The organism is Nocardioides sp. (assembly GCF_035503875.1).
Lineage (GTDB): Bacteria > Actinomycetota > Actinomycetes > Propionibacteriales > Nocardioidaceae > Nocardioides.
Genome location: NZ_DATJTA010000037.1, coordinates 1 through 55,909 on the forward strand (window position 1 = coordinate 1; position 55,909 = coordinate 55,909).

The following is a 55,909-nucleotide window of genomic DNA, read 5'->3' on the forward strand; positions in this document are numbered from 1 at the left end:
AGGGGCGTGTGCAGCGAGATGGGCTCGCGGCCGTACTTCTGGACCTCGATGACCTTCTCGGGGGTCATGTCGAGCTCCTTGGCGAGCTCCTCCGGGGTGGGCTCGCGGCCCAGGTCCTGGAGCATCTGGCGCTGCACGCGCGCGAGCTTGTTGATGACCTCGACCATGTGCACCGGGATACGGATGGTGCGGGCCTGGTCGGCCATGGCGCGGGTGATCGCCTGACGGATCCACCAGGTGGCGTAGGTGGAGAACTTGTAGCCCTTGGTGTAGTCGAACTTCTCGACCGCGCGGATCAGACCGAGGTTGCCCTCCTGGATCTGGTCCAGGAACAGCATGCCGCGGCCGGTGTAGCGCTTGGCGAGCGAGACGACGAGGCGCAGGTTGGCCTCGAGCAGGTAGTTCTTGGCGCGGCGGCCGTCCTCGGAGATCCACTCGAGCTCCTCGAGCAGGCTCGGCTTGAGCTTGCCGCCCTTGGCCAGCTTCTCCTCCGAGAACAGGCCGGCCTCGATGCGCTTGGCGAGCTCGACCTCCATCTCGGCGTTGAGCAGCGGGACCTTGCCGATCTGCTTGAGGTAGTCCTTGACCGGGTCGGCGGTCGCGCCGGCGACCATGACCTGCTGCTCGGGCTCGTCGGTGTCGTCGGCCGCAGAGACCACGAAGGTCGCCGACTTCTCGTCCTCGGCGATCGTCGGGTCGGACTTGACGTCCTTCTCGAACTGCTCGTCGGGCAGGTCGGGCAGCACCTTCTTGCCGTCGGGGCCGATGACCGGCTCCGACGCGGGCGCGGCGGCGCTCGCCGGCGCGGCTTTCGCCGCGGCCGCCTTCTTGGCCGGGGCGGCCTTCTTGGCGGTGCTCGCGGTCGTCGTACGACGAGCCGTCGTCGCCGCCACCGCACGGGTCGTGCCCGCGGCGCCGATGTTGACGGAGATGCCGAGGTCGCTCAGGTGCCCGAGCAGAGCCTTGAGGTGTCGAGGCTCGACAGCCGCGTCCTCACTGGCCCGACGGACCTCCTCCGGAGAGAGACTGCCGGTCGGCGCCCCACGGTCGATAAGGGCCACGACGGCCGGGTGCGCCAGCACCTCGGCGGGGATCTTGCGCGCGGTCGAGGACACGTACACCTCTCGTCAGCTGAGCGTGAAGAAAAGACTCGCGGGCGCGGCCAGGCCCGGTGACGTCAAGAGCCGCAGTCACATTCTGCCACGGGGGTCGTGAGGTCCGGGTATCGCCACCCCACTCCCTCGCCCGGGAGTCACCTCGCGTTCACCGGGCGGAGGGCGCCCCTGAGGCCGCCCATCGGGAAGGACGACGCCCCGCTCATGCCTGCGAACGACCGCTTCGCGCAAATCGAGCCGCCAGCCGACTAGACGGCCGACCATGGCGTACGCGTGGAATCGATCTTCTTCAGACAAGGCGACCTTGACGCTCGTAGCCTCCCCGCCATGAGTGAGCAGCACCCTCCAGTCGCCCAACCGCCCTACGGACAGCAGCCCCCTCCGGGCTACTACCCGCCGCCCAAGAAGAAGCACACGGCCCGCAACATCCTGATCGCGATGGGGGTGCTGTTCGTCGTCTTCGTCGGCGGGTGCTTCGCCGTCGTCGGACTCGCCGCCAATGAGGTGAGCGACGCCATCGAGGAGTCCGAGAACGAGACCGGTGGACGCGCGAATCCCGTCGAGATCACTCCCGGCGAGGCGTTCTCTGTGCGCGGGTTCGACTACGCCGCGGGCTGGACCGTCGGGGCCGATGCACTCGGCGACATCCAGGTCGAGAAGCTCAAGGTCACGAACAACCGCGACGACCGCGACAGCGCGCTGGTGGAGATCAAGTTCTGGAAGGGGCAGGAGATCCTCGGGATGACCAGCTGCACCACCGAGTTGATCGAGGTCGGCACGACGGTCGCCCTGTCGTGCCTCTCGGGAGACGACATGCCCAAGAGATACAACCGCGTCACCATCAACGACACCTTCTGAGCAGTCGCGCGCCTCCTCCCTCCCGGAGCGAGGAGGCGCGCAGTTCGCCCGGAGTCAGAGGTCAGACGGCCTTCGCCTTGGCCGCGGCCTTCTTCTGCTTCTTGGACGCCCGCGTAGCGCTTTGCGTTGGTTGCAACGACTCATCGTTGGCTGACCTGCACCAACGCCGTTGGCGGGCGTTGGTTGGATCAGGTCCCGGCGGAGTGTGTTGCGGACTCAGTGCGGACTGTCCGCACGAACTGCAAGCGTGTCGGGATGGTGGATCCCAAGCGGCAGCAGATCGGGCGCCTTGGTGCGCACACGAAGTGGGCGATGACCGAGGACCGCACCGCGGCCACCCAGCCCGCGCGCGACGGCATGATGCGCAAGTTCGAGGACCAGGTCGACCCCGACCGTGTCCTCCCCCTCGACGAGCGCACGAAGCGGGTCGAGTCAGCCCGTCGTGCGCACTTCCAGCGGCTGGCGATGAAGTCGGCCGAGGCACGGCGGGCGAAGCGTGCCGGGCGGGAGGTGGCGCCACGGCCTCCTGAGCGTGCGCGGCGGGACGCGTCCCGCGACGACACCACGTCTGGTGGTGGAGCTGCAACTCCCCCAGGCATGAAGAAGGCCCCTGGAGCTGCAACTCCAGAGGCCCGGTCCCGAGAGGGAAGCAAGATGACTGAGACAGAACGTACTACCCCTGCGCCCGAAGGTGCAACGTGCACGCCATGGTGTCGAGACCACCAGGACCCCGACCAGGACGGCGGCTGGTGCTCGACCGGCAGCATCATCGTCAACGGCCTGGACGGCATCGGCGTGTCGATCGAGAACTCCTGGGGGCAGCCGAAGCTCTACGGGCTCGCCGGCGCGGAGGCCGACTGCCTGACGCTCCAGGGCGCGCGCGAGTTGCGTGACGCCCTGGTGACGCTGGTCGGGCTGGTCGATCCGGTGGGGAAGCCGGAGGCGGCCGAGCCGGCGGCCACCCCGCCCTCAGCGCCCAGCAGTTGCGGTCGGCCGTGGTGCAACATGGACCAGGCCCCCTTGGAGCACGAGTCGTACCACGCGGGTGACGCCGTCGACCTGGCCGACTGGGATGACGAGCACTACACAGGCTGGTCGGGGTGGCTCGTCGAGGACGTCGGCGGCCCGCTGAAGGTCAATGTCGAGGGCGTCGTGTCCGAGGGCCGCTTCGACGCCGAGATCGACGCCGTGCAGGTCTGGATGGTGCTGCAGGCCACGGCCACGCCCGAGGCGCGCGAGGCGCTGACGGCGCTGCTCTCAGGGGTGGTGGACCTGGGCTGACCCACGACACGTCGTACGACGGCCCGCTATCCCCGATCGTGGGGATGGCGGGCCGTCACGCGTCCGGAGTGTGCTGGGGCGATGACCCAACCACCTAGGCGGAAGTCGCGTGACCAGGCGATCGACGACGTGGCCGCGGTGCTCGACGCCTCCGACGACGCGATCGCGCAGATGACCCCCGCCGAGCAGGCAGAGGCGGCGTGGCACCCCGGCTGCGGCCGCACCGTCGCGCAGCTCGAAGCCGAGATCCGCGCCGAGCGAGACCGATGACGGAGCGCACTCGCGCGGACGCGATCCGCCGCGCTGCCACGGCCTACGCCAACGCCATCCTGACCTGCGAGCAGATGACGCCACGCGAGCAAGCCGAGGCGGCGTACGTCCCTGACGGGCCGTCGGTCGACGAACTCGAAGACCGCATCCGAGCTCGTCGTGGGATGACGCCGCTCCCGCGAGGCAGAGCCTGACGTACGACGGCCCCCGCCACCCGGACAGCGAGAACGGGTGGCGGGGGCCGTCAGCTCGAGCCCTCAGCTGGGCGAGGGGTCGCGCGGGCCGGCGAGGCGGATGCGGTCCTCGGCGACCTGCGCGCGGGCGTCGGGGTGGACCTGCTCGTCCCCGATGACGGTGGCCACCGCCGCGCGCATCTTCGCGTCCCCGCGGCCGTTGGCCAGGTCGCTCGTGTCGGCCGCCACCTGCTCGACGCGCTGCTCGACGTTGCCGATCTTCGCCACCGCGGCGATCGCGGCGAGCGTGGGCGCCAGCGAGCCGATCAGGATCGCGATCAGGCTGCCGGGGTTGCCGCCCTCGGGGACGGCGACCGCGATGACGACCACCGCGGCGATGATGAACAGGACGACGGCGGCCATCGTCAGGACCAGGGCGGTGCCGGACACCGGCTTGGGGTTGCTCACTTGGGGCTCCTGTAGGGGTTGGAGGGGTCGAAGGTGCCGGCGCGGATGAGGCGCTGCACGATGGGTCCAGGGCAGGACGTGGGCTCGGGCCGGACCTCGGAGTGGCCGCGGATCCGGCGGGCCTTGGGTGCGATGACGCGGTGGCGCTTCACGCGGCGACGTACGGCCCGGATCATGGCCGGGGTGGGCTCCTCCCCCGGGGCCAGGATCAGCAGCAGCGCCCCGTAGCGCTGGTTCGCCGAGGTGTCGCCGTTGGCGCCCGGCTGGGTGTGCAGGTTGCGGAGGCCGTAGACGTTGCCGTCCTGGTCGATGGCCTCCTGGTAGGCGATGTCGGACCAGCCGCGGTCGTCCATGTGGTAGTCCTGCCAGCCGCGCAGAGCTCGCTTCACGCTCTCGACGCCGCGGACCTTCTTCGTGATCGCCGGCCAGTGCAGGACGATGCCTTCGACGTCGTCGACGTCGGCGCGGCCAGGGCCGCCCTTGGCGGGGCGGGCGCCCCAGGCTCTGCGGCCGTAGTAGGTCATGCTCGGACCTCCCAGGTGAAGGTGACGCTCGTGCCGGTCGGCACGACGGCTCCGGTGGCGAGGGCTCGGGTGAAGACCGTGACCGTGGTGGCGGTGGCGTAGGTCGTGAGTGGGCCGGGGGCGGTGTAGCGGGCCGAGTCGGTGTTCTGGGTGACGCAGAACGTGGGGACCTGGCCGAGGCCGTGGGTGAAGGTCACGGCACCGGAGGCGTTGGTGGTGCCGGTGTGCTCGCCGTAGGCGTGGTTCCGCAGGGTCGGTGAGCTGGGCAGGGGCGGGGCCTGCTGGGGCTGCGCGACGCCGCCCTCGGCGGCGAAGGCGAGCGTGACCCGCCACTTGCACTCGGCCGAGGTCGGGCCTGCGCTGATGGTGTGCTTGACCCCGGTGATGCGGGTGTCGTCGACGATCGTGTTCTGGGTGACCTGGACGCGGTCGTAGAGGTCGAGCAGCGCCCGGCCGGGCACGAGGTGGCTGACCTGGGTGATGGGTAGCGTGATCGAGCTGACCCGGATCCGGGGGGTGGCGTTGGCGTCGAGGATGGCCTGGGCGTAGGCCGCGATCGCCGCGGGGTTGTCGACGGCGCCCTGGATGGTGAACTCCTTCGACCTGATCCCCCACTGCCGGATCGAGTTGTCGTCGCGGTAGGGGCCGTAGGGCACCTCGACCGTGTCCAGCGTGGCCGCGTTCTTGCGGAGGAACTTGACCCGGACCTCGTTGATGCATTGCTCGGAGTCGAAGCTCGACCCGGCGTCGGCGAGGTAGGTGTCTTCGGTGAGCGTGGCCGCGACAGCCGTTGGAAGGGAGGCCCGGTCCCAGACCGCTAGGACGCCGCGGCTGTCGACCCAGGCGTAGCCGAGGGCGGTGTCGCGGGTGATGGCGACCTGGTCGAGGGCCTTGGCGTTCTCGTTGGTCGCCACGACGGTCGCGGCGGGGACCTGGTTGCCGGATCCGTTGACGCTCCAGGGGACGCCGCAGCCCTCCAGGATGTCGGGCAGTTCGGCGATGGTGGCCACGCCGCTGGGGCGGGTGACGTTCGCCAGCGTCGAGACGGCGTCGACGGCCTCGACGGTGATCCGGGCACGGTGCTCGCCGCTGCCGTTGAGGCTGTAGTCGGCGCGGGCCTTCGTGGTGGTGCCGACGAACAGTGGCCGCCAGTCGAGGCCGTCGGGCAGGACCATCAGCCGGACCTTGCGGCCGGGGCGGAGCAGGGTGTTCTGGTCCGGGGCGAGCGAGGCGTCGAGGATGGTGGCGTTGAGGACGCCGACGTTCAGCTCGGCCCGGTCGATGGTGATCTCGTGGGTCGGTCCGAGGATGTTGGTGAAGTACGCAGCAGCAGCGTCGAGGGGGATCGTTGCGGGGTCGGCTCCGGTGGACGTCGCAGCCTGGACTACCGCGACACGGTCCAGGCGGACCGTTCCGGCGCTGGTGGGGTTGCTCCCGGCGCTGGAGCCGTAGAGGTTGTAGCGCAGCCGCACGGCGACCGCACCAGCCGGGACCAGCGCGGCCGGCACGAGGGTGGTGCCGCCGGTGGCCGCCGTGATGGTCGTCAAGGGTCCGGAAGACACCTCCGCGCCGTCGTCGTCGACGAACGTGAACCGCGCTCGGCACCAGAAGTTGCCAGAGCCGCCGGTCACTCTGCGGAAGCGACCCCCGACGTACCGGCCCGGGACGACCGGCAGGTCCTCGGTGGTGAAGTACGACGCGCCGCTGGTGGTGGTGCTCTGGTACTCCAGGACGGGGACAACCGTCCCGTTCCGCACGAGGGTGGTTCCGGGGACCGGGGTGAGGTATCCCCATCCGCCGAGCTCCCCGTCGGTGTTCTGAACCAGGTTGACCAGTTCGCCGGGGGCGGGGTCGCGCTGCACCTCCAGGCGGAGCCGGTCGGTGGTGGTGAAGCTCTGCCCGGCCATCAGACGGCCGCCCACTTCACGCCAGCGGCGCGGGCCGCGTCGATCCAAGCCATGATCATCCGTCCCATCAGGAGTCCCGTGAGCTGTTCTGCCGAGAGCCGCAGCTCGAGCACCTGGGTGCTGCCTGCGGTAGAGCTGGTGGCCTTGGCGTAGGCGTCGAGGGCCGGGGTGCCGAACCCCTGCTGGAGAGCGGTGGCGGCGCGGGTGCCGATGCGGCGCACGTAGGTGTCGTCGAACCCGATGCCGAGGCCGCGGACGCTGTCGGTGGCGATCGCGCGGAAGACCCGCGACGGGCTCTTGATGCCGAGGGCCTTCTTCACGGCCTTGACCAGCTTGTTCGCGAGCCGGATCGCGGCCTTGTCGAGGTTCTTGGCCTGGGCCTCCAGGCCGGCGACGATGCCCTGGGCGGCCTGGACCCCGGCGCCGTGGAAGTGCTGGGCGGTGACGTTGCCGAGGGTCTGCCCCGCGGTGGCGAGCTGGCCCTGGAGGACGTTCACTTCCTGGATGACCTGCCCGCCGCCGGCCAGGAGCGTCTGCGCGGTCCCGAAGCCGCCCTCGACCCCGGCCTCGATGAGCTGCTGCAGCGTGGTCGGGTTGAGCTTGGCCTTGATGAGCTGCTGGATCATCGCGGCGTACTGCTTGGCCTGCTCGACCTTCGCGCGCAGGTTCGCGACCAGGCCGTTGGGGTCCGCGAACCCGGTGCCCTGGCCGAGGCTGGTGATCGACCCGAACGAGATGAACGAGTCCCGGACGCTGGTGGCGTAGTCACGCATCGCCTGCTTGGCGGCGGCGAGGTTGTTCCGCGCGGTCTCCAGCTTGGCGGCGAGCCGGTCCTGGGCGACAGCGTTGGCGCGCAGCGCCTTCTCCTCGTCGGCCAGGCCCTTGACCGCGGCCCTGCGGGCGGCGTTGTTGGCCCGCTCGGCGGCCCGGAGCGCCTTGTCGAGCTGCGCGCCCTTCAGGCGCTTCCGCAGCCGCTTCTCCACGGCCGTGAGGCGGTCGTCGAAGGTCCGGTCGACCAGGGTGGCGACCTTGCCGAGCGCGTTGGAGAGCCGGTCGCTCGCCCCGGAGACACCGACGATGAGACCGTCGACGATCTGCTTGCCGATCAGCGCCATGACCCGCGACGGGGACTTGATGCCCAGCGCCTTCTTCACCGGCCCGGGGATCTTGTCGATGACGTAGGACTGGATCGTGGAGGCGAGCTCGCCGGCCTTCTCCCGGATGCCCTGCAGCAGGCCCGCGATGATGTCGACGCCGGTCTGCAGCAGCATCGACGCGGCACCGGCGAAGGCGCCGGTGATGCGGCCGGGCAGGTTGATGAAGTAGCCGACGACCTTCGCGACCCGCTCGGAGACGCCGCGCTGGAACTCGCCGACCTTGCGCACCGCGTCGACGACCGCGCCGCCGAAGCTGATGACCGCGCCTACGACCCGCGCGACGGCACCGACGACCCGTACGAGGACCGAGACGACGGTGCCAGTGAGGAACCCGGTGAACCGGATCAGGGGCGGGAGGACCTTGCCGAGGATGGCGGCGGCGAAGGTGAGCACGGCGCCGACGACCCGGGCCACGACCACGATGACGCGCTGGATGGTCGGGCGGGCGGCCTCGAACTTGGCCAGCAGAGTCGAGAGGGCCGGGAGGATCCGGGACTGGAGCGTGCCGACCAGGGCCTCGAAGACGGGGCGGAGGTTGGTGGCGACCTTGGCGGCGATCGCGACGACGGCGGGGACGAGGGTGCCGTAGAGAAACCCGGCCAGGCCGGTGACGATGGGGATGACCCGGCCGGTGATGATCTGGGCGACCTGGGTGAAGACGGGGACCAGTCGTGCGGCGAGGTAGCTCGCGACGGCGACGACGGCGGGCAGTACGACGGTCTGGGCGGTGGTGGCGTAGGTCTTGAACGCCTCGACGACGGGGGTGAGCGCGGAGGCGCCGCCACTCATGTCGCGTATCCGGGAGAGCGCGGCCTCCAGGGTGTTGCCGACGATCTCGACGTAGGGCGCGAGGCCGGACGCCGCGGCGGCGACGGTCTCGAACGCCGGGGTGAGGTTGGCGTTGAGGAAGGCCGCGGCCTTGGTGAGGATCGGCAGGAGCACGGCGCCGATGCGGGCCTTCAGGTTCTCCACCTGGGCGCCGAGGCGCTGCTGCTGCCCGGCGAGGGTGCCGGACTCCTTGGCGAACGCGCCCTGGCTGGACTTGGTCTTCTTGAACAGCAGGTCAAGGCGGGCCTGCATCTCGGCCTGCTTCAACGCCTCACCGGTCAGCCCGGACAGGCCCTTGGCCGCGAGGCGGGCCGAGACGTCGGACTGCTTGATCGACACGCCGTAGCGCTCGATCGGGTCAGCCTCGCCACGCATCAGCGAGCTGATGGACTCCACGGCCTCGCGGGTGGTGCCGCCGAACGTGGCGGCCATGTCGGCGGCCCGCTTGTTGAGCTGGTCGGTGAGCTTGGCGGTCTTCGCGATCGGCACCCCGGCACCGGCCAGGGAGGCGCCGACGACGTTGGACAGTTCGCGGTACTCGTTCGCGGACAGCCCGATGGCCTGGGCGGCCTCGTTGGAGCGCTTGATGACGGTGTCGGCGTACTTGCCGAACACGGTCTCGGTGGCACCGAGGGACTGCTGGGCATCCGAGGCCGACGAGACCGACGCGGCGCCGAGCTTCGCCGCGCCGGCCGCCGCGAGCGCGGTGCCAGCGAACACCGCGACACCGAGCGCCTTCCCGGCCTTGCCGACGCGGGCGCTCATGCCCTGCGCCGAAGCCCCCACGGAGGCGAACACCCGCTGAGCGCCCCGGTCGTTGGCCAGGATGCTGATCGCGATGGGACCGGCCACCAGTCACCCCTTCCGCTTGTTCGCTAGCTCGATGAAGACCTCACGCTCGACGTGGGACAGCTGCGGGTAGAGCTCCCACGGCTGACCCGTGTGCAGGCACCAGGCGGCCCGCTCCGCCGCCTTCAGCCGGCGGCGGGCTCGCCTTCCCCCGACGGCGTCTCCATCGAGGCGGGGTCGATCGCCTCGGTGGTCTCGTCGGTGAAGTAGGCGTTGACCGCGGCGATGGTCAGCGCGAGCGCCACCTGACGGGCGTCGGGGTCGTTCAGGCCCTTGCGGCGCTGGTCGACGAAGACGAGGGCGCGCATCACCTGGATCGGCTTGGCCTCGCCGTCGGTGTACGGGTCAAGACCGTCGAAGTGCTTGGCGATCGCGATCTCGTCGAAGCCGGTGAGGGTGTCGAGGAACCCCTCGAGGGTCTCGGGGCTCTGGGGCTCATACGTCTTGGCGCTCATGGGTTCAGTCCTCGCTGTCGGATCTTGGCGTTGATGTCGTCCTCCAGGCGCTGCACCGCGATGGGGCGCATGTCCTGGTCGACGTCCTGCATGAAGCCGGCTGGCTCGATGGAGCGGGCGGGCCAGCCGTAGTTGATGGGGCCGGCGTAGGGCACGGCTGCGGAACCGACCCGCACAACGGCCTTGCTCTTGGCGCGGTTGCCGCGCGCGGTGCCGGCGAGCCGGCCGCTGCGTCGCGGGATCCTCGTCTGGACCTTCTGAGCACCCTCGGCGGCGATCTTGGCGAAGGCGTCCTTCAGGTCGTTGATGTCCAGACCGAGCCGGCGGAGGTCGCGCAGGACCGCATCGAGGCCCTCGACCTTGAAGCCGACTCGGTCTGCCATCAGGCCGCGACCAGCGTGGGCTTCGCGGTGAAGTCCCAGCTGACCTCGACCGACCAGCGCGCGGTCGTCGAGGCGTCCGCGTCGCCACCGAGCAGGGTCCCGTCGGGCTCGGTGATCGTGACGTTGCCCGACCAGTGCTGCTGGGTGGCCGACGCGGCGACGTTGCCGTAGGGCTTGATCAGCGCCGCCACCGTGGTGCCGGGGACGGTCCAGATCTTGTTCCACAGGCCCGTCGCGGCGGTGTCCTGGGTCATGACCATCTTCAGCGAGTAGATCCGCCCGCCGCCGGCCGCGGCCTCGGAGAACGTGGTCTGGTCGCTGTCGGCCGCCCGGGAGACGATCTCGACGTTGAAGACCTGCGCGGTGAAGTCCGTGCCGCCGATGCTCAGCTGGAGCAGGCGTGTTCCGAGAGCAGCCATAGTGGTCAGCTCTCCTCTCTGTGTCCGTTGATGAACAGCGCCGGTACAGGGCCGACGTTGGGGATCTCGATGCGCTGCGGGACAGCGCTGGTGACGGCGAGGTGCGGCGCCAGCTGCTCGATGAGTTGGGGCTGGACGGCTTCGATCCATCGCTCTGCCTGGGCCTGGTCAGCCGGGAGCATCACGACGACGTTCCAGCGCACGACGCCGCCGAACGGGTTCGGGTAGTCCGTGCGCTCCATCCGGATGTGTGCCCGGCCCGCGGAGGAGTCGCCGGTGAAGTACGGCTCGGCGAAGACGCCTTCGACCTGGTTGCACGCCTCGGCGAGGTCGTCACGTGTGCCCATCAGAGGATGACCTTCCGGAACGGGCGCTCCATGCGGCGCACCTCGGGGTCGTTGGCGCTCGGACGTGCGCCGGTCTCGCTGGCGGGGTCGACGCCGAGCGGCAGGTTGCGACGAGCCAGCGCGCAGTGCACGCGCCGGCACAGCGCCTCGGCGAGCGCGGCGGTGTACGGGGCGACGCGGCACGCGCGGGCCTGCAGGTCGGTCTCGGCGTCGAGCACGCGCTGGACCTGGGTGTCGAGGTAGCCGATCGTCCGGTCGTCGTCAGCAGGTGCGCCAGGGACGACGGGCACCTGCTGACGCTCGAGGTACTCCTTGACCGCGGCGAGGTCGGGGACCTCGACGACATGGACCTCGCCGGGCAGGGTGGTCACTTCGCCGTGACCTCACGCTCGCCGAGCACGAAGGTGCCGGGCACGTCGAGGACGTACAGGCCGCCGGTGACGGGCCGCTCGGACCCGTCGGGCCGTCGTACGACGGTGCCCTCGGGAACCTCGACGGTCTCCCCCACTGCGAAGTTCTTCCGCTCGGCCATCAGCTGACCTCCGCGACGTTCACGGTCTTCTCGGTCGTCTTGCCCTTGTCGTCGGTGGTGATGACGACGTGCTCGCCGGCGTGCCGGGCGACGTACGACGCGCGGGCCGTGACGACGGTGCCGTCGGGGAGCCGGACGTAGCCGTTCGAGCGACCGAGCTCGATGGTGTCGCCGACCTTCACCTGGTCGGCCTTGGGTGTGCGGGCAGCCATGTCAGATGCCTCCTCAGGCGGTCGGGTCGTAGGCGATCTTGCGGAGGCCGGTCACGTCGTAGACGACGCCAGCGAAGTAGGCGAAGACGCCCAGGTCCCAGCCCTCGACCTTCTCCTGGAGCTTGTCCAGGCGGGTCAGGCCGGAGTTCCACACGTGCACCGCGAGCGGGTCCGCGACCAGGGAGTTCGACGCGCTCGTCGACGTCGCACCGAGGGACGCGGTCGGCTCCATCCGGTAGCCGGCGAGGTCGATGAAGGAGTACTTCCCGGCCACGCTGCCGTCGCGGTTCTGCGGGTTGATGATCGGGTAGAGCTTCTCGCCGACGGTGTCGCCCGAAAACTGCGGGACGATCGCCCGGGTGAGCGCCTTGTAGAGGTCGACGTGACCGAACGCCTTCACGAAGCGGGACCCGTCGGGGAGGAACTGCAGGTCGACCAGGCCGTCCTCGATCGCGCGGCCGGCGACGACGCCCGTGGCGCCGGCGGCGATGGCCGCGGTGAGGCTGGTGATCGACGACCACGCGGCGGCGATCAGCGCCCCGGTCTTCGTCTCCAGCGCGATCTTGAACGACCGCTCGAACTCGGACCAGACCAGCCCGGAGACCTGCGGGTTGCCGCCCTGGTCGGCGACCTCCCGGGTGATGTGGACCTTGCCCGAGACGGGGACCGGCGTCACGGTCGCGCCGGCCGCGGTGACCAGGTTGGTCGCGGTCGGGTCGGTGCCCTCGGTGTGGTCGCCGACCGCGACCGTGGTGTTGACCCGGTCGAGCTTGGTCCAGAAGAACGGCGTGACGTTGCTCAGCGACCCCTTGTGGAAGGTGTCGTAGAGCGGCGACTGCGGCGTCGGTGCCTGGCCGAGGAACATGTCCGGCCGGTAGTTCGGCTGGTTCAGCTCGTCGACGTTGCCGGTCGTCACGAACTCCGGGGCGCCCGGGGCGCCGTCGGGGGTGAGGTTCTCGGCCGAGAAGTCCTGGACCCGCTTGAACGCGGCCTCGTCGCCGCGGGCCGCGGCCAGCAGGTCCTCCGCGAAGTCGAACCCGGACGGGGCGCCCTCGGTGCCGGCGAAGCGGTAGATCGGCTCCTCACGGACCTTGAACTGCGGGCCGGGGCCGACCGGGAGCTTGATCTTCTCCAGCTCGGCAATCTTCTCGCTCAGCGCCTGGACCTGCCCCTGGAGCTCGACGGCCTCGGCCTGCCCGAAGGTCGGCGCGGTCTCGCAGGTGGTCACACCCTCGGCGTGGACCTTGTCGCACTTGGTGCACTTCATAGTGGTGCCTTCCTCGGCAGCGGATGCCGCCACGCTGGTGATGTGCGCGCCGTCGAAGGCGGGGCGCAGGACGACGGCGCCGCCCGTGATGGTCGCGGCGCCGGGGCCGGTGGGCTCCCGTACGCCGTCCTTGCCGTCGGCGAACTCGCCGCCGACCTCGGCCGAGAACGACCGCAGGATCCGGTCCTCGGCCAGCGCGAGAACCCGGTCGCCCTCGGGGGTCTTCGCGATCTTGACCTTCGCGTGGACGCCGTCGGCCTCCAGGCGGAGCTCCTTCGCGATGCCGACCTGGGCCTCGAGGGTCTCGGTGTCGTGGCCGAAGTTGAAGATGACCGCGACCTCCGCGAGGTCCGGCAGCGCGACCGTGCCGGCGGCGAACTGGTAGCGGGACACCTTCCCGGACACTCGGTCCCGGGCGGGCCGGGAGACGACGCCGAACGGGAGCAGGACTCCGGTCAGGGTGCGGGACTCCTGGTCGACCGCGAACGTGGCGGCCTCGAAGCCGACGATGGTGTCACCCACGGCGGGCGCTCCTCTCAGTGGCGGCGGCCAGCTCAGCCGCCTGATGGGCAGCAGCAGCCGTCACGGCGGCGCCAGCCTCGGCCGGGTCGGGGGTCCCGGTCGGCGCCTTGCTCGGGTCCAGGCCGCGCTTCTCGCGCGCCTCAGCGGGGTCGAGGATCTTCGCCGAAACCAGGACCGAGTCGGTGTGCGCGGCCGAGAGGTCGTCGAGGCGCTCGTACGCCGAGAGGTCGAAGGCCGCGGTGTAGCCGTAGGGGCACACGTCGTCGGCCGACATGCGGCCCTCGATGGCGACCTGGTACGGCCCCAGCACGTCCTCAGTCCGCGCGCGGCGGCGGTCCTGGGCGTTGAAGTAGGTCCGCGACGTGGTCGGGACGCTGAGGTCCTCCGGGTCGATCCCGGTCAGGCGGGCGATCTCGGTGATCGCGAACTCGTTGGCTTCGACCAGCTGCAGTTTCTGCGGGTCCCAGCCGGTGATGTTGTGCTTCACGGCGTTCGGGAAGTAGGCGGCGACCCGTCGACGCTTCGTCTCCTCGTACCGCTCGAGGAACTCCTGGATCTCCTCCTCGCTGCCGAAGGCGTCGACCTCCGGGTCCGAGGACGTGAAGTGCTCCGAGGGCGGGATGCCATCGACGTGCTTCAGCGTCGCGCGCTGCAACGCGATGCAGGCCCGGATGGCCGGCGAGGCATCGAGCAGACCCGGGTTCGGGGAGTCGATCCGGATCAGCCCCGCGACCTCGGGCCACACGGTCGCCGACCCCTGGCCGGGGTAGACCACGATCTTCGGCTGGACGGTGACCGTCTCGGCGTCGAGCTTGTGGGCATGGACCGGCCGGTTGTGCCAGCCGACCTCGGTGGTCCGCAGCCACGACCGGCCGTCGAGCAGCAGGTCCTCCAGCACCCGCGCCCACGTGATCGACGGGACGACGCCCCGCTCGGGCTGCTGGAGCAGGTTCGGCGTGAAGTTGGCTGCGGGCTTGCCGTACGGGTCGACGAACGAGAGCGGGAACTGACCCAGCGAGCAGATGATGTCCCGCGCCCGCTTGACCGCCGGCACCCGCAGCGCGTCAGCCCGGCTGATCCGGCCGGTGCGGAAGATGTAGTCGTCGAGCGTGGGGGTGGCGTACAGCGTCCCGGAGTCGATCTCGACGGAGAACGCCGCCGTCTCCTCCGCAGCGACGACGACGTCAGGACGACGACCCGTCAGCAGCGACCTCAGAACTCCCACGCCGAGGACCGTCCAGCACAGCCCCCGGCGTACGGGGCTCCGTTGCCAGAACCGGGCAACGCGGTGTCACGTTCTGGGCAACACCATTCCCCGGATCTGAGAACCAGCACCGCGCGCCCGCGCCGCGCGCACCGCCCACACCGCCGCCTTCACCGCGTCGGCCCGCCCGGTCGACGCCATGAGCGGCCCGTTGGCGCCGGGCTTCGTGCGGAGTTCGACGACCTGGCCGGCCAGATGCGCGCCGCCGTCGTGCCGTACGACGCCCTCACCGAGCAGCCGCTGAAACTCCTGCACCGCGACGATGACCGGCCCCTCCCCCGCCCGCGAGGGCAGCTTGCCCTTCACCGCCGGGTCCTCCCGCAGAGACGACCCCACGATCGCCCGGCCGCGGTACCCGGACGCCTTCACCACGGCCACCGCGGCGGCGAGGTCCGGGAGGTCCGCGGCGCTGACGACCACCGCGCCGTCGTCGAGCCGCCACGCGAGCGCCGCCGTCACCCCGTCCTCGAACCACGACTCGATCGCCGCGGCCGCCGGCTTCCCCTCCGGCACGCCCGCGACCAGCTCGGCCCACCGGTCAGCGTCGACGAGCTGCTCGCCCTTCACCTTCGGCCGCACGACCAGGTCCCAAACGTTGAGGTACTGGTTCGCCCACGACCCCACCGGGTCCGGGTCGTCGATCGACGGGCCGGCCTCCTGCGCCTCGACCAGCTTCGCCGCCATCTGGTCGCGCCGGTCGTCCGACCAGTGCGCCGACGCCGCCCTCCACGTCTCCTCCGCGAAGATGTCCGCGCCCGGCTCGACACCCCACAGCAGCAGCAGCGTCCGCAGATCGTCGTACGCCAACGCCGCCGCGATCTTCCGCTTCATCAGCGCCGTCGCCTTCCGGTGCGACGTGCTCGTCGTCACGACCTGCGCCGACTCCCGCTCCAGCGCCGCCGGCTCCAGGTCCTCCGAGATCCGCGGCGGCTCGATGTCCCAGCACTCGTCCGCCAGGCCGAGGTGCACGTCGAACGAGTACGCCGTCGTCTTCGCGAGCCAGCGCGCACCGTTCGGGTGCGTGACCCCCGGCTTGTTGTTGTTCTTCGACACCGCCCAGCCCTGGGACTCGCACCACGGCCACGCCCGCTCCTGCACCTCGCGCACGACATCGAGCTTGTTCCCGAAGTGGATGACGGTCTGCCCCGGCTCGAACAACTCGACCCCGCGCTCCATCCGCCACAACGCCACCGATCGCAGTCGCTCCGACTTCCCGATCCGCCGCGTCCCCGACTCGACGACGTTGAACCAGCACAGCCGGCCGTCCTCGTCGTGCTCGAGCTGCCGCACCATCGCGAGCCGCTGCCACCACCGCAGCCGGATCCGCCGAGCCTGCTCGACCCATGCGATCGCCGGCAGCGGTACGACGAACGGCACCCCGCGCCACCCGTGCATGCACGACTCGGCGGCGTACGAGCACACCGCCCGCGGGTGCACCTCCGTCATCGCCAACGGCGGGGCCGCGTTGGCCGGGACGTCGAGGTACGGCCTGAGCCACGCGGGTGCGTTCTGGACGTGATGCGACCACCGCATGCGCGCCGGGACCGTCCACTGGTCGTCCTGGGCCGCCAGGGAGAGAGACGGGAAGGGGCGGGGGCTTCCGCCGTCACGCTGGGCCGGGAGAAAGCCGGACAGGGCTTCGGCGGCGCCGATGGCTCGTTGCTTGGCGGCCGCTTCGCGGGGGCCGCTTGCGTCGCTGCACTTGCGGCATTCGGGGTGCCAGTTGGCGGGGTCGAGGGCAAGGTCAGGGCGTTGCCAGCGTGGCACCTTGTGGCCAACTACCCAGGGTTCGGTGCCGTCGACGATGCGGCCGCACCCTTGGCCGCATGGCAGGGGCAGCCAGGTGGTGACGATCTCTCGGGCCTGGCCGACGACGCGGCCGGACCAGGTGTCGACGCTGGTCACACGCCCACCAGGACGTACCTGCTGCGGTGGTGGTGCTGTTGGCGCAGCAGGGCGAGCAGGGTCCGGACCAGCTGGGCCAGTACGTCGGTGATGTGCTGGAGCAGCAGGATCACGGGGTCTCCCGGTGTGTGGCTTCGCAGGGTGCGAGGGCGTGGCCGAGCAGCACGACGCAGTAGGTGGTGGAGCAGGGGTCGATGAGGCGGCGGTCTCGGGCTTGGTCGAGGGCGCGGCTGACGTACGACTGGCGGTCGAGGGCGAGGACCTTGCGGAGTTCGGCGGGGTAGGTGCGGGCGTGGCCGTGCTGGGCGTTGAGGGTGGCCCAGATGCTGACGCGGAGCCAGGCTGGGTTGCGGTGGTTGTGCAGCTGCTCGACGAGCGACTCGCGGATGGAGTCGCTCGTCGACCCGACCGTCACGACTGATCCCCTGATTGGGCAGGGTCGTCGCCGCCGGGTGGGGTCGATATCTGCCCCTGCCCTATAGGGGCAGTGGGCAGATATGCGCCCACGTCGCCCTGGGCATCGTTGGGCAGGGTGGGCAACATGGCTGCGGATGGGGCGCCGGCCAGGAAGTGCTGGGTGGTCCGGCCGATCTTCGTGCGCCAGATCAGACCCTCGGCGACGAGCGCCCCAACGGCGGCGTCGGTCTGGGGGTTGTGCTTGATTCCGAACTTGTTGACGGCGAGCCGGAGGTTGCTGGCGTTGATCCCGGGCTGGGCGCGGATGGCTTCCAGGACTGCCTCACGGGCGCGGAGTTCCTTGCGGTGCTCGGTGGCCTGTCGGCGGTTGGCGGCGTGCTCGCTGAGGGTCTGGTGCCGGGTGGCGGGGTCGTAGGTGAGCTCGGCCTGGGGCACGTTGACGTCCCGGCCGAAGGCTGAGAAGTAGCGTGAGCCGTCGACTTCGTCGACTTCGGGGTTGTCCTCGTCCTTGTCGCGGACGAGCTTCCAGCTGGCGTCGGGCCAGTCCTTCAGTCGGGAGTCGCCGCGGGCGCGTTCGGCGCCGTGGCCCATGTGGTGCACGACGATCGCTTCGCTGGCGCCGGCCTCTAGGAGTAGCGCGTCGAAGGGCACGAGGAACTTCCCGGCCTCGTGGTTCTCGTCGAGGCCGAGAGCGTCGAGGATGGGGCGAAGGCAGTCGAGGATCACTACGTCGGCGCCGTTGATGTCTCGTGCCCACTCAGTGCGTACGTCGGGGTCGCGGATGTCGAAGGTCTCCAACAGGCCGCGGAGCGCGACCAGGCGCACGGCGGCCTGGTTGCGGATGCCTTGGTCGGTGAGCCAGCTCTGGAGGTTGCGGTCGTCGAGTTCGTCGTCGATGAGGACGACTCGTGCGCCGGGTCGTACGGCGAAGCGGCCGAAGAGGTCGTCGCCGTCGACGAGTGATCGGATCGTGTTGCCGATGGTGGTGGTCTTGCCGGCCTTGAACTGTGCCTCGAGCATGATCCGGCCGCCGGTGGGCCAGACCTTGTCGATTCGGTATGTCGGTGCGTCGAGCGGGCGGGCGAGGAACTCGTCGAGCCGGACCAGCGGCGGGCGAGCGACCCGGGCGCGCTGCTCGGCAGCGAAGCGGCGTTGCGCCTCCTCGCGGGCACGTAGTCGCTCCAGCTCGCGCTCGACGAGACGCTCGTGTTCGGTGGCCTGCCTCTGGCTTTTCTCGTACGCGTCCCACTCGGCGATCTCGTCGTCGCCCGGGCCGCCGGCGGGGGTCACCCAGATCGGTGGCTTGGCGTACTCGGTCACCACTCGTTGTCGACTGCGCGCTGCCAGTCGGCGAGCAGTTCGGGGGTGCCCTCGAGTTCGACGTTGAGGCCGTGGTCGAGCAGTTGCTGTACGCCCTCGTAGGCGGCGTGGTTCTCCCCGCGGGGCGGGAATCCCTCGCGGTGGGTGTCGCCGCACGGCCCGACCGTGGCTCCGAGCCTGAAGGTCACCTTGGTGCCGGCGGGTAGTCCCTCGTAGCTCCAGATCACCGCACGGCGGTCACGGGCGGGAATCGTCGTGAGATCGAGGCCGAGTACGCCGATGAGGCGCCCGCGGCTCACTGGCCAGCCGCCGCGAGGTCGTCGCCGACGGCCTGGTCGAACTGGGCCTCAATCCACGCTTCAACGTCAGACCTGCGGTAGACGACGCGCTTGCCGATCTTGGCGGACCGAGGGCCTCGGTTGACGCTCCGCCAGTACCTCAGCGTGCCTTCCGAGGACCGGACCATTCCGGCGACCTCTTCGGTTGTGAGCAGGTCATCCATGCTGCGCTCCTGTCAGTGGGCTGTTGTTTTCTCAGTAAACGCCAACTCTGGGTGACACGCAACAGGAAGCGCAGTACGCTGCGATTGTGTCTACCGAACCAACGCCCGCCAACGTCCCTCCCGCTGGCTCGACACCCGAAGAGGTGTTCGCGGCCCGCATCCAGGAGCGCCGCAAGGCACTCGACTGGGCGCAGACGACCCTCGCGGCCAACCTCGGCCAAGCCTTCGGGATTGACCTCGACGGCACGGCGATCACTCGGATCGAGCAGGGCAAGCGCCGCGTACGGCTCGACGAGGCGGTGGCGATCACGCAGCTGCTCGGGCTCGACCTGCACGAGGTCACCGCCCCTCACCCGGGCGGGATCGACGAGCAGCTCGAGCGCGCTCGGATTGCCCTGGACAGCGCGTCGTACGCCGCCGAGTTCTGGCAGCGCGAGCGGACGCAGGCACAGGGGCGCTTCGACGAGCTACAGCGGCTGTGGCGTGAGCGGCAGGAAGCGGCCGAACGAGCTCGGTCCTTCATCAAGGAGCAGCGCGACGCGGCCGAAGCACGCGGCGACGTGAACGCGCTCGCCGGCTACGACGTCGAGGGCGGTGGGGACGATCGCTTCGATCAAGAGGCGTGAGAGCGGGAAGTGGCGAGCGCGGTACCGCGACGCGGCCGGCAAGGAGCACGCCAAGCACTTCGATCGGAAGATCGACGGGCAGCAGTGGCTCGACCAGGTCACGGCATCGGTCGTCCGGGGCGACTACGTCGACCCCAAGGCCGGGCGAGCCACACTGGCGTCGTACGCCGCCTCGTGGGAGCAGGTGCAGGTCTCGAGCGACGGCACGAAGCGGATCGTCGACAACGCGCTGAGGCTGCACATCCTCCCCGAGCTCGGCAAGCACCCGCTGTCAGCGATCCGGCCGACGATGGTGCAGGCGCTGGTGAAGAAGCTGGACACTGAGAAGGGCCTCTCCCCCGGCACGATCCACGGGATCTACCACGTCCTGACTCAGGTGCTCGACGCGGCGGTCGACGATCGCCTGATCTCGTCGTCGCCGTGCACGTCGAAGATCAAGCTGCCGCAGTCAGATGACGCGCCAGTCGTCCCGCCGACCATCGAGCGAGTGGAGGCATTCCGGGACGCGCTGCCCGAGCGCTACCGCGCCCTCGCCGTGCTACTCGCCGGGGCCGGCCCGCGGATCGGCGAGGCGCTCGGCCTGGACAAGCACGACGTGACGTTCCTCGGGAAGGGCGCGGTCAAGATCGACGAGCAGCGGCGCCAGGACGGCACGATAGGGCCGCTGAAGTCGAAGAAGTCCCGCCGCGTCGTCCCGATCGGGAAGGTCGTCGTCGAGACCCTGGCGGCCCACCTGAAGGCGTACCCGAGTGAGGGCGCCCTGTTCCTCGACGAGATCGGCGAGCCGCTGGTGTACCGCCGGTGGCGCACGGTGGCCGAGGCCGCCGTGGTCGAGGCGAACCGGCGGGAAGCAGCGGCCCTGCGCGAGCGCGACCCGAAGGCGACGTACACCCCGTGGGACCTCACCGCGCACGACCTGCGGCACTTCTACGCCTCAGCGCTGATCGCTGGCGGCGCGTCGGTGAAGCAGGTCCAGGAGCGCCTGGGGCACGCCACGCCGGTGATCACCCTGACGACCTACGCGCACCTCTGGCCGGGCGAGGACGACCGAACCCGCGAGGTGATGGACGAGGTTCTCAGCCCTCTCGCGGACTCCCCGCGGACTGCGGAGGCTCTCGATGCGTGAAACCGCAGGTCAGACGGCCTTCGCCTTGGCCGCGGCCTTCTTCTGCTTCTTGAAGTCGCGCACTTTCTGCAGGCTCGCGGGGTCGACCACGTCGGCGACCGAGCGGTGTCCCTCCAACGCGTAGTCGCCGACGACCGCGTCCCAGCCCTCGGGGCGTTCGTCGAGCTGCTTGGCCAGCAGCGCGACGAAGATCTGCGCCTTCTGCTTGCCGAACCCCGGCAGCGCCATCACCCGCTTCAGCAGGTCCTTGCCGCTGGTGGCCTCGGCCCACAGCCGCTCGGTGCGGCCGTCGTACTGCTCCTCGACGAGGCGGGCCAGCTCCTGCAGGCGTGCGGCCATCGAGCCCGGGAAGCGGTGGATCGCCGGGGGCGTGGCGCACAGGGCCGCGAACTCCTCAGGGTCCGCCGCCGCGATCGCCGCGGGGTCGATGGTGCCGAAGCGGTCCAGCACCTTGGCCGGGCCGCGGAAGGCGTGCTCCATGGGGTACTGCTGGTCGAGCATCATCCCGACGAGCAGGGCGAAGGGGTCGTCGGTCAGCACCTGGTCGGCGTGCTCGTCGCCGGTGATGTGGATGGCCATGCGCACCAGGATGCCGTACGCAGACCGTCCCCTCACGTCGAGTCGGCAGTAGTTACTGCCGACTCGACGCGCAAGTTCTGCCGACTGGGCGGGTAACTACTGCCGACTCGGCGGGTGGGTCAGTCGGCCTTGACGGCGAGGACGGGGCAGTGGGCGTCGAGGAGGATCCGCTGGGCGTTGCTGCCCAGGATCAGCTTGCCGACGGGCGAGCGGCGGCGCAGGCCGATGACGATCAGCTCGGCGTCGTTGGCCTCGGCGATCGAGATCAGGTCCTCGGCGGGCTCGAAGCCCCGGACGAGCTGGCGCAGGTCGTGGTCGATGCCGGCCGCGTCGAGCTTCGACTTCACCGACTCCATCTCGGCCTCGGCGCGCCGGGCGGCGGCGGCGTCGAAGTCCTGGCCGCCGCGGTGGGAGTTGACGACGACCAGCTTGGAGCCGCGGAGCTTCGCCTCCTCGATCGCCTTGGACAGGGCGGCTTCGCCCTCCGGCTTCGGAACGTACCCGACCACCACGGTCCCCATCGATGTCCATCCCTTCGTCAGGCCGGCCCGACGACCGGTCGTCGGGCACGCTACCGAACTCCCGTACCCGGTGGGAGCCTGTGAACTCACCCGGCGGGATCGCGGTTCTCCGGGCAGGGTGGAGCCATGGGTCCAGGACTTCACGAGCCGGTCGCCCGGCCGCTGGCCGCGCTGCTGCGTCGAGCGGTCCTCGATCACGCGACGTCCGAGCCGCGCCGGCACTACCCCGCCCGCCTGCACATCGGCGTCCCGGGCGGGTCCCAGCGGGTCCTCGCCCTGGAACCGGCGTCGGCCGACCACTCCCTGCGCACCGACGTCGCGGCGGCGATGCTCAGCCGGGCGCCGACCGGCACGGAGCCGGTGGTCTGGCTGACCCGCTCCGGCGACCTGGACCTGCAGGACCTGGACGCGCAGTGGCTGGCGGCCGCGCTCGCGGCCTGCGGGGAGGCCGACCGGCCGCTGACGATGGTCGTCGTGAACCGGCACGGCTGGCGCGACCCCCGCTCCGGGACGGCACGGGAGTGGAAGCGCCTGCGTCGGCGCTGAGGGTGCTCAGTCCCAGGTGTGCACGGGCTCGTTGGTGTGCATCCGCTCGCGGTAGTCGAGCAGGGTGGACCGGAGCGCGTCGTAGCGGTCCTGGCCGGACCGCTCCCCCATCCGCCGCACGAACCACTCCGCTCCGTTGACGCCGCTCAGGCAACGCTGCTCGATGATGTCCAGCAGCCGGTCGGACTCCGCCGCGGGGACGCCCCAGGCGTCCAACCCGTGCCGTGCGAGGGGCAGCAGGCGGCGCAGCACCAGCTCGGTGGCGCGGACCTGGCCGACGCCCGGCCAGTAGATCTGGGCCTCGATCCCCTGCTGGGCCGCCACGTGGAAGTTCTCCTCGGCGGCCGAGAAGGACATCTGGGACCACAGCGGGCGCTGGCTCTCGGCCAGGGCGCGCACCAGCCCGAAGTAGAACGCCGCGTTCGCGATGGTGTCGGCGACGGTCGGGCCGGCGGCGAGCACCCGGTTCTCCACCCGCAGGTGCGGCACCCCACCGGCGATGTCGTAGACCGGGCGGTTCCAGCGGTAGATCGTGCCGTTGTGCAGCCGCAGCTCCGACAGGTTGGGCGTGCCGCCGCCTTCCAGGACGGCGAGCGGGTCCTCGTCGTCGGAGATCGGCAGCAGGGCCGGGAAGTAACGGACGTTCTCCTCGAACAGGTCGAACACCGAGGTGATCCAACGCTCGCCGAACCAGACCCGCGGGCGCACGCCCTGGGCCTTCAGCTCCTCGCTGCGGGTGTCGGTGGCCTGCTCGAACAGCGGGATCCGGGTCTCGCGCCACAGCTCCTTGCCGAGGAGGTACGGCGAGTTGGCGCCGATCGCCAGCTGCACGGCCGAGATCGCCTGGGAGGCGTTCCAGTGCGCCGCGAACTGGTCCGGCGAGGTCTGCACGTGGAACTGGGTGCTCGTGCAGGCAGCCTCGGGCACGATCGAGTCGGCCGTGGTGGAGAGCCGCTCGGACGCCCCGTTGATCGAGATGCTGATGTCCTCGCCCCGCGCGTCGAGGATCTGCTCGCTGAGCAGCCGGTAGCGCGGGTTCCCGCTGATGCTGTGCACCCCCATGTGCCCCTCGGCCAGGGTCGGCAGGACGCCGATCATCACCAGGTGGGCACCGACCTCCGCGGACTTGTGCTCGGCGTCGTTGAGGCTGCGCCGCAGGTTGGCCTCGAAGGTCGCCAGGCCGCCCTCGCGCAAGCGGGCGGGCGGCACGTTGATCTCGATGTTGAACTGGCCGAGCTCGGTCTGGAAGTCGGGGTCGGCGATGGCGTCGAGGGCCTGCGCGTTCTTCAGCGCGGGGTCGCCGGCCTCGTCGATGAGGTTGAGCTCGACCTCCAGGCCGGTCATCGGGTCGTCGGTGTCGAAGCGTGCGTCCCGCAGCATCCGCGCGAAGACGTCCAGGCAGCGCCGGACCTTCTCCCGGTGCCGAGTGCGGTCGGCGCGCGTGAACTCCTGTGCCTCCACTTCCTCACCCATGAATCGACCCTAGCGGCGCGCGGCGGGCCGGACAGGGGCTCATGCGTCCGCCCAGGAGACGCGGGTCCGCTCGAGGAGGTCGTCGACCACGCCGTCGACGCTGCCCGTCCGCTCGTACGCCGCCCGCTGCCGGGTCGCTCCGCCGAGGTGTCGGACCCGGCGTACGCCGTCCTCCACCAGCTCGAGGTCGCCGGCCTCGGCGAGCGCCGGCCGGGTCCGGTCGACCAGGGCGGCCAGCACCTCGTCCGCGGGCGCGAGCGCCCGGGCGACGGGATGCACCAGTCGCTCGGTGACGCCGTAGCGCGCCGCGCGCCACTGCGCGGCGCGCAGCTCCTCGGCGCGCCAGGGAGGGGTCTCCTCCCCCGCGGCGTGCTCGCGGGCGAAGGTCTCGACCAGCGCGCGGGCGAGGGCCGCGACCAGCACCGCGTCGAGCGGGTCGGTGCACACGTCGGCGATCCGGATCTCCAGCGTCGGGTGTGCGGCGGCCAGGCGCGCGTCGAAGTAGAGCATCCCCTCGTCGCGGGCGGCGCCCGTCTCGAGCAGCATCGCGCAGACGGACCGGTAGCCGGCGAGTGAGCCGAACTGCTCGGTGGGTCCGGCGCTCGGCCAGCGGGCCCAGACCTGCGAGCGCCAGGAGGCGTACGCCGTGTCTCGCGCGTCGTAGATCGGGGAGTTGGCACTGACCGCCAGCAGCAGCGGGAGCCACGGCGCGAGGCGGTCGATGACGCCGACCCCCTCCTCGTCGTCGGCGATGTCGACGTGGACGTGCATCCCGCAGGTCCCGCCCGTGCGGGCCACCTCGCCGAAGGTGTCGACCATGTCGCGGTAGCGGTCGTTCGGGGAGACCAGGACCCGGTCGATGACGCTGGGGACGATCCCGGAGGCCACGACCCCCAGGTCGACGGCGGCTGCCGCCTCGCCCGCCGTGCGGCGCGCGTCGCGGATCTGGCGGAGCGTCTCGTCGATCGACTCGGTGGGGGCGGTCCGGGTCTCCAGCTGGTGCCGGAACAGCTCCTGGTCGAGCTCGTCCGTCGCGACCGCGGCTCGCCGCCCACGGCGGTGCTCACGGAATCCCTTCAGCACCTCGGGCGACCGCGCCGTCACGAGCCGGGTCGCAGGGTCGACCAGCAGCAGCTCCTCCTCGAGCCCGACCTTGCGTGACACTCCTGAGCGATCCATGCGGGGCGGGTACCCGGCGGGCGCGACCCTCACCGAGGCGGTGCGAGGGACGCGCCGTCCTCGAACATGCTGGGCGGCAGTGCCCGATCGAGCGCGTCCGCGACGAGCTGGGCCAGGGAGTTGCGCGGGTCGACCTCGCGGCATCGGTCGATCGCGCACCAGGCGAGCGCCCCGTCGCCGGCGGCCCAGGCGGTCAGGGCCAGGACGGCGGCCGGTCCACCGCGCACGGCCGCGGGCGCCCGCCGCACCGTGTCGGTCCACAGGCGAACGTGGTCGTGGGCACCCGGCCGGCGAACCGTCGCCCAGGCCGCGTCGCGCGTCGCGGGGTCGCGCAGACCGAGCAGCAGTCCGGGCAGGGCGGCGTCGGGGATCCGCCCGTCGGCGAGGTGCGCCGCGACCAGGGCCGCGACGTCGTCGGGTCCGGCGGGGTCGGCTCCTGCGAGGAGCGCCGCGACCGCGGCCACCGCGTCGCGGTCGGGCTCGAGACCGGCCGCCAGCTCCTCGCGGGAGCCGAGCACGGCCCGTCCGTCGAACACCGCCTGGGCCGTGAACGGGTGGCAGGACAGGTCGTAGGGGACGCCGTCGGTCGGCACCCCGGGCCGACGCCCCGGGAGCAGCGGATGCCAGCGGTGTCCGTCGGCTCGCAGCGCGTCGACGACGTCGATCCCGGCGCGTTGGAAGGCCCCCACCACGCGCCGGCCGATCCGCCCGGCGATCGCCGCCCGGTCCTCGGCTCCCAGCGCCACGAGCGCGACGGCGCGCACACCGTGGCGTCGGGCCGGATCGAGCAGGGCCGCGACGACGTCGGCGTCCTCGGCCGCCGAGCCGGGCAGGTCGATGCGGGCATGGAACGGCCGACGACCACCGAAGGTCAGCAGCACCAGCGAGTCGGTGACCTGGAAGCCGAGGACGAGCGGGACCACGGCGAGCAGGTCCTCGGGCGTGCGCGCGGTCAGACGGGTCGGGGACGGGGTGGAGGGAGCGGGAGAGGTCATGGCGCAACGCTCCCCACGGGCGCCGACGGCCGACGGGCACCCGGCCGGGCCCGGTGGAGAACGGGTGCGGCGAGTGGATCTGTGGACGGTCGGTGGTCCGGAGTAGCGTGCGCGGGTGCGTGCCCAGGCCTCCGTGCTCCACCTCGATCTCGATGCGTTCTTCGCCTCGGTCGAGCAGCGCGACAAGCCGTCGCTGCGCGGCAAGCCGGTCGTGGTCGGCGGGGTCGGCGGCCGGGGCGTGGTCTCCACGGCGTCCTACGAGGCCCGCCGGTACGGCGTCCGCTCGGCCATGTCGACCCGTGAGGCCAGGTCCCGCTGCCCGCACGCCGCGTTCCTCAGCGGCCGCTTCCACGCCTACCGGGACGCCAGCCGGGCGGTCATGGGCCTGCTCCGATCGGTCAGCCCCCTGGTCGAGCCACTGTCGCTCGACGAGGCCTTCGTCGACCTGGAGCAGTCCGAGCTGCCCGACCTCGAGGTCGCCACGGTCACCGCGTTCGCCGAGGAGCTGCGTGGCCGGCTGACCGAGGTGACCCGGGGGCTCACCGCCTCGGTCGGGATCGGCACCTCCAAGTTCATCGCGAAGGTGGCCAGCGACCTCGACAAGCCGGACGGGCTGGTCGTCGTACCCCCGGGGACCGAGCAGGACCTCCTCCGGCCGATGCACGTCACGGTGATCCCGGGGGTCGGGCCGGCGACCGCCGAACGGCTGCGCCGCTCGGGGATCCACACGGTGGCCGAGCTGGAGCTGGTCGACCTGGACGAGCTGGTCCGGCTGGTCGGGAAGGCGCAGGGCGGCAGTCTCCACCAGCTCGCCCGGGCGCTCGACGACCGCCCGGTGGTGCCCGAGCGGGAGGCCAAGTCGGTCAGCGTCGAGGGCACCTACGACACCGACCTCACCGACCGGAGGCTGATGGAGGGGCTGCTGACCCGGCAGGCCGGCGAGGTCGCGGCGCGGCTGCGCAAGGGCGGGCTCTCCGGGCGCACGGTCACGATCAAGGTGCGCCTGCACGACTTCACGACGTTGAGCCGCTCGAGCACCCTCGCCTCCCCCACCGACGCCTCGGCGACCATCGCCCGCGTGGCCCGCTCGCTGCTCGCCGACCTCGACACCTCCGGCGGCGTACGGCTCCTCGGGGTGGGCCTGTCGGGACTGGCCGACTGGGTGCAGGAGGACCTGTTCGGGGAGACCGCCGAGGACGAGCCCGAGCTCCCGGTCATCGAGGTGCCGCACCACTCACGCCGCACCTGGGCTCCCGGCATGGACGTCGAGCACGACGAGCTCGGTCGCGGCTGGGTCTGGGGCTCGGGCCGCGGCGTCGTCACCGTCCGCTTCGAGACGGCCGAGACTCCTGCCGGACCGGTGCGGTCGTACGCCGAGGACGACCCCGCGCTCCGTCCGTGGCTGCCCGCGGACCCGGCCGCGGAGCCAGCGGCGCAGGGGGTCGAGCCCGGGACCGGGGAAATGACCGAGGGCCCCGCGACGGTATGAGCGTCACGAGGCCCTCGTACGAGGCGGAATCGGTGACGCCCGCCTCGACCCGACCGGACCTCCGACCCCGCCGGCCCCGTCACCGGGCCGACGCCGCGAACTGGCTCGCGGTGCGGATCCTCGCTCCTGCCTGATCCCCGGCTCCTCCCCCGCCTGACGGCCGGTTGCGGAGCTGGTGAGGACGTTTCTACGCGCCCCGTGACCGGCGCCACAAGACGTTCCGACGGTCCCACAGCTCCCTCCACAGGACGGCGTCCTCGGTCCACAGCGAACGGCAACGATCCACAGCCAACGGTCTGGACCTGTGCATCGACCTGTGGAGATCCACCCGGCCCGACGAGGTCAGCCGGCGCCGCACGGCGTTCCGCACCGGAGGCCGGATAGGTTCGCCCCATGCATTCCGCTGGGCAACCCCCCGTCGCCGACCGGCGCCCGACCACGCGCGAGATCCACGGCCAGACCCGCGTCGACGACTACGAGTGGCTGCGCGAGAAGGACTCGCCGGAGGTCGCGGCGTACCTCGAGGCCGAGAACGCCTACACCGACGAACGGACCGCGCACCTCGCCGAGCTGCGCACGACGATCTTCGACGAGGTGAAGGCGCGCACCCTGGAGACCGACCTCTCGGTCCCCACCCGCAACCGGGGGCACTGGTACTACTCCCGCTCCTACGAGGGCAAGGAGTACGGCGCGACGTGCCGCGTGCCGGTCAGCGACCCGGACGACTGGACGCCGCCGCAGCCCGCCGCCGAGGCCCGCCCCGACGAGCCGGCGCTTCCCGGCGAGGAGGTGCTGCTCGACCTCAACGAGCTGGCCGAGGGGCACGAGTTCTTCTCCCTGGGCGGCTCCGCCCTGACCCTCGACGACGCGCTGCTGGCCTACGCCGTCGACACGGTCGGCGACGAGCGCTACACGGTCCGGTTCAAGGACCTCGCGACGGGTCAGCTGCGCGACGACGAGCTCACCGGGGTGATGGGCGGCGTCGTGTGGCACCCCAACGGCCTCGACTGCTTCTACTCGACCATCGACGAGTCCTGGCGGCCCGACAAGGTGTGGCGCCACCGCCTCGGCACCGCCCAGGCGGAGGACGAGCTGGTCCTGCACGAGCCCGACGGCCGGTTCTGGACCGGCATCGGCCGCAGCCGCAGCAACCGGTTCCTGATGACGGCGACGGGCTCCAAGACCACCACCGAGTACCGCTACCTCGACACCGCCGACCCCGACGCCGAGTGGGTGCTGTTCAGCGAGCGTCGCGAGGACCTGGAGTACACGCTCGAGCACGCCGTGCTTGCCGGCGAGGACGTCTTCCTGGTCCACCACAACGCCACCGGGCCGGACTTCGAGATCGGCGTGGCCCCGATCGCCCCCACCGCTCCCGCGGGCTGGCGCGCGCTGGTCCCGCACGACCCCGCCGTACGCCTGGAGGGCGTGGACGCCCACGCCGGCCACCTGGTGATCCACCAGCGCAGCGACGGCCTGACCCAGCTGCGGATCGTCGAGCTCGACGCGGACGGGACCGGCGAGGACTACCTGGTGGAGTTCGACCACGCGGTCTACACCGTCGGCGGCGGGGGCAACCCGGTCTTCGACCAGCCCACCGTCCGGCTCGGCTACACCACGATGGCGGTGCCGTCGTCGGTCTACGACTACGACGTCCGCACCCGCGAGCTGACCCTGCTGCGGCGGGCGCCCGTGCTCGGTGGCTACGACCCCGCCGACTACGAGGAGCACCGGCTCTGGGCGACGGCGGAGGACGGCGAGCGGGTGCCGATCTCGATCGTGTGCCGTCGCGGCGCACGCGAGGGGGTGGGCGGTGGCACGCAGCCCGTTCCGACCCTGCTCTACGGCTACGGCGCCTACGAGGTCTCGACCGACCCGTACTTCTCCGTCGCCCGCCTCTCCCTGCTCGACCGCGGGGCGGCCTTCGCCATCGCCCACGTCCGCGGCGGCGGGGAGATGGGCCGGCGCTGGTACGACGAGGGCAAGCTGTTCGCCAAGCAGCACACCTTCGGCGACTTCATTGCCTGTGCGCGCCACCTCGTCGACACCGGCTGGGCGACTCCCGAGACCCTGGTCGCCGAGGGCGGGAGCGCCGGCGGCCTGCTTGTCGGCGCGGTCGCCAACCAGGCGCCCGAGCTGTTCGGCGGTTTCGTCGCCCAGGTCCCCTTCGTCGACGCGCTCACCACCATGCTCGACGCGACCCTGCCGCTGACCGTGACCGAGTACGACGAGTGGGGCAACCCGGAGGCCGACCCGGAGGTCTACGCCTACATGGCCGGCTACGCGCCGTACGACAACGTCGCCGAGCGCGACTACCCGCCGATCCTGGCCGAGACCTCGCTGAACGACACCCGCGTCCTCTACGTCGAGCCGGCCAAGTGGGTGGCCCGGCTGCGTGCGGTCGCCGGCAACCCCGACGTGCTGCTGCGCACCGAGATGTCGGCCGGCCACGGGGGCGTCTCGGGGCGGTACAAGTCGTGGCACGACCGGGCCTTCACGCTCGCCTGGATCCTGGACCGGATGGGGCTCGCCGACCGCTGATCGGGGTGTGCCCCGAGAGGAGCCCTGAGAAGTCCCTGAGAGTTGCGAGATTCGGCAACTCCCGGGCTCTCCCGCACGTCGTTCCAGTCGAAGGCCCAACGGGTTTGGCCGGGGAATCCTCTGGTCACCTGGGGCGTTGACGACGATGTGAGCCGACAAACAGCCGGCGTCACGGAAGCTAGGAGGGCCCCATGGCTACACGAACCGCACCTGCGGGGGGACGCGAGATCGAGGGTCGCGACAGCGTCGGCCTGTACCTCGACGAGATCGCCCGCAACGCCCTCCTCGACGCGGCCACCGAGGTCGAGCTCTCCAAGACCATCGAGGCCGGACTGATGGCCGAGCACCTGCTCGCCGAGGGCCGGGTCGGTCGTCGCAAGGGCGGCGCCCCGATGTCGGCCAAGCAGGAGGAGCTGGAGTGGCTGGCCGAGGAGGGCCGCAAGGCGGTCGACACCTTCATCACCGCCAACCTCCGCCTCGTCGTCTCCATCGCCCGCAAGTACGGCCGGGCGCAGATGCCGATGCTGGACCTGATCCAGGAGGGCAACACCGGCCTGATCCGCGCGGTCGAGAAGTTCGACTACACCAAGGGCTACAAGTTCTCGACCTACGCCACCTGGTGGGTCCGCCAGGCGATCACCCGCGGCATCGCACAGCAGGCCCGGGTCGTCCGGCTGCCCGTGCACGTCGTCGAGGAGCTCAACCAGGTCGGCGGCGCCCGCCGTACCCTCGAGCGCCAGCTGGGCCGCGACCCGGAGCCGCACGAGATCGCCACCGAGCTCGGCATGAGCGTCGACCGGGTCCTCGACCTGATGGCCTGGGGCCGTGAGCACGTCAGCCTCGACTCCCCCGTCGACGAGGACGGCGACACCTCGCTCGGCGATCTGATGGCCCAGGAGACCTCGCCGGGTCCCGACCTGTCGTTCCTCGACGTGGAGGCCCGCGACCGGCTGAACACGCTGGTGGGCCACCTCGACGAGCGCGCGGCCGACATCATCCGCTCGCGCTACGGCCTCGTCGACGGGCGCCAGCACAAACTGGCCGACATCGGCACGAAGCACGGCATCTCCGCCGAGCGGGTGCGCCAGCTCGAGCGGGAGGCGCTGCAGAAGCTGCGCCGCATCGCCGATCCGGACCTCGCGGCCTGATCGGCCGCAGTTCCTCGGCACCACCTCGTTGCCCCCGCCCACCGGCGGGGGCAACGGGCATTTCAGGGCTGCCCGGCCTCGCGTCGCTCGTGCAGCCGCTGCCGCGCCGCGTCCAGGTAGGCCAGGCACGGTGCCTCGGCACCCGGGTGCCGCTCGGTCAGGTGGAAGGTCCACCGGTCCATCGCCGCCAGGTAGCCGTTGTCCCCTCCGGGACGGTGGGTCGACCAGGGCCGATCCCCCTTGGACGTGCACGTCGTGCACGCGACCTTGTAGAGGAACTGCCGCTGGCCGTCGAGATCGATCCTGACCTTCGCCAGCGGGCCGGCCTCGACCCCCGCCTTCCGCTCCCGAGCCGATCGGCTCGCCACCATGTCGCACTCCTCGCGTCGGGGGATGACACGCTACGTCAGTGCAGATCGCGCCCGACCCACTGACCTCCCCCGAGATCGCCGCCTTCCTCCAGGCCCATCTCGACCAGATGCACGAGACCTCACCCGCGGAGAGCGTGCACGCGCTCGACCTCAGCGGGCTGCGTGCGCCCGGCGTGCGCTTCTGGTCGGCGTACGACGGCGGGGAGCTCGTCGGCTGCGCGGCCCTCAAGCGGCTCGACGACGAGCACGCCGAGCTGAAGTCGATGCGCACGGCACCACACCGGACCCGGCAGGGCATCGCGTCGCGGCTGCTCGCCTTCGTCCTCGACGAGGCCGGCCGCGCCGGCTTCGACCGGGTCAGCCTGGAGACCGGCACGCAGGAGTTCTTCGCCCCCGCCCGCGAGCTCTACGCCCGGCACGGGTTCGTCGCGTGCCCGCCGTTCGGCGACTACCGACCGGATCCGAACAGCACGTTCATGACCCGGAGCGTGTCCCGGAGCCTGCCCGCGACGACCTGAGCTCCGCGTGCACCTGGTGCACCCGACGGCGCAGGTCGTCGAGGGTCCCGGTGTTGTCGAGGACGTGGGTCGCGATGGCGAGCCGCTGCTCGCGCGTGGCCTGGGCGGCGATCCGCGCCTCGGCGTCGGCCCGCTCCATCCCGCGATCGCGGACCATCCGCTCGACCTGGGTCTCGACCGGCACGTCCACGACGAGCACCGCGTCGAAGGTGTCCGCGCGGCCCGACTCGGCCAGCAGCGGGATGTCGTGGACGACCAGCGCGCCCGCGGGCGCGGCGGCCTCGAGGGCGGCGTACCGCTCGAAGACCAGGGGGTGCACGATCGACTCGAGCTGCCGGCGCTTCGCCTCGTCCCCGAACACGACCCGGCCCAGGGCCGGGCGGTCCAGGTCGCCCGCGGGGGTCAGCAGCTCGGCCCCGAACGCCTCGACGACGGCCGCCAGCCCGGGGGTCCCGCGCTCCACCACCTCGCGCGCCAGCTTGTCGCCGTCGATGACGATCGCGCCGAGCTCCTCCAGGAGCGTCGACACCGTGCTCTTGCCCGAGGCGATCCCGCCCGTGAGTCCCACCCGCATGGGGCGACCCTAGCCGGGCGGGTCCGGGCGCCGCGTCAGGCCGAGAACGCGCGTCGGTACCGCTGCGGACTGACGCCCCGGATCCGGGAGAAGTGGTGCCGCAGCGTCGCCGCGTTGCCGAAGCCGACGTCGCCGGCGATCCGCTCGATCGAGTGGTCGGTCTGCTCGAGGAGCTGTTCGGCGCGCAGCACCCGCTGGCGGGTCACCCACACGTGCGGGGTCGCGCCGACCTCGTCGCGGAAGCGGCGCGCGAAGGTGCGCGGCGACATCAGCGCGCGCTTCGCCAGGGCGTCGACGTCGAGCTCCTCGTGGAGGTTCTCGACGATCCACTGCTGCAGGACGCCGAAGGTCTCGTCGTCGCAGTCCGGGACCGGGCGGGCGATGAACTGCGCCTGTCCCCCGTCGCGGTGCGGGGGTACGACGATCCGGCGGGCGGTCGTCGCGGCCACCCGGGCGCCGTACAGGTCGCGCAGCAGATGCAGCGACGCGTCGATGCCGGCGGCCGACCCGGCACCGGTGAGCACCGTGCCGTCGTGGCAGTACAGGACGTCGGGGCGGACCAGGGCCTCGGGGTACATCGCGGCCAGGCGGGACGTGTAGCGCCAGTGGGTGGTGCACTCGCGGCCGTCGAGCAGTCCGGCGGCACCCAGCTCGAACACGCCCGAACAATGGGCGTAGAGGATCGCTCCGCGCTCGTACGCCGCCCGCACGGCCTCGACGACCGCCGGGTCCTGGTTCAGGAAGTCGTGCTTGGGGCTCAGGCAGACCAGGTCGGCCTCGGCGACGGCCTCCAGGCCGCGCTCGATGTGCAGGTCGAAGTCGGAGCGGCCGCGGACCCGTCCGGGCCGCGGGGTGCAGACCTGGAAGTCGAAGACCGGGTTGTCGTCGTCGGCGTGGTAGGGCTCCCCCCACACCTCGACCAGGGAGCCGAGCCCGAAGGGCTCCGCACCGTCCTGCACCACCACCGCGACCCGCTGCACCCGTTCCACGCCCTCCATGGTGCCACGACCGTGGCAGAAAATCGATGAAAGGTGGCTTTCCTGCCACTGTGGCAGGAAGTCGATGAAGCGCAGGATACTGCCATGATCTTCTTCTATCTCCTGCTGGCGCTGGCCGCCACTCTCGCGTTCCTGACCATCCGCACGATGGCCCACGACAGCCGGGGCACCCGGCGTCCCCCCGCCTCCCACTTCGACGACCCCGCGTTCCGCCAGCCCGGCTCCCTCGTCTGAGGTGCCGTCCCCACCCACATATACGACGACGTCGGCCCGGCCACCGTGAGGTGGCCGGGCCGACGTCGTTGTGTGTCTGGCTGGCTACTGCCTGCTGGAGGTCAGCTCGCGCCGCCGGTCAGCTTCTCGCGCAGCGCCTGCAGGGCCTCGTCGGAGGCCAGCGAGCCACCCTCGGCGGCACCGCCGGTCTCGGAGTCGTCCGAGCCGCCGCTGGAGTACGACGTCGCCTCGCCGGCCTCGACCTCGGCCTGCTTGGCCTCGGCCTGCTGCTTGACGTGCGCCTCCCAGCGGGCGTGCGCCTTGGCGTACTGGTCCTCCCAGGCCGCGCGCTGCTCGTCGAAGCCCTCGAGCCACTCGCCCGTCTCCGGGTCGAAGCCGTCGGGGTAGACGTAGTTGCCCTGCTCGTCGTACGTGGCGGCCATGCCGTAGAGGGTCGGGTCGAACTCCTCCACGTCGGTCGCGGCCGCGGTCTCGTTGGCCTGCTTCAGCGAGAGCGAGATCCGGCGACGCTCGAGGTCGATGTCGATGATCTTGACCATGACGTCGTCGTTGACCTGGACGACCTGCTCGGGGATCTCGACGTGACGCTCGGCGAGCTCGGAGATGTGCACCAGGCCCTCGATGCCCTCCTCGACGCGGACGAACGAGCCGAAGGGCACCAGCTTGGTGACCTTGCCGGGCACGATCTGACCGATCTGGTGGGTCCGGGCGAAGTGCTGCCACGGGTCCTCCTGCGTCGCCTTCAGCGACAGGGAGACACGCTCGCGGTCCATGTCGACGTCGAGGACCTCGACGGTGACCTCGTCGCCGACGGCGACGACCTCGGACGGGTGGTCGATGTGCTTCCACGACAGCTCGGAGACGTGCACCAGACCGTCGACGCCGCCGAGGTCCACGAACGCACCGAAGTTGACGATCGAGGAGACGACGCCCTTGCGGATCTGGCCCTTCTGCAGCTGGGTCAGGAAGCCGTGGCGAACCTCGGACTGGGTCTGCTCGAGCCAGGCACGGCGCGACAGGACCACGTTGTTGCGGTTCTTGTCGAGCTCGATGATCTTGGCCTCGAGCGTCTGGCCGACGTACGGCTGCAGGTCGCGGACGCGACGCATCTCGACGAGCGAGGCGGGCAGGAAGCCGCGGAGGCCGATGTCGAGGATGAGGCCGCCCTTGACGACCTCGATGACGGTGCCCTCGACGACGCCGTCCTCCTCCTTGACCTGCTCGATCGTGCCCCAGGCGCGCTCGTACTGGGCGCGCTTCTTGGACAGGATCAGGCGACCCTCCTTGTCCTCCTTCTGGAGGACCAGGGCCTCGACCTCGTCGCCGACGGCGACGACCTCGGCGGGGTCGACGTCGTGCTTGATCGACAGCTCGCGCGAGGGGATGACGCCCTCGGTCTTGTAGCCGATGTCGAGAAGGACCTCGTCGCGGTCGACCTTGACGATGGTGCCGGCGACGATGTCGCCGTCGTTGAAGTACTTGATCGTCGCGTCGATGGCCGCGAGGAAGTCTTCCTCCGAACCGATGTCGTTGATCGCGACCTGGGGCGCGTCGTAATCGGGGAGGGTCGAGATGGTGCTCGTCATAAGGGAAGGAAACCTTTGGTGGGCAGAAGTCGTACGGGCACGCGTGAAGGTCCTGTTTCACTACCGATCGTGGCTGCGCGGACCCGGTGGAGAAGATCCTGGCGCTGATAGCGAGCGAGAGTCCTCTCCGTCCGGGACGCAGGCAGACCTCTGGCGCAGACTTCAGCCTACGCCGCCGCGCTCATCCGCGTCCAACCCGCGAACACCCCCCAGGCTGCGCTCACCCCGGGTCCGTCCACGCCCCGGGATCCCCGGCCCGGGCCACGGCCCGCAGCAGTCGCTCGGCACGCTCCGCGTCCGGGTGCCGGCCCGGCCGGGAGGCGAGCTCGACCAGGGCCACCAGATCGGCCGCCCCGGCCAGCGCCAGCGCCGTCGCCGGGTCGGTCCCGCGGCGGGCGGCGTACCCCTGCAGGACCGCTGTGGTGAGCACCGGGTCCCGCTCGAAGCGGAGCAGGCTGCCGAGGTCGGCGAAGGGATGCCCGGCGTGGGCGAGCTCCCAGTCGACCAACCCCGTCACCGCCAGGGTGTCCGGGTCGACGAGCAGGTTGCCCGGGGTCAGGTCGCCGTGCACGAGCACCCGCCTCGTGACCGTGTCGAGCAGCGCCTGGGCGTCGTCGGCGACGGCGACCAGCTCGGGGCGGGTGTCGGCGACCAGCTCCGGCAGGCCCTCGGGCCGCTCCCACGTCCCGACCCGCAGATCGGCGTCGACGAACGGCCCGTCGCCCAGCTGCGGCATCCCGCCGAGATCGGCGACCAGCACCCCGAGCCGGGTGCCGAGGGCGCGCCGTCCGGTCTCGTCGAGGTCGGGCAGCAGCAGGTCGCAGCGCACCCCCGGGAGGTACGACGTGACGAGCAGCGCGGGCATCCCGCTCGCCGGGTCGGCGCGACGCAGCTCGAGCACCTCCGGCACCGGGAGCAGGCCGCGGACCAGGCGCAGCAGTGCCGCGTCGACCTCGGCGGCGGCCGCACCTCGGGGTCCGGACTCGGCGTACACGCGCACGACGGAGCGCTCCCCCGCGACCTCGGCGAGGAAGGTCTGGCCCGAGTGGCCGCCGGGCAACGGGGCGAGCGAGGCGGCTGCGAGGTCCACGCGGGCGATCGTGCCACGGCGCCGGCGACTACCGTCGGATCGTGACCACCGGCAGCATGCTCGGCGACGCCGACGCCCCCGACTCGCGCCATCACCCCGACCTCCCGCCGTTCCGGGCCGAGCGCCGGGCCGTCGGCGAGGAGGAGTCGCGCCGGGCCAACGGCCCGGACTGGGACCGGTACGCCGACGAGTACCAGGCCACCCACGGAACCTTCCTCGGCGACGCCGGGTTCGTGTGGGGTCCCGAGGGACTCACCGAGGCCGAGGCCGGCGTGCTCGGCCCGGTCGCGGGACGCGACGTCCTGGAGGTGGGCTCCGGTGCCGGCCAGTGCTCGCGGTGGATCCGCACCCGCGGCGGACGCGCCGTCGGCCTGGACCTGTCCCAGCGTCAGCTGCAGCACAGCCGACGCCTCGACGAGTCCACCGGCGTCGCCGTGCCCTCGGTGCTCGGCACGGCCACCGCGTTGCCCTTCGCCGACGACTCCTTCGACGCCGTCTTCTCGTCCTTCGGCGCCCTGCAGTTCGTCAGCGAGCTCGACGTGGCGGTCGCGGAGGCCGCGCGCGTCCTGCGCCCCGGCGGCCGATTCGCGTTCTCGATCACCCACCCGACCCGGTGGATGTTTCCCGACGACCCCTCCGAGGCCGGCCTCGTGGCCAGCCAGTCCTACTGGGACCGGACGCCGTACGTCGAGGTGGACGACGCCACCGGCGACGTGTCGTACGTCGAGCACCACCGCACCCTGGGCGACTGGGTGGCCGTGCTCGCCGGCGCCGGATTCCGGATCACCCGGCTGCTGGAGCCGGAGTGGCCCGAGCACCACGAACGCGTGTGGGGCGGGTGGTCAGCGGTCCGCGGGCGGCTCACCCCCGGTACGGCGATCGTCGCCGCCGACCTCGATGCTCGCCGGTCCTCCACGATGCCGGGCCGGCAGCACTGACCGGTGCCGGTCGACACGGTCGGCCGCCTGCAGGAGCAGCCAACTGCTCCCCACCGTGAGCAGCCCCGTCACCAGGACGGTGACGACCGCCGCCAGTCCGGTCGGCTGGCCGTCGAGGTGACGCCCCGCCGTCACGGCGACGAACGGCGCCCAGGCGACGATCAGGTACCAGTCCCGGCCCACGAGCACGACCGGCTCCTGGTCCAGGACCTCGACGGCCAGGGTCCGCGGGTCGGGGTGGTGCGCGGCCGCGAGGGCGGCCAGGGCCGTGAGCACCGCGACGAGCGGCGCGAGGACCCGGAAGGTCTCCTCGACGGTGAGGAACGACGCCGCCAGCACCGCGCCCCCGAGCACCATCGCCGCGCCGCCGAACACCGCACCCGCCGTCGCCGGCGTCCAGCGCAACCGGGCGCCCAGCGCCGCGGCCGCTGCGCCGAGCAGGAAGGCGTCGCCGCGGGTGAACGTGCCGAGCGAGGCCGCGAACCACCCCTGCTCGTCCAGGACGAGCACCCGGTGCGTGGCGCAGGCGACCGCACCTGCCGTCAGCACTCCGGCGAGGACGAGCGGGCGACCACCCAGCACGAGCACGAGCACGATCGCCACGAGCATCAGCTGCACCAGCACGCTGAAGAACCACAGCGACGTGAGGTCGGCGCGGCCCGCTCCGGGCTGGTCCAGCAGCCAGGCGTTCGACCGGAACGACAGGACCCGCAGGATCGACCGCCACGTGGTCGACCAGTCCGCCCCGTCGGTGTCGTCGGTCGCGTCGACGACCAGCGCCGCCGCGCACACGAGGACGACCGCGAACACCAGGACGGCCAGCTCGCCGCCCGAGCGACGGAGCACCGCGGCGATCCCTGCGGGACGGGCCTCGAGCAGACGGGCGGTGAGGGCGAAGCCGGCCAGGGCGAGCAGCATCGCCACCGCCACGTTGCCACCGGTGAAGAGAGCATCCAACGGTCGGATCATCGCCAGCGACTCGGGCGCGATGAGCCGACCGGCCTGCGCCAGCAGGTAGAGGACGGCCGCACCGGCCTGCAGGGCGAGGACGAGGCGCAGCGGGGGCCGGGCGTCGGTGCTGCTGGTCATGTGCGGGCCGCCTGCTCGTCGGCCGCGGTCGCGGGCCGCAACCGGAAGACCGGCCGGGACGCGAGCAGGCGGCGTACCGGCTCCTCGACGTACCGCTCCATCACGACCACCACGGCGACCAGCACGACCAGGGCGAGCAGGGTCCGCACCTGCCAGCGCCAGTCGGGGGTGTGCCGGGTGATGATCACGATGATCGGTAGGTGCCACAGGAAGATCGACAACGAGGCCCGGCCCAGGCGACGCAGCGGGCTCCACGACAGCAGCCGCGAGACCCGGGTCGGCTCGTCGAGCTGCCAGATCGCCAGGACGACGATGCCCGCCACGAACGTGAACGCGAGCGACCACGGCCCCAGGTAGGCGAGCTCGGGCAGCTCCGGCAGGACCAGCTTCAGCACGACCAGCACCAGACCCGAGATCCACAGCAGGTGGCGCCAGCCGCGGACGCGGGCCGCGACCGGGATCAGCAGCGCCATCACGACCCCCCAGACCAGCCCGTCGGCGCGGGTCGACGTCAGCGACGAGGCGATCACCCAGCCGCGGTCGTCGACGACCTCCTGGCGCCACCAGTAGACGAGCCCGCACACGCCGATGAGCGCGACGACGAGCGCCCAGCGATAGCGGCGCACCAGGATCGGGGCCAGGAGCAGCGGCAGCACGAGATAGCACTGCTGCTGGACGCTGAGATACCACAGGTGCCCCAGCTCCGCGCGGACGGAGAAGAAGTCGGTCTGCCCGTACTCGTTGAAGGTGTAGGTGAGGACGTGCAGGATGTTGTTCGCCAGCACCTCGCCCGACGGCGGCACCGGGTCGAACTGCAGCGCCACGGCGACCGCGGCACAGAGCAGCACCAGCTGGGCACCGAGCCGGACCAACCGCCGCAGGTAGAAGCGCCACGGGTCGAACGTGCCGCGCTCGCGGTCACGCACCAGCCCGGACGCGACGATGAACGAGCCGACGACGAAGAACACGATGACCGCGCCGCCGCCGAGCAGGCCGTTGACGACCGGCACGTCGTACGCCGCACCGTGCGGCCACAGGACACCGCCCGCGTGGTTGAGCACGACGGAGACGATGACCAGTCCCCGTAGACCGTCGAGGGCGGCTACCCGGGTCGCCCCGCGGGGCGCCCGAGTAACCGCCTCTGACATCGCAGCAGCGTACCTCTAGGCCTTGGCGAGCTCGGACTCGCGCGCCCGGTCCTTGGCGGACGGCGGCTGCCGGCGGTTGAGCAGGAGCAGGGCGATGCCGATGATCAGGAGCGGGATCCCGACCAGGTAGCCGATCAGCGGAACCGTGGACGTGACCAGCTTCAGCAGGTCGGCGTCGCCACCGATGTCATCGACGTTCTCGGCCACCTGCTCGTCGGTGAACGACAGGTTCAGGGTCAGGAAGGGCTGACCGTTGGCGGTCCGCACCTGCTCGCTCACCTGGTCGACGATCTGGCCGGTGCGCGGCTCGATCCACAGGTCGGTGGTCTCCTGGTAGGTGCCCTCGAGGCCCTCCGCGATCGTGATCGGCGCCGGCTCGGTCTCGACGTGGTAGACGTAGGTCTCCAGGCCGTCGACCTCCTCCGTACGGTCGTAGGTCGCCTCGGTGCTGCCGGGGCCGATCCAGTACGTGTAGGTCTTCTTCTCGGCATCGAAGGGCCACTTGTTGATGAGGCCCTCGCGCTCCTCGGCGTCGGCCGGCAGGTACTTCGGGTCGTTGACGGCCTCCGCGCTACGGCGGTCCGTCGCGAAGTCCTCGAAGCCGGCGCTGAGCAGCCGGTTCAAGGGGTCCTCGGCAGAGACACAGTCGCCGACGTCGTTGGCGTCCTTGACCAGGCAGGTCGAGCCCGCGAACACCACGACGTCGTCGTCGGACTTCTCCGAGTCGGCCTTCGTGGTGCTGGTGGCCTTCACCCGGAACGGCGAGATGCCCGCCGCGGTGTACTGGACGGCGTCGCCGGAGAGCCGGGTCACGGAGTCCACGTCGAGCGGGGTCTTCTTCAGCTCCCCCGCCGCCCAGGTCTGGGCGAGAATCGCGACGATCACGAGGAAAGCACCGAGAAATGCACAGACGGCACCGATGGTTTTGCGCACGAGAACCCCTCCCAAAGCACGTGCAAGGTCGGCTGAGAGTAGCAGCCGTCACACTCGACGGGTACGCATCGCGCAACTTGTTGTTCACGTGACCGGGCTCGCGCGCGACACCTACAGTGCTCGCATGACCATGGCGGTGCCCGCGCGCTCGGCGCAGCGATCTTTCCTGTTCGACGGGCTCCGGGGCATCGCCCTGATCCTGGTGGTCTGCTCGCACGTCTGGCACATCTCGCCCTGGCTGCTGCAGCGCATGTTCGACGCGCGCGACGACACCGGCTCCTGGCAGTCCCAGCTGGTGGGCTACCTGTTCAGTGCCGGCAACTACGCGGTGTCGATCTTCTTCGTGATCGGGTCGTTCCTGGTGACCCGGGCGATGCTGCGCTCGGCCTCCTCACCGAGCGGTCTGCGTCCCGGCGTGACGCTGGTACGCCGCTTCGTGCGCCTCAGCGGCCAGCTGTACTTCCTCCTGCTGATCTTCGTGGTCATCACCTTCATCGAGCAGCCGACCGAGGACGGCACGTCGACCGCGGGCTCGGTGATCAGCGCCGCGACGTACAGCTGGAACTGGTACATCCACAACAACCTCGACGCCGCCCGGGCCGACCTCGGCCACCTCTGGTACCTCTCGGTCGACTTCCAGGTCTTCCTCATCGTGCTCGCCGCCGTGTGGCTGCTCCGGCGGCGGCCCGGATGGCTGGTGGTCGCGCTCGCGGCGTTCTGGGTCGGCCTGCTCTTCTGGCGCGCGGACATCTACGACTACGACCCGTTCTGGGCACTGCTCCGCACCTGGGCACGCGGCGACGCTCCCGTCGCCGGAGCGCTCGCCGCGGCGGCCCTTCCCTACCTCGCGAGGTGGCGGAGCTGGGGACGCCCGGCGGCGGTGTGCGGCGTGCTCGCGCTCGTTCCGCTCCTCTTCATGACCATGGGGCCGGACGCCTACTTCGGCCTCCCAGGAGTCGCGCTCGACGTGGCGCTGATGCTCGTCGTCGTCGGCGCCACGCTCGCGGTGCCGCCCCGGTGGCTGGTCGCCGTGGTGGGGACCCGTCCGCTCGCGTTCCTCGGCCGGCACTCGCTGAGCGTCTACCTGTGGCACCTGCCGATGATCTTCCTCGTCTCGCGGCACACCGACGACTGGCGCGAGCCGGCCCGCATCGTCCTCGCGGCCGTCCTGACCCTCGGCTTCGTCCTGCTCAGCGAGCTGGTGGTGGAGCGCCGGGTCCAGCGCTTCCTGGACTCCCCCCGGTGGCGCGAGACCGACCAGGGCCTCCTGCGCTACCTCGTCCGGGTCCTGGACCGCCGGCTCTCCTCCACCGAGGACACAGCGTCCCGCTGACCGGGATCGCCCTCAGCGCTTGCGGCGCAGCCGGTCGACCCGCGCGAGGAGCTTCTGGACCCGCTCGTCGGAGATGCCGAGCCGGCGCTTCGCACGGTCGTACAGGTCCAGGGCCGTGCGGTCGGCCGCGATCGCGGCCTTGCGGGCGACGCTCTCGTCGGGACGCGCCTGGTAGTTCGTGGAACGCCGGACGGCGTTCTCCTCCTCGGTGAAGTAGTAGAGCGCCATCGAGCGGCGAGCCATGTCGGGCGGGCAGGTGAGGCCGTCCGGGTGGCCGTGGAAGGTGTCCACGTCGGTCGTGAAGACGAGCATCCGGTTGCCGGCCGGCATGACCTTGGCCTGGCAGGCCGTCATCTCCCGGTCCCAGAGCTCGAGCTTGCCGCCCCAGTCCTCGTGCCACTCCTCGTTGAGGTACAGCAGGATGTTGACGCGTCGAGCCCAGTTCTCGTGGTCGTGGTGGGTGGTGAAGTCCGCGTGCACGTTGAGGTGACCGCCCCGGAGGGTCTGGTGGAGGCCGCCGCCGTCCATCGACCAGTCGGGCATCAGGTTCTCGATGCCGGTCAGCCGCTCCAGGTACGCGACGAACTCCGGGGAGCAGAACTCTCGGGCCACGTCCTGCAGGGTCGGGCCCCACACGTCCGGCTGCGTGTGCGAGTACTTCGTCTCGTTGACGTGGATGTAGCCCTTCCAGAAGGGGTCGCCGATGCCCGGGAACTCCCCCACGGCCTTGTCGAAGGCGGACGGCGTCAACACGTCGTCGAGGACGATGTGCGGGAACGGTGCCGCCGACCGGTAGGCGGCGGTCTTCGACTCGAGGTCCGCCTCGAGACGGGCGAAGTCGATCAGCGTCAGGTCAGGCATGGATCGATGATGCCACCGAATCCGGACAGGTAACGAAACTTCCGAGTAACATCGCCGGAGGCACCCATCAGGGAGGTCCGCGACGGGGTCCAGGCCGCGTTCGCGGGGTGAGGGAGACACCAGATGCTGCACGATGCTCGCACGGTCGAAACGGCCAATCCCGGGTCCTCGGGACCCAACACGGTCGTCGTCACCGACACCCCACCGGAGCACGAACGTCCACGGCTGCGGGTGGGCGTGCTCGTGGTCGCCTACAACGCCTCGACCACGTTGGCCCAGACGCTGTCCCGGCTGCCGGCCGCGTTCGTCGACACCGTCGACCACGTCCTGGTGTCCGACGACGCCAGCACCGACGACACCTACCAGGTGGGGCTGCGGTTCAAGAGCGGCTCCACGCTGCCCATGACCGTGGTCCGGCACGAGCGCAACCTCGGGTACGGCGGCAACCAGAAGACCGGCTACGCCTGGGCCATCGCCCACGAGCTCGACGTCGTCGTCCTGCTGCACGGCGACGGCCAGTACGCCCCCGAGCACATCGGCGACCTGGTCGCCCCGCTCGCGCGCGGCGAGGCCGACGCCGTCTTCGGCTCCCGGATGATGAATCCCGGCGACGCCCGCGCCGGCGGGATGCCGCTCTACAAGTACCTCGGCAACCGGGTCCTGACCCGGATGCAGAACAAGCTGACCGGCCTCGACCTGACCGAGTGGCACAGCGGCTACCGCGCCTACCGGGTCGACGCCCTGGCCGACCTCGACCTGTCGTCGTACTCCGACGACTTCGACTTCGACACCGAGATCATCCTGGGCCTGCACGCCCAGGGGAAGAAGATCGCCGAGGTCCCGATCCCGACGTACTACGGCGACGAGATCTGCTACGTCAACGGCGTGAAGTACGCGAAGGACGTGACCCTCGACGTCGTCAGGTTCCGTCTCGGGCAGATGGGCTTCGGCGACACCCCGGCGACCGGGCCGGACACCGAGGCCTACGAGCTCAAGCCCAGCGAGCACTCCTCGCACGGGGTGCTGCTGCGCTGGCTGGGCGACATCGCGCCGGCCCGCGTGCTCGACGTCGGCTGCTCGGACGGACAGTTCGCCGACCTGGTCCGGCAGATGGGCCACCGCGTGACCGGGGTCGACCTGATCAAGCACGTCGGCATCGCGCACCGCGTGGACCAGTTCGTCGAGGCCGACCTGAACGCCGGCCTGCCCGACGAGGCCGGCCAGGACTACCGCGTCGTGGTCGCCGGAGACGTCCTGGAGCACGTCATCGACCCGGCCGCGCTGCTCACCGACATCGCGGGCCGGTTGGCGCCCGGGGGCGAGGTGCTCGTCTCGGTCCCGAACTTCGCCCACTGGTACCCCCGCGCCCGGGTCGTCGCCGGCCGGTTCGACTACGACCAGCGCGGGCTGCTCGACCACGGCCACGTGCGCTTCTTCACCCGGCGCAGCTTCGAGCGGCTCATCCACCAGAGCGGTCTGCGGATCGTCGAGGCCGAGACCGTCGGATCGCCGTTCGACGTCCTGGACCGAGGGACCGAGCGCGCGAGCCGGCTCGCCCGGGTTGCGGGTAGGGTCGCCGTCGCCGATCGGGCGGCAACCCGAGCCTGGCCGACGCTGTTCGGCTACCAGTTCCTCTATCGCCTGGAGCGCGCTTGAGCGACCGTCGTCCCGACGGCCCCCGAACCATCGACTCCCGACGTCGCGCGCTCGCGACCGGACTCGGTCTGCTCGCGGGCACCCTGGCCTACGGCCTGACCCTCGTCGACTTCAGCACCCGCTTCGGACGGACGGCCAACTCCCTCGGGTACGCGTCCAACTTCTTCGACGCCCAGGGCCGGGCGTTCCTGGACGGGAACCTCCACCTGCCGCGGGGCAGTCTGGGCATCGAGGGGTTCATCGAGCACGGCCAGGAGTACATGTACTTCGGCCCGTGGCCCGCTCTCCTGCGGCTCCCGGTTCTCCAGACCACGACCGAGTACGACGGGCGCCTGACGGTCGCCTCGATGGCGCTGGCCTTCGCGCTGCTCGCGCTGGTGGTCGGCAAGCTGACCTGGCTCGTCCGCGACCTGATGCGACCGGACGAGCCGGTGTCCCGGTTCGAGGCCGTCTCGATGGGCGTCTTCATCGCACTCGCCACCGGCGGTACCACCCTGACCTATATCGCCGCGCTGCCGTGGGTCTACCACGAGGTCTACGCCTGGGCGGTGCCGTTCGCCCTCGGGGCGATGTACTGGATGCTCCGCGTGCTGCAGTCCCCCACCCCGGGCGCCATCGCCTGGCTCGTCGTCTTCGACCTCGGGGCGGCGCTGACGCGCACCACGGGCGGCTGGGCCGTCTGCCTAGCGACGATCGGGGTGGGCATCTGGCTGATCAGCGGACGGATCCGCCCCGGCGGGCGCCGCGCGGGGGCGGCCGTGGTCGCCGGAGGGGCGCTGGTGCTGTTCATCGGCATCGCCGTCAACTGGGTGAAGTTCCGGCACCCGTACCTCTTCCCCTTGGAGGACCAGGTCTGGACGGAGCTCAACGAGCACCGCCGTCAGGCGCTGGAGGCCAACGGAGGCACGATCACCGGGCCCCAGTTCTTCCCCTCGGCCTTCATGGCGTACTTCCGGGTCGACGGGGTGCGCTTCGTCGACCACTTCCCCTTCGTGACGCTGCCGGCCGAGCCGGCGCAGGCGTACGCCGGCGCGTTCGTCGACCAGAGCTACCGGACCGGCAGCGTGACGGCGTTCATGCCGTGGCTGTTGATCCTCACCATCGTCGCGGTGCCGGTGCTGTTCCGGCCCGGCGTCGACGCCGCCCGCCGCTGGCTGCGCGTGCCGTTCGTGACCGGGGTCCTGATCACGGGCGGCGTGATGGCCTACGGCTACTTCGCGCACCGCTACACCGCCGAGTTCGTGCCCGCCCTGATCTTCGGCGGCGCCGTCGGCACCTGCGCCGTGACCGCGTGGCTGCAGCAGCGGCGACCGGCCCTCGCCCGGGCGGGACTCGGACTGGCCGCCGTCCTCACCGCCTGGTCCATCGCCGCCTCGATGCTCGTCGGCCACACCGCCGCGGCGTTCACCGCAGGCGGTCCCCGGTTGGCCGCCTACCTCGACACCCAGCACCGGCTCACCCCGGGCGCCCAGTCCGGACTGGTGACGTTCTCCGACGACCTGCCCTCGGGCGGTGAGGCCGACGACCTGTGGATCCGCGGCGACTGCGACGCCCTCTACGTCAACTCGGGCGACACCTACGACACCTGGCACCTCGTCGAGCGCCGCAGCCTGGTCACCCGTCTCCGACTCGCCGAGGACAGCGGCGCGGGGCGGCTGCAGATCGCCCGGGCGCTGACGACGCCGCGCCGCTCGGTGTGGGTCCAGCTCGACGGCCGGGGCCGGGCCCGTGTGCAGCTGGTGAACGAGACCGGGACGTTCTCGGGAGAGTGGTTCGAGATCCTGCGCCCCCGCGAGATCCGGGTGGGCATCCGCGACCTCGGCGAGCTCGGGTACGCCGAGGTCAGCTCGAACCCGGGCGGCTTCGTCGGGCTGATCCGGACCTTCCAGTGGGGCGACGACTGGATCTCCTCGCCGACCGAGCTGGAGTTCGTCGAGCCGCGCAGCGGCGAGCTCCGGGCTCTGGGCGTCGAGATGAGCACGGAGCGGGGAGTGGCCCCGCCGCTGTGCACGCGGATCAGCGCCACCGCTCGCGAGCAGTGAGCCGGGTTCTGCGATGCGCATCGTCTTCCTGACGTGGCGGGACTCGACGCACCCGGACGGCGGGGGGTCGGAGATCTTCGTCGAGCAGGTGGCCCGACAGCTCCACGACCGTGGGCATGCGGTGACCATCCGGTGCGCACGGCCACCGGGCGCCGCCGCGGAGGCCGAGCTCGACGGCGTACGGCTGCTGCGTGCCGGCGGTCGGCTCACCGTCTACCCCCGGGCACTCCTCTGGCTGCTGCTGCGCCGCCGGCAGGTCGACGTCGTCGTCGACGTCATCAACGGGATCCCGTTCGGAACCCCACTCGTCCGGCGCCGCGGCGTCGTCGCCCTGATCCACCATGTCCACGAGCGCCAGTGGCGGATCATCTACCCGGACGCCCGGGGCCGGGTCGGCTGGTGGATCGAGCGTCGGCTGACCCCGGCGCTCTACCGCGAGGTGCCGCTCCTCACCGTCTCCGAGTCGAGTCGCGCGGACCTGGTCGGCCTCGGGTTCGACCCCGCGCGGGTCGCCGTCGCCCGGAACGGGGTCGACGGCACCCGGGTCGAGGCGTCCCGCTCACCGGCACCGCGCATCGCCGTACTCGCCCGGCTGGTGCCGCACAAGCAGATCGAGCACGTCTTCGCGGTGCTCGCCCGGCTGCTGCCCGAGTTCCCCGATCTCCACGTCGACGTGATCGGCGACGGGTGGTGGCGCGAGGAGCTGACGGCCGACTTGCGGCGCCACGGGGTCGAGGCGCACGTGAGCATGCACGGCCACGTGTCGGCCCGGACCCGTGACCGGCTTCTCGCCGAGGCGTGGCTGATGGTCCTGCCCTCGGTCAAGGAGGGGTGGGGACTCGCGATCCTGGAGGCCGCGGTGCAGGGCACCCCGACGCTGGCCTACCGGGACGCGGGGGGCGTGGCGGAGGCACTGGTCGACGGTGACACCGGCGAGCTGGCCGAGAACCTCGACGACCTCGTCGAGCGCACCCGCGCGCTCCTGCACGAGTCCGCGCGCCGGACGTCCATGGGAGAGCGCGCCGCCACCAGGTCGGCGACGTTCACCTGGTCAGCGACGGCCGACGTGGTGGAGCGGACCCTCGAGTCCAGCGCCGGAGCGGCTCAGCTCAGGACTGGTCGCCGTAGTTGATGAGCTCCGACCGAGCGGGGTTGTTCTCCGCGTCGGGAGCAGCGGTCTGGATCTGGATCGCACCGAAGGTCACGGCACCCGCCGCGACACCGCCCGCGATGGCCGGCGCAAGCAGCTTGACGAAGATCAGCACGTGGTTCTCCCTCTCCCAATACTGAGGGGACCATAGCAGCCCGACGGCTACCGCGGGCGTTTCCTGGGACGCCGAGTCGCGAGGACCACGGCGACGACGCCGCCGAGGACGGCCAGGAGCGCCACACCGTTGGCCGCGAGCACCAGCGCACGCTGCCCGCGGGACGGCCCGGGCGGGCTCGGAGCCGGGTTCGGCACCTCGTAGAGCGCCATCCGGTCGTCGGTGTACACGGCGCTCAGACCGGTGAGGTCGAGGTCCGGGGCGCTCGGATCGTCGCGGTAGACCAGTGCCCAGCGGATCCCCTCGGCAGCCAGCGCCGGCGCGACCGGACCGGAGGTCAGCGACGCGCCGAGCCGGGCCGCTCGTGCACTCTCCCCGCGGACGATCTCCTCGCCCACCTGGAGGTCGTCGGAGACCACGACGACCTGGTCGAACCAGCGGACCGCCGGATCCGACGACACCAGGCCGTTGCCCCAGGAGAAGCGGCGGTAGGAGCGCCAGGGCAGGGTGGCCAGGTCGCCCCCACCGCCGTCCTCCATCACCTGCGCCGCCGCGTCCAGACCCGACGGGTACCGGATCGGGGTCACGGTCGACCAGGTCTCGCGCGCCCCGTCGGGCAGGAGCATCAACGGCGCCGCCACGGCCAGGACCGCGACGGCGAGAACCGCCTCGGTGCTGCGTCCCGCCACCGTTCGCACCGCCCGGTCGGCACAGACCGCCGCCGCCGCGGCGACCAGGACGACGTACGGCGCCACGAACTTCTGGGCGTCCCGCAGCAGCCCGGCGCCCGGAACGTGCTCGACGAGCGCGCGCATCAGCGCGTCGCCGCCGGGCAGGCTCGACGCCAGGGCGAGCACCAGCCCGGCCCCCGCGAGCACCGTCAGCCGGCGCAGCTCGTGTGAGCGCCAGAGTGCTCGCCGCGCCAGGAGCAGGACCCCGACCGCGGCGGCCGCCGTCAGCGGGCCCCAGAACATGTCTCGGCTCGCCGGCACGCTGCCGGCGTCCCAGATCCCCCCGGTGCCGAGCAGCGCCACGACCGTTCCCAGCAGCCCGGGCGGCCCCTCGGCTCCGGAGGAGAAGAGCGTCACTCCGGCCGGATCGGACGTCCCGCCCCCGGTCCCGATGAGGGCCGGCAGCACCCACGGCAGCTGCAGCAGGGCGCAGCACCCCACGAGCCACCACGTCCGCCGGATGCGCCCCGCCCCGGCGACCAGCACCGTCGCCGACCCGAGAAGCCCGCCCGTGGGTGTCAGCGAGGCCAGCCCGAGCCAGGCCGCCGTCGCCCCCAGGTCTCGAAGGCGCCCCTGCTCGCGGAAGCGACCGGCCGCGACCAGCAGCCACGGGATCGCGGCGTACCCGAGCAGCAGCGCCCACTGGCCCAGCGCGGTCCGCTCCACCACGTAGGGGTTCCAGACGGCGATGCCGCCGGCGACCAGCCGTCCGGTCGTCCCGAGGCCGCGGACCAGGCGATGGGTGCCCCACCCGGCCAGGGCCAGGCCCAGCGGCAGCACCAGCCGCGCCACCAGGCCGCCGTCGACCACGGCGGTGAGCGTCGAGACCACGGCGTCGAGCGGGACGGCTCGCGGGGCGGACTCCCCCAGCCCGATGCCGGCATCGGTCCACGGCTGGCGCGGGACGAAGACCAGGTCACGCGCGAGCGGATGGCCGCGTCCGGTGAGGAGCGGCCAGCACAGGACGACGGCGAGCAGGGCCGGCCAGAGGTCCAGGAGAACGGGGCGCAGACGGAGGGACCTCCGCGGTGTGCCGACCATGCCGCTCCTCCCTATGCTGCGCGGGTGCAGCCTAGAGGTCCCTCCTCCTTCGCGGAGGCCTACGCCCTGGCCGAGCCGATCCCCGGCTGGCTGACCGAGGACCAGGCCCGCCGGCTGTACGACGACGCCGCCGCCGTACCTCCGGGCGGCACGGTGGTCGAGATCGGCAGCCATCACGGCCGCTCGGCCCTGATGATCGCCTCCGCCCTGCCGGAGGGTGCGCGGCTGGTCGCGGTGGACCCGTTCCCCGAGGACTGGCGCTACGGAGCCGCCGGGACCGAGGCCCGCTTCCGCGAGAACCTCGCCGACGCCGGACTCACCGCGGTGGTCGACCTCCGGGTCGCCACGAGCTCCGAGGTCCGGGCCGGCTGGGACCGACCGGTGCACGTGGTCTACGTCGACGGCAAGCACGACTACTGGACCTGCCGCGACGACCTGCGGTGGTCCCGCCATGTCGTCCCCGGCGGAACGGTGCTCGTGCACGACGCGTTCTCGTCGCTCGGCGTGACGACGGCGCTGCTCCGTGAGCTCCTGGTCAGCCGTTCGCTGCGCTACCGCGGCCGGGTCGGCTCCCTGGCCCGCCTCGAGGTCGGACCGCCCTCGGTCCCGGACCGGCTGCGGGTGCTGGCCGAGCTTCCGTGGTGGCTGCGCAACCTCGTCGTCAAGGTGTGCCTCCGCCTCCACCTGGGTCTCCTCGCCCGGGCGCTGGGTCATCATGACCAGGCCGATCCGTACTAGCGGGGCGCGCCCGTACGATGTCTCGGTGACGACGACCACCGACCGACCCGGTCAGCGACCGGACGGTCTGAGGGGGCTGCTGCGCGGCGGCGCCGGCATCGCCATCGCCATGGCGGTCATGAACATGTCGACGTACGGCTTCCAGGTGATCGCCGCGCGCCAGCTCGGCCCCACCGAGTACGGCGCGGTCGCCAGCCTGATGGCGCTGCTGATGGTGCTCGCGGTGGTTCAGCTCGGCCTGCAGGCGACGGCCGCCCGCCGCATCTCCTCGACCCCCGAGCACGTGGGCCAGATCGAGCGCACCATCATGGCGACCACCTACCGGGCGGCCCTCGTGGTCGGCGCCGGGGTCCTGGTCGCGGCTCCGCTCGTGCACCGGGTCCTGCGGCTGGACAGCGTGTGGCCGGCGGTCCTGATCGCCCTCGCCGCCGTACCCCTGACCATCCAGGGCGGACAGGCGGGGATCCTGCAGGGCGAGCGACGCTGGGTGCCGCTCGGCCTGGTCTACCTCGGCGTCGGCGTCCCCCGCCTCGCGATCGGCACCCTGTGCATCGTGATCGCCCCCAGCGAGACCTCGGCGATGCTCGGTGTCCTGATCGGCCTGCTGGTGCCGGTCGCCGTGGGCTGGGTCGCGCTCCGCCGTCCGCGCGAGCCCGGCGAGCACAGCCCGGAGCACGCCGGCCGGGCCGTGGTCCGCGAGACCTTCCACGCCTCGATGGCCCTCCTGGCCTTCTACGTGCTCAGCAACATCGACATCATCGTGGCGCGCACCACCCTGGACTCGCACGACGCCGGCCTGTACGCCGGCGGGCTGATCCTCACGAAGGCCACCTTGTTCCTCCCGCAGTTCGTCGTTGTCGTCGCCTTCCCGGCGATGGCGACCGTCCGGGCGCGTCGTACGACGTTGCTGCGCAGCCTCGCACTGGTCCTGGTGCTGGGCGTGTGCACCGTGCTCGGGGTGCTGGCGCTGCCCGACCTCGCGATGATCTTCGTCGGGGGTCACGAGTACGACGAGGTCAGCTCCCTGCTCTGGCTGTTCGCGGGGCTCGGCACGGTGCTGTCGATGCTCCAGCTCCTCGTCTACTCCGTCCTGGCCCGCCAGGGGACGCGGACGGCCTACCTGATCTGGGCGGCGGTCGTCGTCCTCGTCACGATCGGCGCGCTCGTCGGGTCGGTCGGCGGCCTGCTGGTGACCGTCATCCTCGTCGACGTGGTGCTGCTCTCGCTCCTGCTCGCGCTCAGCCTGTGGCGGATGAACCGTCTCGAGCTGGCACCGGCGGCCGCCTGAGCGTCGTCAGTCCTCCACGGTCGACGACGCGTCGGGAGTCGTCGACGGGCTCTCGGACTCGACGTCGCTGGGACCGTCGGTGGGGCTCTCGGACACGCCGTCGCTCGGGCTCTCGGAGGGACCCTCGGACGGGCTCTCCCGCGGCTCCGTCGGCGCCGTGCTCTCGCCCCCGTCGAACGACGGCAGGAAGACGGCGACCTCCTGGTACAGCAGGGCGCCGCCCCAGTTGTTGACCGCCACCGGTCCGGCTCCCGTGTTGTCGGCGACGTCCTGACCGGTCACCGCGTTCAGGACCACGCCGACCCCGCTGTCGAGGAGGCCGTAGACGAGATCGTCCTGCACCAGGGTCACCAGCGGCGCGAAGCGGTCCTCGGTGGGCAGCGACCACGCCGGCTCCCCCGTCGCCAGGTCCCAGCCGACGACGTCGTCGTCGTCCGCCATCGTGCAGACCCGGATCGTGCCCGAGGTCTCGGAACACGCCCAGTTCCACCGGCGGGTCTCGGTCGGCGCACCCGGCGTACCGGTGCGCAGGTCGAGCGGCACGATCGCCGGCTTGGTGGTGACGCCGAGGGACCGCACGACCGTGACCGTGTCGTCCGTGCTCCCGATCGCCGTGGCGTCGACCGTGCCACGCAGCGACCGCCAGGCGCGCTCACCCGTCGCCAGGTCCACGGCCTCGACGGCGCCCGGGCGCTGAGCCAGCCCGGTGTTGAGCACGACGAGGTCGTCGGTGACGTCGAGCACCCGCGCGGGGCGCTGGCGCCACAACACGTCGTCGAGCTCGATGTCGACCGCCAGCACCGCGCGGCTGCCGGTCTCCCCGACCGAGGCCTCGATCACGACCACGTCGCCGGCCATCCCCATGATGCGCGCCGTCGCGGGCAGCGCCTCACCCTCGGCGTCCTGCGGGAGGACCGCGGTGGCGACGTCGAGCAGCTCGCCCGTCTCGAGGTCGAACCGGGTCACCGTGAAGGTGTCCTCGCCGACGAAGGTGCCGCTGCCGGCCTCGTTGGCCGCCTCGAGCAGGATCCCCCACCCCGCGGTCCGGTCGACCTCCAGGTCGGTGAACTGGCCACCCGTCGACGTCAGCGTGTACGCCGTCTCGGTGGAGGGCAGCACCCGCCCGACGGCGCTTCCGGCGGTCATGGTGACGATGGCGTCGTCCCCCGCGCCGACCGCCCGCACCCCGGTCTCCGGGAAGGTCGTCGAGCCGGGGCTGTTGAAGGCGGTGGGCACGGCCGTGGGTCGCTCGGCGGGCAGCGGCTGGGCCGAGGTCGACGCCGTGGAGGTCGGATCGTCCGACTGGTCCGCGTCGGGGTCCTTCACCCAGCTGCACCCGGCCAGGGTCCCCGCCACCACGACCGCGACCAGCCCGGTGCGAACCGCCTGTCCCGCTGAGATCAACCTGCCCACGACTCCTCCTGTCCTGACGGCGCCGGCGGGCGCCGCCCCACCTTAGGCGGACGAGCCGCTCTCCGCGGGCCGAACCGGCGTCAGTGCGCGGCTTCGTGCCAGCTGCGACCGGTGCCGACCGAGACGTCCAGCGGCACGGCGAGCTCGGCGGCTCCGCCCATCTGCGCGCGCACGATCTCGTCGAGCTGCTCACGCTCCCCCGGCGCGACCTCGAGCACGAGCTCGTCGTGCACCTGCAGGAGCATCCGCGAGCGCAGGCCGGCCTCCGTGATCGCGGCATCGACCCGGAGCATGGCGATCTTGATCAGGTCCGCGGCCGAGCCCTGGATCGGGGCGTTGAGCGCCATCCGCTCGGCCGCCTCCCGGCGCATCCGGTTGTCGTTGTTGAGGTCGGGCAGCTGACGACGGCGGCCCATGATCGTCTCGGTGAAGCCGGACTTGCGGGCCTCGTCGACCACGCCCTCGAGGTAGTCGCGGATGCCGCCGAAGGTCTCGAAGTACTCGTCCATCAGCACCCGCGCCTCGGCCGGCTCGATGCCGAGCTGCCCGCTCAGGCCGAACGCGGACAGACCATAGGCGAGGCCGTAGTTCATCGCCTTGATCTTGGCCCGCTGCTCCACGGTCACCGCGTCGGCCGGGACGTCGAAGACCCGGGCCGCGGTGATGGAGTGGAAGTCGCGGCCCGAGCGGAAGGCCTCGATGAGGAGCTCGTCCTCGGAGAGGTGGGCCATGATCCGCATCTCGATCTGGCTGTAGTCGGCCGTCATCAGCGACTCGAACCCCGGACCGACCACGAACGCCTCGCGGATCCGGCGGCCCTCCTCGGTGCGGATCGGGATGTTCTGCAGGTTGGGCTCGGTGCTGGAGAGCCGCCCGGTCGCGGCGATCATCTGGTTGAACGTCGTGTGGATCCGGCCGTCGGGCTGGACGGTCTTCAGCAGCCCCTCGATGGTCTGGCGCAGCCGGGCCACGTCGCGGTGCCGCAGCAGGTGCTCGAGGAACGGGTGCTGGTTCTGGGCGTGGAGCTTCTGGAGCGCGTCGGCGTCGGTGGTGTAGCCGGTCTTCGTGCGCTTGGTCTTCGGCATGCCGAGCTCGTCGAAGAGCACCACCTGCAGCTGCTTGGGCGAGCCGAGGTTGATCTCCTTGCCGATGACGGCGTACGCGTCCTCGGCGGCCTGGCGCACCTCGGCCGCGAAGTGGCTCTCCAGCTCCTCGAGCTGGTCGGTGTCGACCGCGATGCCGGTGCGCTCGAGGTCGCCCAGCAGCTGCACCAGCGGCAGCTCGACCTCCGCCAGCAGGCGGGCGCCGCCCGCCTGCTCGACCTCCCCGTCGAGGGCCTCGGCGAGGTCGATCACGGCCCGGGCGTGCAGCATCGCCGTCTCGGCGACGTCGTCGCCGTCACCGGCGTCGAAGAGCGCCTCCTGCTCCCCCTCGCTCTCCGTGCGCAGCTCGCGGCGGAGGTAGCGCAGCGTCAGGTCGGCCAGGTTGTAGGAACGCTGGTCGGGCTGGACGAGGTACGCCGCCAGCGCCGTGTCGCTCACCAGGCCGGCCAGCGTCCACCCCTGCGCGAAGAGCGCGTGCTGCGGACCCTTCGCATCGTGCAGCACCTTGGGCCGGGCGGGGTCGGCGAGCCAGTCGGCGAGCGCCGACTCGTCCTCGGGGGTCAGGCCCGCCACGTCGAGGTACGCCGCGAGTCCGCTGACGTCGGCGACCGCGATCCCGTCGACCACGCCGGTGCCCGAGCCCCAGGTGCCACGGACGTGCACGCCGACGTGCTGGGCGCCCAGCCCGCCGAGGAACTCCGGCACCTCGCCGGGGCCGAGACGGCGGCCGGAGAGCTCGAAGCCCCCCTCGTCGACCGGCGCCTCCTCCTCGGGGCTCAGCGTGTCGATGGTCCGCTGGCGCAGCTCGCCACGGAACTCCAGGTCGTCGAAGAGGGTCAGCGCCGTCTGCCGGTCCCACGGCGCCAGCACCAGCTCCTCGGGGCGGCGCTCCAGGTCGAGGTCGCGGACCAGCGCGTTGAGCTGGCGGTTGCGGATCACGTCGCCGAGGTGCTCGCGCAGCGCCTCGCCCTTCTTGCCGGTGATCTTGTCGGCGTTCGTGATGACGTTGTCGAGGCCGTCGTAGGTGTTGATCCACTTGGCCGCGAAGCCCTGACCGACCCCCGGCACGCCGGGCAGGTTGTCGGAGGTCTCGCCGACGATCGCGGCGAGCTCGGGGTAGCGGTGCGGCGGCACGCCGTACTTCGCCTCGACCGCCTCGGGCGTCATCCGCGCCAGGTCGGAGACGCCGCGCATCGGGTAGAGGACGGTCGAGTCGGCCGTCACCAGCTGCAGCGAGTCGCGGTCGCCGGTGAGGATCAGCACCTCCATGCCGGCGGCGAGCGCCTGCGTGGTGAGGGTCGCGATGATGTCGTCGGCCTCGTAGCCGTCCTTCTTCAGGTACCGGATGCCGAAGGCGTCGAGGACCTGCTCGATGATCGGGAGCTGGCTGCCGAACTCGCCAGGGGTCTTGTTCCGCTTCGCCTTGTACTCCGAGTACTGCTCGAGGCGGAAGGTCTGGCGCGAGACGTCGAAGGCGACCGCGACGTGGGTCGGCTGCTCGTCACGCAGCACGTTGACCAGCATCGAGGTGAAGCCGTAGACCGCGTTGGTGTGCTGCCCGGTGGTGGTGGAGAAGTTCTCCACCGGCAGCGCGAAGAACGCGCGGTAGGCCAGGGAGTGGCCGTCGAGGAGGAGCAGGCGCGGACGGGTCGACTCAGGCACCCGCCGACTCTAGCGGCGTGCGCCGACAGGCAGGATGGGGCCATGAGCGAGGACGCGCGCCAGCAGCTGTCGGTCGAGGAGTTCGTCGCCGCGATGCCC

At 71.5% G+C, this 55,909-nt stretch carries 56 protein-coding genes (1 of these 56 cut by a window edge); 19 read left to right on the top strand and 37 right to left on the bottom strand.

The genetic code is table 11. The features are described from left to right. Positions 1-1,121, bottom strand: a 1,121-nt coding sequence (locus tag VMF51_RS08345; RefSeq protein ID WP_325473951.1) for an RNA polymerase sigma factor, incomplete at its 3' end; no start/stop codon positions are given. A 321-nt stretch (positions 1,122-1,442) separates the two neighbouring features. Between VMF51_RS08345 and VMF51_RS08350 the strand changes: the two genes are divergently transcribed. The 3 genes from VMF51_RS08350 to VMF51_RS08360 all read left to right on the top strand — a co-directional run bounded on the left by VMF51_RS08350 (position 1,443) and on the right by VMF51_RS08360 (position 3,524). Then, entirely contained in the window at positions 1,443-1,973 is a 531-nt protein-coding gene (locus VMF51_RS08350; RefSeq protein WP_325473952.1) for a hypothetical protein, read from the top strand. Positions 1,974-2,285: 312 nt separating this feature from the next. Further along, entirely contained in the window at positions 2,286-3,254 is a 969-nt protein-coding gene (locus VMF51_RS08355) for a hypothetical protein (RefSeq protein ID WP_325473953.1), read from the top strand. 81 nt (positions 3,255-3,335) lie between these two features. Then, positions 3,336-3,524, top strand: a complete 189-nt coding sequence (locus VMF51_RS08360) for a hypothetical protein (RefSeq protein WP_325473954.1) — start codon at positions 3,336-3,338, stop codon at positions 3,522-3,524. Between the two features lie 257 nt (positions 3,525-3,781). Here the strand turns inward: VMF51_RS08360 and VMF51_RS08365 are convergent, their stop codons facing one another. The 18 genes from VMF51_RS08365 to VMF51_RS08450 form a co-directional block, all read right to left on the bottom strand. Next, complete coding sequence (locus tag VMF51_RS08365) at positions 3,782-4,165, bottom strand: hypothetical protein (protein WP_325473955.1); 384 nt, start codon at positions 4,163-4,165, stop codon at positions 3,782-3,784. After that, positions 4,162-4,689, bottom strand: a complete 528-nt coding sequence (locus VMF51_RS08370; protein WP_325473956.1) for a peptidoglycan recognition protein family protein — start codon at positions 4,687-4,689, stop codon at positions 4,162-4,164. The genes VMF51_RS08365 and VMF51_RS08370 overlap by 4 nt, the downstream gene beginning before the upstream one ends. After that, a complete protein-coding gene (locus VMF51_RS08375) occupies positions 4,686-6,596 on the bottom strand; it encodes a hypothetical protein (protein ID WP_325473957.1) in 1,911 nt (636 codons plus the stop codon). Before VMF51_RS08375 ends, VMF51_RS08370 begins: the two co-directional genes overlap by 4 nt. Continuing rightward, a complete protein-coding gene (locus tag VMF51_RS08380; RefSeq protein ID WP_325473958.1) occupies positions 6,596-9,433 on the bottom strand; it encodes a hypothetical protein in 2,838 nt (945 codons plus the stop codon). The genes VMF51_RS08375 and VMF51_RS08380 overlap by 1 nt, the downstream gene beginning before the upstream one ends. Before the next feature lie 122 nt (positions 9,434-9,555). Then, the gene (locus tag VMF51_RS08385; RefSeq protein WP_325473959.1) at positions 9,556-9,885 is read right to left on the bottom strand and encodes a hypothetical protein; all 330 of its coding nucleotides are present in this window, start codon (positions 9,883-9,885) and stop codon (positions 9,556-9,558) included. Next, complete coding sequence (locus VMF51_RS08390) at positions 9,882-10,268, bottom strand: hypothetical protein (protein WP_325473960.1); 387 nt, start codon at positions 10,266-10,268, stop codon at positions 9,882-9,884. The genes VMF51_RS08385 and VMF51_RS08390 overlap by 4 nt, the downstream gene beginning before the upstream one ends. Continuing rightward, complete coding sequence (locus VMF51_RS08395; protein WP_325473961.1) at positions 10,268-10,687, bottom strand: hypothetical protein; 420 nt, start codon at positions 10,685-10,687, stop codon at positions 10,268-10,270. Before VMF51_RS08395 ends, VMF51_RS08390 begins: the two co-directional genes overlap by 1 nt. Positions 10,688-10,692: 5 nt before the next feature. Continuing rightward, positions 10,693-11,034, bottom strand: a complete 342-nt coding sequence (locus tag VMF51_RS08400) for a hypothetical protein (RefSeq protein ID WP_325473962.1) — start codon at positions 11,032-11,034, stop codon at positions 10,693-10,695. Continuing rightward, positions 11,034-11,405, bottom strand: a complete 372-nt coding sequence (locus VMF51_RS08405; RefSeq protein WP_325473963.1) for a hypothetical protein — start codon at positions 11,403-11,405, stop codon at positions 11,034-11,036. Before VMF51_RS08405 ends, VMF51_RS08400 begins: the two co-directional genes overlap by 1 nt. Further along, entirely contained in the window at positions 11,402-11,566 is a 165-nt protein-coding gene (locus tag VMF51_RS08410) for a hypothetical protein (RefSeq protein WP_325473964.1), read from the bottom strand. Before VMF51_RS08410 ends, VMF51_RS08405 begins: the two co-directional genes overlap by 4 nt. After that, positions 11,566-11,778 (bottom strand): hypothetical protein, encoded by a 213-nt coding sequence (locus tag VMF51_RS08415; RefSeq protein WP_325473965.1) that lies wholly within the window; start codon positions 11,776-11,778, stop codon positions 11,566-11,568. Before VMF51_RS08415 ends, VMF51_RS08410 begins: the two co-directional genes overlap by 1 nt. Positions 11,779-11,791: 13 nt before the next feature. Then, entirely contained in the window at positions 11,792-13,567 is a 1,776-nt protein-coding gene (locus VMF51_RS08420; RefSeq protein WP_325473966.1) for a hypothetical protein, read from the bottom strand. Next, positions 13,560-14,792, bottom strand: a complete 1,233-nt coding sequence (locus VMF51_RS08425) for a phage portal protein (RefSeq protein WP_325473967.1) — start codon at positions 14,790-14,792, stop codon at positions 13,560-13,562. The genes VMF51_RS08420 and VMF51_RS08425 overlap by 8 nt, the downstream gene beginning before the upstream one ends. A 66-nt stretch (positions 14,793-14,858) precedes the next feature. Further along, entirely contained in the window at positions 14,859-16,364 is a 1,506-nt protein-coding gene (locus VMF51_RS08430; RefSeq protein ID WP_325473968.1) for an HNH endonuclease, read from the bottom strand. Between the two features lie 481 nt (positions 16,365-16,845). Beyond that, positions 16,846-17,151, bottom strand: coding sequence for a hypothetical protein (locus VMF51_RS08435; RefSeq protein WP_325473969.1), 306 nt, complete (start codon positions 17,149-17,151; stop codon positions 16,846-16,848). Further along, the gene (locus VMF51_RS08440; RefSeq protein ID WP_325473970.1) at positions 17,148-18,473 is read right to left on the bottom strand and encodes an AAA family ATPase; all 1,326 of its coding nucleotides are present in this window, start codon (positions 18,471-18,473) and stop codon (positions 17,148-17,150) included. The genes VMF51_RS08435 and VMF51_RS08440 overlap by 4 nt, the downstream gene beginning before the upstream one ends. Continuing rightward, positions 18,470-18,772 carry a hypothetical protein gene (locus VMF51_RS08445; protein WP_325473971.1) on the bottom strand — a complete coding sequence of 101 codons (303 nt, stop codon included), beginning with the start codon at positions 18,770-18,772 and terminating at the stop codon, positions 18,470-18,472. Before VMF51_RS08445 ends, VMF51_RS08440 begins: the two co-directional genes overlap by 4 nt. Then, positions 18,769-18,975 (bottom strand): helix-turn-helix domain-containing protein, encoded by a 207-nt coding sequence (locus VMF51_RS08450; RefSeq protein ID WP_325473972.1) that lies wholly within the window; start codon positions 18,973-18,975, stop codon positions 18,769-18,771. Before VMF51_RS08450 ends, VMF51_RS08445 begins: the two co-directional genes overlap by 4 nt. Before the next feature lie 143 nt (positions 18,976-19,118). Here VMF51_RS08450 and VMF51_RS08455 point away from each other — a divergent pair, with 143 nt between their 5' ends. Continuing rightward, complete coding sequence (locus tag VMF51_RS08455) at positions 19,119-19,601, top strand: helix-turn-helix transcriptional regulator (protein ID WP_325473973.1); 483 nt, start codon at positions 19,119-19,121, stop codon at positions 19,599-19,601. Then, entirely contained in the window at positions 19,570-20,727 is a 1,158-nt protein-coding gene (locus tag VMF51_RS08460) for a tyrosine-type recombinase/integrase (RefSeq protein ID WP_325473974.1), read from the top strand. Before VMF51_RS08455 ends, VMF51_RS08460 begins: the two co-directional genes overlap by 32 nt. A gap of 9 nt (positions 20,728-20,736) precedes the next feature. On the opposite strand, the gene VMF51_RS08465 is transcribed toward VMF51_RS08460, so the two are convergent. Together VMF51_RS08465 and VMF51_RS08470 are read right to left on the bottom strand one after the other, a co-directional pair. Next, positions 20,737-21,306, bottom strand: coding sequence for an HhH-GPD-type base excision DNA repair protein (locus VMF51_RS08465; RefSeq protein ID WP_325473975.1), 570 nt, complete (start codon positions 21,304-21,306; stop codon positions 20,737-20,739). Positions 21,307-21,425: 119 nt separating this feature from the next. Continuing rightward, on the bottom strand, positions 21,426-21,827 hold the full coding sequence (locus VMF51_RS08470; RefSeq protein WP_325473976.1) for a universal stress protein: 402 nt from the start codon (positions 21,825-21,827) through the stop codon (positions 21,426-21,428). A 126-nt stretch (positions 21,828-21,953) separates the two neighbouring features. Between VMF51_RS08470 and VMF51_RS08475 the strand changes: the two genes are divergently transcribed. Beyond that, positions 21,954-22,373 (top strand): hypothetical protein, encoded by a 420-nt coding sequence (locus VMF51_RS08475; protein WP_325473977.1) that lies wholly within the window; start codon positions 21,954-21,956, stop codon positions 22,371-22,373. A gap of 6 nt (positions 22,374-22,379) precedes the next feature. On the opposite strand, the gene VMF51_RS08480 is transcribed toward VMF51_RS08475, so the two are convergent. The 3 genes from VMF51_RS08480 to VMF51_RS08490 are packed head-to-tail and all read right to left on the bottom strand — an operon-like array spanning position 22,380 to position 26,020. Further along, on the bottom strand, positions 22,380-23,846 hold the full coding sequence (locus VMF51_RS08480; RefSeq protein WP_325473978.1) for a glutamate--cysteine ligase: 1,467 nt from the start codon (positions 23,844-23,846) through the stop codon (positions 22,380-22,382). Between the two features lie 39 nt (positions 23,847-23,885). Next, a complete protein-coding gene (locus VMF51_RS08485) occupies positions 23,886-25,025 on the bottom strand; it encodes a glutamate--cysteine ligase (protein WP_325473979.1) in 1,140 nt (379 codons plus the stop codon). 29 nt (positions 25,026-25,054) lie between these two features. Next, entirely contained in the window at positions 25,055-26,020 is a 966-nt protein-coding gene (locus VMF51_RS08490) for a DUF4192 domain-containing protein (protein WP_325473980.1), read from the bottom strand. A gap of 115 nt (positions 26,021-26,135) precedes the next feature. On the opposite strand from VMF51_RS08490, the gene VMF51_RS08495 reads away from it, so the two are divergent. The 3 genes from VMF51_RS08495 (at position 26,136) to VMF51_RS08505 (ending at position 31,198) form a co-directional block, all read left to right on the top strand. Next, positions 26,136-27,509, top strand: coding sequence for a DNA polymerase IV (locus VMF51_RS08495; protein ID WP_325473981.1), 1,374 nt, complete (start codon positions 26,136-26,138; stop codon positions 27,507-27,509). Between the two features lie 393 nt (positions 27,510-27,902). After that, a complete protein-coding gene (locus tag VMF51_RS08500; protein ID WP_325473982.1) occupies positions 27,903-30,050 on the top strand; it encodes a S9 family peptidase in 2,148 nt (715 codons plus the stop codon). Between the two features lie 191 nt (positions 30,051-30,241). Continuing rightward, positions 30,242-31,198 (top strand): sigma-70 family RNA polymerase sigma factor, encoded by a 957-nt coding sequence (locus VMF51_RS08505; RefSeq protein ID WP_325473983.1) that lies wholly within the window; start codon positions 30,242-30,244, stop codon positions 31,196-31,198. Between the two features lie 62 nt (positions 31,199-31,260). On the opposite strand, the gene VMF51_RS08510 is transcribed toward VMF51_RS08505, so the two are convergent. Beyond that, a complete protein-coding gene (locus VMF51_RS08510) occupies positions 31,261-31,569 on the bottom strand; it encodes a hypothetical protein (RefSeq protein WP_325473984.1) in 309 nt (102 codons plus the stop codon). A gap of 38 nt (positions 31,570-31,607) precedes the next feature. Between VMF51_RS08510 and VMF51_RS08515 the strand changes: the two genes are divergently transcribed. After that, entirely contained in the window at positions 31,608-32,087 is a 480-nt protein-coding gene (locus VMF51_RS08515; protein WP_325473985.1) for a GNAT family N-acetyltransferase, read from the top strand. On the opposite strand, the gene coaE is transcribed toward VMF51_RS08515, so the two are convergent. Both coaE and VMF51_RS08525 read right to left on the bottom strand, forming a co-directional pair. Further along, the gene (gene coaE / locus VMF51_RS08520) at positions 32,044-32,661 is read right to left on the bottom strand and encodes a dephospho-CoA kinase (protein ID WP_325473986.1); all 618 of its coding nucleotides are present in this window, start codon (positions 32,659-32,661) and stop codon (positions 32,044-32,046) included. The genes VMF51_RS08515 and coaE overlap by 44 nt on opposite strands. 35 nt (positions 32,662-32,696) lie before the next feature. Beyond that, complete coding sequence (locus VMF51_RS08525) at positions 32,697-33,659, bottom strand: GlxA family transcriptional regulator (RefSeq protein WP_414689449.1); 963 nt, start codon at positions 33,657-33,659, stop codon at positions 32,697-32,699. Between the two features lie 84 nt (positions 33,660-33,743). Between VMF51_RS08525 and VMF51_RS08530 the strand changes: the two genes are divergently transcribed. Next, positions 33,744-33,893, top strand: a complete 150-nt coding sequence (locus tag VMF51_RS08530; RefSeq protein WP_325473988.1) for a hypothetical protein — start codon at positions 33,744-33,746, stop codon at positions 33,891-33,893. A gap of 101 nt (positions 33,894-33,994) precedes the next feature. On the opposite strand, the gene rpsA is transcribed toward VMF51_RS08530, so the two are convergent. Together rpsA and VMF51_RS08540 are read right to left on the bottom strand one after the other, a co-directional pair. After that, entirely contained in the window at positions 33,995-35,479 is a 1,485-nt protein-coding gene (rpsA, locus tag VMF51_RS08535; protein ID WP_325473989.1) for a 30S ribosomal protein S1, read from the bottom strand. A 220-nt stretch (positions 35,480-35,699) separates the two neighbouring features. Next, the gene (locus tag VMF51_RS08540) at positions 35,700-36,569 is read right to left on the bottom strand and encodes an aminoglycoside phosphotransferase family protein (protein WP_325473990.1); all 870 of its coding nucleotides are present in this window, start codon (positions 36,567-36,569) and stop codon (positions 35,700-35,702) included. A gap of 56 nt (positions 36,570-36,625) precedes the next feature. Between VMF51_RS08540 and VMF51_RS08545 the strand changes: the two genes are divergently transcribed. Beyond that, positions 36,626-37,507 carry a class I SAM-dependent methyltransferase gene (locus tag VMF51_RS08545; RefSeq protein ID WP_325474116.1) on the top strand — a complete coding sequence of 294 codons (882 nt, stop codon included), beginning with the start codon at positions 36,626-36,628 and terminating at the stop codon, positions 37,505-37,507. Here the strand turns inward: VMF51_RS08545 and VMF51_RS08550 are convergent. From VMF51_RS08550 to VMF51_RS08560, 3 genes are read right to left on the bottom strand one after another with little or no spacing between them, the layout of a single operon-like run. Beyond that, entirely contained in the window at positions 37,412-38,596 is a 1,185-nt protein-coding gene (locus tag VMF51_RS08550; RefSeq protein ID WP_325473991.1) for a hypothetical protein, read from the bottom strand. The genes VMF51_RS08545 and VMF51_RS08550 overlap by 96 nt on opposite strands. After that, positions 38,593-39,744, bottom strand: a complete 1,152-nt coding sequence (locus tag VMF51_RS08555; RefSeq protein ID WP_325473992.1) for an acyltransferase — start codon at positions 39,742-39,744, stop codon at positions 38,593-38,595. Before VMF51_RS08555 ends, VMF51_RS08550 begins: the two co-directional genes overlap by 4 nt. Positions 39,745-39,759: 15 nt before the next feature. Next, positions 39,760-40,677, bottom strand: a complete 918-nt coding sequence (locus VMF51_RS08560; protein ID WP_325473993.1) for a DUF3068 domain-containing protein — start codon at positions 40,675-40,677, stop codon at positions 39,760-39,762. Positions 40,678-40,801: 124 nt separating this feature from the next. Here VMF51_RS08560 and VMF51_RS08565 point away from each other — a divergent pair, with 124 nt between their 5' ends. After that, positions 40,802-42,010, top strand: a complete 1,209-nt coding sequence (locus VMF51_RS08565) for an acyltransferase (RefSeq protein ID WP_325473994.1) — start codon at positions 40,802-40,804, stop codon at positions 42,008-42,010. Positions 42,011-42,022: 12 nt separating this feature from the next. Here the strand turns inward: VMF51_RS08565 and VMF51_RS08570 are convergent, their stop codons facing one another. Further along, positions 42,023-42,871: a 2OG-Fe(II) oxygenase gene (locus tag VMF51_RS08570; protein ID WP_325473995.1), complete on the bottom strand. Its 849-nt coding sequence runs from the start codon at positions 42,869-42,871 to the stop codon at positions 42,023-42,025. 123 nt (positions 42,872-42,994) lie between these two features. On the opposite strand from VMF51_RS08570, the gene VMF51_RS08575 reads away from it, so the two are divergent. Genes VMF51_RS08575 through VMF51_RS08585 form a run of 3 tightly spaced genes read left to right on the top strand, consistent with a single transcriptional unit; the run spans position 42,995 to position 47,701 of the window. Then, positions 42,995-44,527: a bifunctional glycosyltransferase/class I SAM-dependent methyltransferase gene (locus tag VMF51_RS08575; RefSeq protein WP_325473996.1), complete on the top strand. Its 1,533-nt coding sequence runs from the start codon at positions 42,995-42,997 to the stop codon at positions 44,525-44,527. Beyond that, positions 44,524-46,569: a hypothetical protein gene (locus VMF51_RS08580; RefSeq protein ID WP_325473997.1), complete on the top strand. Its 2,046-nt coding sequence runs from the start codon at positions 44,524-44,526 to the stop codon at positions 46,567-46,569. Before VMF51_RS08575 ends, VMF51_RS08580 begins: the two co-directional genes overlap by 4 nt. Positions 46,570-46,582: 13 nt before the next feature. Then, the gene (locus tag VMF51_RS08585; protein ID WP_325473998.1) at positions 46,583-47,701 is read left to right on the top strand and encodes a glycosyltransferase family 4 protein; all 1,119 of its coding nucleotides are present in this window, start codon (positions 46,583-46,585) and stop codon (positions 47,699-47,701) included. Here VMF51_RS08585 and VMF51_RS08590 read toward each other — a convergent pair. Together VMF51_RS08590 and VMF51_RS08595 are read right to left on the bottom strand one after the other, a co-directional pair. Beyond that, entirely contained in the window at positions 47,679-47,834 is a 156-nt protein-coding gene (locus VMF51_RS08590; RefSeq protein WP_325473999.1) for a hypothetical protein, read from the bottom strand. The two genes, VMF51_RS08585 and VMF51_RS08590, sit on opposite strands and share 23 nt — an antisense overlap. A gap of 47 nt (positions 47,835-47,881) precedes the next feature. Then, positions 47,882-49,606: a hypothetical protein gene (locus tag VMF51_RS08595; protein WP_325474000.1), complete on the bottom strand. Its 1,725-nt coding sequence runs from the start codon at positions 49,604-49,606 to the stop codon at positions 47,882-47,884. 24 nt (positions 49,607-49,630) lie between these two features. Between VMF51_RS08595 and VMF51_RS08600 the strand changes: the two genes are divergently transcribed. Together VMF51_RS08600 and VMF51_RS08605 are read left to right on the top strand one after the other, a co-directional pair. Further along, positions 49,631-50,344, top strand: coding sequence for a class I SAM-dependent methyltransferase (locus tag VMF51_RS08600; RefSeq protein ID WP_325474001.1), 714 nt, complete (start codon positions 49,631-49,633; stop codon positions 50,342-50,344). A gap of 25 nt (positions 50,345-50,369) precedes the next feature. After that, positions 50,370-51,632: a lipopolysaccharide biosynthesis protein gene (locus VMF51_RS08605; protein ID WP_325474002.1), complete on the top strand. Its 1,263-nt coding sequence runs from the start codon at positions 50,370-50,372 to the stop codon at positions 51,630-51,632. 6 nt (positions 51,633-51,638) lie between these two features. Here the strand turns inward: VMF51_RS08605 and VMF51_RS08610 are convergent, their stop codons facing one another. After that, positions 51,639-53,045: a PQQ-binding-like beta-propeller repeat protein gene (locus VMF51_RS08610; RefSeq protein ID WP_325474003.1), complete on the bottom strand. Its 1,407-nt coding sequence runs from the start codon at positions 53,043-53,045 to the stop codon at positions 51,639-51,641. An 80-nt stretch (positions 53,046-53,125) separates the two neighbouring features. Then, a complete protein-coding gene (gene polA / locus VMF51_RS08615) occupies positions 53,126-55,810 on the bottom strand; it encodes a DNA polymerase I (RefSeq protein ID WP_325474004.1) in 2,685 nt (894 codons plus the stop codon). A gap of 42 nt (positions 55,811-55,852) precedes the next feature. Here polA and VMF51_RS08620 point away from each other — a divergent pair, with 42 nt between their 5' ends. Next, positions 55,853-55,909: the beginning of a hotdog fold thioesterase gene (locus VMF51_RS08620; RefSeq protein ID WP_325474005.1), read on the top strand. 387 nt of this gene lie beyond the right edge of the window; only the first 57 of its 444 coding nucleotides appear in the window; its start codon is at positions 55,853-55,855; its stop codon lies off the right edge, out of view.

Coding starts and splice junctions, on each gene's coding strand:
- VMF51_RS08385 (WP_325473959.1), bottom strand. CDS start 9,885: ATGAGCGCCAAGACGTATGAGCCCCAGAGCCCCGAGACCCTCGAGGGG.
- VMF51_RS08395 (WP_325473961.1), bottom strand. CDS start 10,687: ATGGCTGCTCTCGGAACACGCCTGCTCCAGCTGAGCATCGGCGGCACG.
- VMF51_RS08450 (WP_325473972.1), bottom strand. CDS start 18,975: ATGGATGACCTGCTCACAACCGAAGAGGTCGCCGGAATGGTCCGGTCC.
- VMF51_RS08485 (WP_325473979.1), bottom strand. CDS start 25,025: ATGGATCGCTCAGGAGTGTCACGCAAGGTCGGGCTCGAGGAGGAGCTG.
- VMF51_RS08390 (WP_325473960.1), bottom strand. CDS start 10,268: ATGGCAGACCGAGTCGGCTTCAAGGTCGAGGGCCTCGATGCGGTCCTG.
- VMF51_RS08370 (WP_325473956.1), bottom strand. CDS start 4,689: ATGACCTACTACGGCCGCAGAGCCTGGGGCGCCCGCCCCGCCAAGGGC.
- VMF51_RS08530 (WP_325473988.1), top strand. CDS start 33,744: ATGATCTTCTTCTATCTCCTGCTGGCGCTGGCCGCCACTCTCGCGTTC.
- VMF51_RS08490 (WP_325473980.1), bottom strand. CDS start 26,020: ATGACCTCTCCCGCTCCCTCCACCCCGTCCCCGACCCGTCTGACCGCG.
- VMF51_RS08375 (WP_325473957.1), bottom strand. CDS start 6,596: ATGGCCGGGCAGAGCTTCACCACCACCGACCGGCTCCGCCTGGAGGTG.
- VMF51_RS08355 (WP_325473953.1), top strand. CDS start 2,286: ATGACCGAGGACCGCACCGCGGCCACCCAGCCCGCGCGCGACGGCATG.
- rpsA (WP_325473989.1), bottom strand. CDS start 35,479: ATGACGAGCACCATCTCGACCCTCCCCGATTACGACGCGCCCCAGGTC.
- VMF51_RS08465 (WP_325473975.1), bottom strand. CDS start 21,306: ATGGCCATCCACATCACCGGCGACGAGCACGCCGACCAGGTGCTGACC.
- VMF51_RS08570 (WP_325473995.1), bottom strand. CDS start 42,871: ATGCCTGACCTGACGCTGATCGACTTCGCCCGTCTCGAGGCGGACCTC.
- VMF51_RS08525 (WP_414689449.1), bottom strand. CDS start 33,659: ATGGAGGGCGTGGAACGGGTGCAGCGGGTCGCGGTGGTGGTGCAGGAC.
- VMF51_RS08595 (WP_325474000.1), bottom strand. CDS start 49,606: ATGGTCGGCACACCGCGGAGGTCCCTCCGTCTGCGCCCCGTTCTCCTG.
- VMF51_RS08470 (WP_325473976.1), bottom strand. CDS start 21,827: ATGGGGACCGTGGTGGTCGGGTACGTTCCGAAGCCGGAGGGCGAAGCC.
- VMF51_RS08585 (WP_325473998.1), top strand. CDS start 46,583: ATGCGCATCGTCTTCCTGACGTGGCGGGACTCGACGCACCCGGACGGC.
- VMF51_RS08410 (WP_325473964.1), bottom strand. CDS start 11,566: ATGGCCGAGCGGAAGAACTTCGCAGTGGGGGAGACCGTCGAGGTTCCC.
- VMF51_RS08510 (WP_325473984.1), bottom strand. CDS start 31,569: ATGGTGGCGAGCCGATCGGCTCGGGAGCGGAAGGCGGGGGTCGAGGCC.
- VMF51_RS08550 (WP_325473991.1), bottom strand. CDS start 38,596: ATGACCAGCAGCACCGACGCCCGGCCCCCGCTGCGCCTCGTCCTCGCC.
- VMF51_RS08545 (WP_325474116.1), top strand. CDS start 36,626: ATGCTCGGCGACGCCGACGCCCCCGACTCGCGCCATCACCCCGACCTC.
- VMF51_RS08415 (WP_325473965.1), bottom strand. CDS start 11,778: ATGGCTGCCCGCACACCCAAGGCCGACCAGGTGAAGGTCGGCGACACC.
- VMF51_RS08400 (WP_325473962.1), bottom strand. CDS start 11,034: ATGGGCACACGTGACGACCTCGCCGAGGCGTGCAACCAGGTCGAAGGC.
- coaE (WP_325473986.1), bottom strand. CDS start 32,661: ATGCGGGTGGGACTCACGGGCGGGATCGCCTCGGGCAAGAGCACGGTG.
- VMF51_RS08480 (WP_325473978.1), bottom strand. CDS start 23,846: ATGGGTGAGGAAGTGGAGGCACAGGAGTTCACGCGCGCCGACCGCACT.
- VMF51_RS08475 (WP_325473977.1), top strand. CDS start 21,954: ATGGGTCCAGGACTTCACGAGCCGGTCGCCCGGCCGCTGGCCGCGCTG.
- VMF51_RS08430 (WP_325473968.1), bottom strand. CDS start 16,364: ATGCGGTGGTCGCATCACGTCCAGAACGCACCCGCGTGGCTCAGGCCG.
- VMF51_RS08500 (WP_325473982.1), top strand. CDS start 27,903: ATGCATTCCGCTGGGCAACCCCCCGTCGCCGACCGGCGCCCGACCACG.
- VMF51_RS08505 (WP_325473983.1), top strand. CDS start 30,242: ATGGCTACACGAACCGCACCTGCGGGGGGACGCGAGATCGAGGGTCGC.
- VMF51_RS08350 (WP_325473952.1), top strand. CDS start 1,443: ATGAGTGAGCAGCACCCTCCAGTCGCCCAACCGCCCTACGGACAGCAG.
- VMF51_RS08575 (WP_325473996.1), top strand. CDS start 42,995: ATGCTGCACGATGCTCGCACGGTCGAAACGGCCAATCCCGGGTCCTCG.
- VMF51_RS08360 (WP_325473954.1), top strand. CDS start 3,336: ATGACCCAACCACCTAGGCGGAAGTCGCGTGACCAGGCGATCGACGAC.
- VMF51_RS08565 (WP_325473994.1), top strand. CDS start 40,802: ATGACCATGGCGGTGCCCGCGCGCTCGGCGCAGCGATCTTTCCTGTTC.
- VMF51_RS08555 (WP_325473992.1), bottom strand. CDS start 39,744: ATGTCAGAGGCGGTTACTCGGGCGCCCCGCGGGGCGACCCGGGTAGCC.